Source organism: Priestia veravalensis (assembly GCF_001457055.1).
In the GTDB taxonomy this organism is placed as follows: Bacteria; Bacillota; Bacilli; order Bacillales; family Bacillaceae_H; genus Priestia; species Priestia flexa.
In genome coordinates this window covers 2346-46304 of record NZ_KQ758653.1, presented here as the reverse complement: position 1 = coordinate 46304, position 43959 = coordinate 2346, and the positions used below count along the sequence as shown (strand labels likewise).

At 39.8% G+C, this 43959-nt stretch carries 47 protein-coding genes; 44 read left to right on the top strand and 3 right to left on the bottom strand.

Annotated features, from left to right (window positions below; genetic code table 11):
• The first annotated feature begins 638 nt into the window (after positions 1–638).
• Positions 639–1688, top strand: coding sequence for a glycosyltransferase family 4 protein (locus AS180_RS11955; protein WP_025908785.1), 1050 nt, complete (start codon positions 639–641; stop codon positions 1686–1688).
• A 35-nt stretch (positions 1689–1723) separates the two neighbouring features.
• Here the strand turns inward: AS180_RS11955 and AS180_RS11950 are convergent, their stop codons facing one another.
• Together AS180_RS11950 and AS180_RS11945 are read right to left on the bottom strand one after the other, a co-directional pair.
• Positions 1724–2716 carry an LCP family protein gene (locus AS180_RS11950; RefSeq protein ID WP_025908786.1) on the bottom strand — a complete coding sequence of 331 codons (993 nt, stop codon included), beginning with the start codon at positions 2714–2716 and terminating at the stop codon, positions 1724–1726.
• 180 nt (positions 2717–2896) lie between these two features.
• The gene (locus tag AS180_RS11945; protein WP_025908787.1) at positions 2897–3529 is read right to left on the bottom strand and encodes a YigZ family protein; all 633 of its coding nucleotides are present in this window, start codon (positions 3527–3529) and stop codon (positions 2897–2899) included.
• Positions 3530–4096: 567 nt separating this feature from the next.
• On the opposite strand from AS180_RS11945, the gene AS180_RS11940 reads away from it, so the two are divergent.
• From AS180_RS11940 to AS180_RS22565, 22 genes are all read left to right on the top strand, one after another.
• A complete protein-coding gene (locus AS180_RS11940; protein WP_025908788.1) occupies positions 4097–5245 on the top strand; it encodes a sensor histidine kinase in 1149 nt (382 codons plus the stop codon).
• Positions 5246–5314: 69 nt separating this feature from the next.
• A complete protein-coding gene (locus tag AS180_RS11935; RefSeq protein ID WP_025908789.1) occupies positions 5315–5998 on the top strand; it encodes a response regulator in 684 nt (227 codons plus the stop codon).
• Positions 5999–6129: 131 nt separating this feature from the next.
• Entirely contained in the window at positions 6130–8457 is a 2328-nt protein-coding gene (locus AS180_RS11930; RefSeq protein ID WP_062686861.1) for a hypothetical protein, read from the top strand.
• The gene (locus tag AS180_RS11925; RefSeq protein ID WP_062686860.1) at positions 8454–8759 is read left to right on the top strand and encodes an EscU/YscU/HrcU family type III secretion system export apparatus switch protein; all 306 of its coding nucleotides are present in this window, start codon (positions 8454–8456) and stop codon (positions 8757–8759) included. The genes AS180_RS11930 and AS180_RS11925 overlap by 4 nt, the downstream gene beginning before the upstream one ends.
• A 47-nt stretch (positions 8760–8806) precedes the next feature.
• Positions 8807–9232: a flagellar export chaperone FliS gene (locus AS180_RS11920; RefSeq protein ID WP_025909619.1), complete on the top strand. Its 426-nt coding sequence runs from the start codon at positions 8807–8809 to the stop codon at positions 9230–9232.
• 16 nt (positions 9233–9248) lie between these two features.
• Positions 9249–10070 carry a flagellin N-terminal helical domain-containing protein gene (locus AS180_RS11915; protein ID WP_062686859.1) on the top strand — a complete coding sequence of 274 codons (822 nt, stop codon included), beginning with the start codon at positions 9249–9251 and terminating at the stop codon, positions 10068–10070.
• 81 nt (positions 10071–10151) lie between these two features.
• Positions 10152–10589 carry a YaaR family protein gene (locus tag AS180_RS11910; protein ID WP_061786279.1) on the top strand — a complete coding sequence of 146 codons (438 nt, stop codon included), beginning with the start codon at positions 10152–10154 and terminating at the stop codon, positions 10587–10589.
• A gap of 116 nt (positions 10590–10705) precedes the next feature.
• A complete protein-coding gene (locus tag AS180_RS11905; RefSeq protein WP_062686858.1) occupies positions 10706–11551 on the top strand; it encodes a DegV family protein in 846 nt (281 codons plus the stop codon).
• Between the two features lie 85 nt (positions 11552–11636).
• The gene (locus tag AS180_RS11900) at positions 11637–13124 is read left to right on the top strand and encodes an ATP-dependent helicase ComFA (protein ID WP_225001979.1); all 1488 of its coding nucleotides are present in this window, start codon (positions 11637–11639) and stop codon (positions 13122–13124) included.
• 89 nt (positions 13125–13213) lie between these two features.
• Complete coding sequence (locus AS180_RS11895; RefSeq protein WP_062686856.1) at positions 13214–13816, top strand: ComF family protein; 603 nt, start codon at positions 13214–13216, stop codon at positions 13814–13816.
• Between the two features lie 57 nt (positions 13817–13873).
• Complete coding sequence (locus AS180_RS11890; protein ID WP_025909625.1) at positions 13874–14275, top strand: TIGR03826 family flagellar region protein; 402 nt, start codon at positions 13874–13876, stop codon at positions 14273–14275.
• A gap of 213 nt (positions 14276–14488) precedes the next feature.
• On the top strand, positions 14489–14746 hold the full coding sequence (gene flgM / locus AS180_RS11885; RefSeq protein WP_062686855.1) for a flagellar biosynthesis anti-sigma factor FlgM: 258 nt from the start codon (positions 14489–14491) through the stop codon (positions 14744–14746).
• Positions 14747–14761: 15 nt separating this feature from the next.
• The gene (locus tag AS180_RS11880; protein ID WP_025909627.1) at positions 14762–15202 is read left to right on the top strand and encodes a flagellar protein FlgN; all 441 of its coding nucleotides are present in this window, start codon (positions 14762–14764) and stop codon (positions 15200–15202) included.
• Between the two features lie 20 nt (positions 15203–15222).
• Positions 15223–16737 (top strand): flagellar hook-associated protein FlgK, encoded by a 1515-nt coding sequence (gene flgK, locus AS180_RS11875; RefSeq protein WP_062686854.1) that lies wholly within the window; start codon positions 15223–15225, stop codon positions 16735–16737.
• 2 nt (positions 16738–16739) lie between these two features.
• Positions 16740–17621, top strand: a complete 882-nt coding sequence (flgL, locus tag AS180_RS11870) for a flagellar hook-associated protein FlgL (RefSeq protein ID WP_062686853.1) — start codon at positions 16740–16742, stop codon at positions 17619–17621.
• Positions 17622–17665: 44 nt separating this feature from the next.
• Positions 17666–18082 (top strand): DUF6470 family protein, encoded by a 417-nt coding sequence (locus tag AS180_RS11865; protein WP_082636382.1) that lies wholly within the window; start codon positions 17666–17668, stop codon positions 18080–18082.
• Positions 18083–18085: 3 nt separating this feature from the next.
• Positions 18086–18514, top strand: a complete 429-nt coding sequence (fliW, locus tag AS180_RS11860; protein ID WP_025909631.1) for a flagellar assembly protein FliW — start codon at positions 18086–18088, stop codon at positions 18512–18514.
• A gap of 13 nt (positions 18515–18527) precedes the next feature.
• A complete protein-coding gene (gene csrA / locus AS180_RS11855) occupies positions 18528–18767 on the top strand; it encodes a carbon storage regulator CsrA (RefSeq protein WP_025909632.1) in 240 nt (79 codons plus the stop codon).
• A 165-nt stretch (positions 18768–18932) separates the two neighbouring features.
• Positions 18933–19925: a flagellin N-terminal helical domain-containing protein gene (locus tag AS180_RS11850; protein ID WP_062686852.1), complete on the top strand. Its 993-nt coding sequence runs from the start codon at positions 18933–18935 to the stop codon at positions 19923–19925.
• A 500-nt stretch (positions 19926–20425) separates the two neighbouring features.
• Positions 20426–20587, top strand: a complete 162-nt coding sequence (locus tag AS180_RS11845) for a hypothetical protein (protein WP_156413481.1) — start codon at positions 20426–20428, stop codon at positions 20585–20587.
• A gap of 163 nt (positions 20588–20750) precedes the next feature.
• On the top strand, positions 20751–20951 hold the full coding sequence (locus AS180_RS11840) for a YjfB family protein (protein WP_062686850.1): 201 nt from the start codon (positions 20751–20753) through the stop codon (positions 20949–20951).
• Between the two features lie 230 nt (positions 20952–21181).
• Positions 21182–21343 carry a hypothetical protein gene (locus tag AS180_RS22565; RefSeq protein ID WP_156413480.1) on the top strand — a complete coding sequence of 54 codons (162 nt, stop codon included), beginning with the start codon at positions 21182–21184 and terminating at the stop codon, positions 21341–21343.
• Here AS180_RS22565 and AS180_RS11835 read toward each other — a convergent pair.
• Complete coding sequence (locus AS180_RS11835; RefSeq protein ID WP_062686849.1) at positions 21334–21681, bottom strand: hypothetical protein; 348 nt, start codon at positions 21679–21681, stop codon at positions 21334–21336. The genes AS180_RS22565 and AS180_RS11835 overlap by 10 nt on opposite strands.
• A 284-nt stretch (positions 21682–21965) precedes the next feature.
• On the opposite strand from AS180_RS11835, the gene AS180_RS11830 reads away from it, so the two are divergent.
• From AS180_RS11830 to putP, 21 genes are all read left to right on the top strand, one after another.
• The gene (locus AS180_RS11830) at positions 21966–22319 is read left to right on the top strand and encodes a flagellar protein FlaG (protein WP_062686848.1); all 354 of its coding nucleotides are present in this window, start codon (positions 21966–21968) and stop codon (positions 22317–22319) included.
• A gap of 14 nt (positions 22320–22333) precedes the next feature.
• A complete protein-coding gene (fliD, locus tag AS180_RS11825) occupies positions 22334–24130 on the top strand; it encodes a flagellar filament capping protein FliD (protein WP_062686847.1) in 1797 nt (598 codons plus the stop codon).
• Positions 24131–24175: 45 nt separating this feature from the next.
• The gene (fliS, locus tag AS180_RS11820; RefSeq protein WP_025907032.1) at positions 24176–24574 is read left to right on the top strand and encodes a flagellar export chaperone FliS; all 399 of its coding nucleotides are present in this window, start codon (positions 24176–24178) and stop codon (positions 24572–24574) included.
• Positions 24571–24921: a hypothetical protein gene (locus AS180_RS11815; RefSeq protein WP_025907030.1), complete on the top strand. Its 351-nt coding sequence runs from the start codon at positions 24571–24573 to the stop codon at positions 24919–24921. The genes fliS and AS180_RS11815 overlap by 4 nt, the downstream gene beginning before the upstream one ends.
• Positions 24922–25118: 197 nt before the next feature.
• Positions 25119–25676 (top strand): ribosome hibernation-promoting factor, HPF/YfiA family, encoded by a 558-nt coding sequence (gene hpf, locus AS180_RS11810; RefSeq protein ID WP_025907028.1) that lies wholly within the window; start codon positions 25119–25121, stop codon positions 25674–25676.
• 232 nt (positions 25677–25908) lie between these two features.
• Complete coding sequence (gene secA / locus AS180_RS11805) at positions 25909–28425, top strand: preprotein translocase subunit SecA (protein WP_025907027.1); 2517 nt, start codon at positions 25909–25911, stop codon at positions 28423–28425.
• A 67-nt stretch (positions 28426–28492) separates the two neighbouring features.
• A protein-coding gene (prfB, locus tag AS180_RS11800) for a peptide chain release factor 2 (protein ID WP_138116421.1) occupies positions 28493–29591 on the top strand; the annotation gives its coding sequence in 2 pieces (ribosomal slippage) (positions 28493–28555 and positions 28557–29591; 1098 coding nt in all).
• Between the two features lie 181 nt (positions 29592–29772).
• A complete protein-coding gene (locus AS180_RS11795; RefSeq protein ID WP_373688729.1) occupies positions 29773–30570 on the top strand; it encodes a YitT family protein in 798 nt (265 codons plus the stop codon).
• A 68-nt stretch (positions 30571–30638) separates the two neighbouring features.
• The gene (gene cccB, locus AS180_RS11790) at positions 30639–30947 is read left to right on the top strand and encodes a cytochrome c551 (protein ID WP_062686846.1); all 309 of its coding nucleotides are present in this window, start codon (positions 30639–30641) and stop codon (positions 30945–30947) included.
• 303 nt (positions 30948–31250) lie between these two features.
• The gene (gene ftsE / locus AS180_RS11785; RefSeq protein WP_061786090.1) at positions 31251–31937 is read left to right on the top strand and encodes a cell division ATP-binding protein FtsE; all 687 of its coding nucleotides are present in this window, start codon (positions 31251–31253) and stop codon (positions 31935–31937) included.
• Positions 31927–32817: a permease-like cell division protein FtsX gene (gene ftsX, locus AS180_RS11780; RefSeq protein ID WP_061786089.1), complete on the top strand. Its 891-nt coding sequence runs from the start codon at positions 31927–31929 to the stop codon at positions 32815–32817. Before ftsE ends, ftsX begins: the two co-directional genes overlap by 11 nt.
• Positions 32818–32928: 111 nt before the next feature.
• Positions 32929–34254: a murein hydrolase activator EnvC family protein gene (locus AS180_RS11775; RefSeq protein WP_025907020.1), complete on the top strand. Its 1326-nt coding sequence runs from the start codon at positions 32929–32931 to the stop codon at positions 34252–34254.
• A gap of 173 nt (positions 34255–34427) precedes the next feature.
• The gene (locus tag AS180_RS11770; protein WP_062686845.1) at positions 34428–35870 is read left to right on the top strand and encodes a S41 family peptidase; all 1443 of its coding nucleotides are present in this window, start codon (positions 34428–34430) and stop codon (positions 35868–35870) included.
• A 145-nt stretch (positions 35871–36015) separates the two neighbouring features.
• Entirely contained in the window at positions 36016–36333 is a 318-nt protein-coding gene (locus AS180_RS11765) for a winged helix-turn-helix transcriptional regulator (RefSeq protein WP_025907017.1), read from the top strand.
• 44 nt (positions 36334–36377) lie between these two features.
• Complete coding sequence (locus AS180_RS11760) at positions 36378–37013, top strand: FMN-dependent NADH-azoreductase (protein ID WP_025907015.1); 636 nt, start codon at positions 36378–36380, stop codon at positions 37011–37013.
• 154 nt (positions 37014–37167) lie between these two features.
• Positions 37168–37803 carry an FMN-dependent NADH-azoreductase gene (locus tag AS180_RS11755; protein ID WP_061786086.1) on the top strand — a complete coding sequence of 212 codons (636 nt, stop codon included), beginning with the start codon at positions 37168–37170 and terminating at the stop codon, positions 37801–37803.
• A 127-nt stretch (positions 37804–37930) separates the two neighbouring features.
• Complete coding sequence (locus AS180_RS22560) at positions 37931–38074, top strand: hypothetical protein (protein WP_156413441.1); 144 nt, start codon at positions 37931–37933, stop codon at positions 38072–38074.
• Positions 38075–38364: 290 nt separating this feature from the next.
• The gene (locus tag AS180_RS11750) at positions 38365–39555 is read left to right on the top strand and encodes a PDZ domain-containing protein (RefSeq protein ID WP_025907012.1); all 1191 of its coding nucleotides are present in this window, start codon (positions 38365–38367) and stop codon (positions 39553–39555) included.
• Between the two features lie 273 nt (positions 39556–39828).
• The gene (locus AS180_RS11745; RefSeq protein ID WP_025907011.1) at positions 39829–40743 is read left to right on the top strand and encodes a proline dehydrogenase family protein; all 915 of its coding nucleotides are present in this window, start codon (positions 39829–39831) and stop codon (positions 40741–40743) included.
• Between the two features lie 24 nt (positions 40744–40767).
• Positions 40768–42336, top strand: a complete 1569-nt coding sequence (pruA, locus tag AS180_RS11740; protein ID WP_062686844.1) for an L-glutamate gamma-semialdehyde dehydrogenase — start codon at positions 40768–40770, stop codon at positions 42334–42336.
• A gap of 121 nt (positions 42337–42457) precedes the next feature.
• Entirely contained in the window at positions 42458–43921 is a 1464-nt protein-coding gene (gene putP, locus AS180_RS11735; RefSeq protein WP_062686843.1) for a sodium/proline symporter PutP, read from the top strand.
• Positions 43922–43959: the final 38 nt, after the last annotated feature.

Sequence of the window (43959 nt, the reverse complement as noted above, 5' to 3'; positions counted from 1 at the left end):
TTAGCATCCAGCTTCGTCTATGCGCACTTCTTTTCGGACGTACTGACCCAGGTACAGCAGCTTTCCCTCAACTAAATCACCTTTTTAAAAAATCGAACCCGCACCAAGGGATCAGTCTGCCCAAAAACAGGTGAATCCCCATTTTTTAAGCATCAACCAGACTCCTTCACCTATTCATCCATTTGAAATTCACGAAAATTTAAACCATCGTGATCAAAAGTTGAAAAACGAAATGATTTTAGTTAGCTATGAATAATTCAGGAAATAATAATATTTTTTCATCTTTTATCTTTAGATGCTGCAGTAAATAGGCAGTTGATTAATTCATCCATTCGAATGTTCGTATATTTGCAAAGACTGTTAAATACAATAGGTAGGGTGTTGGTTAGTAAGAGAAAGATAGAAGAAAAACATAATTAGATGTATATTAAATGATAGATACATAGAGAGAGTTAGTTTAAGGTTTATGAAGACAAATTCTTATTTAAGTAGTAAAATCAATATGGTATAATCCAGTTTAGGAGAAAACTAGTCAAAAAATTTTGTCCAATAGCTCGCTCATATGTAATATTATCCAAATCTAAATAACAGTAACATTTACTGCGATTTTGGTTAACATAAACCTGAGGAGGGTCTACATGTTATATTTGACCTTGTTTATTTGTTTTATTTCGTCTATTTTAGTCACTCCGCTTGTTAAAAAATTAGCATTTAAAATAGGTGCAACAGATAAGCCAAATCAACGAAAAGTTCATCAAAAAATTATGCCTCGTCTTGGAGGATTAGCAATATTTATTAGTTTTTTAATCGGTTATTTTCTTTTACAACCAACTAGCCCTTACGCTTTAGCAATTATCATCGGAAGTTTCATTATCATTATTACGGGTGTGTTAGATGATATGATGGAGCTTTCAGCAAAAATTAAGCTAAGCGGTCAATTGCTTGCAGCGTTAATCGTGGTGGTATATGGCGGTGTACAAGTTCAGTATATCAACCTTCCTTTTAATGGTAGTCTTGAACTTGGCGTTTTGAGTATTCCTCTTACAATTATTTGGATTGTGGGGATCACAAATGCCATCAACTTAATTGACGGATTAGATGGTCTTGCAGCAGGAGTTTCCTCAATTGTATTAATTACAATTTCAGGAATGGCCATTATGATGAACGACGTGTTCGTAACGAGTATGGGCTTTATCCTGTTAGGAAGTACGCTTGGGTTCTTGCTTTATAATTTTCATCCAGCCAAAATCTTTATGGGAGATACAGGAGCACTTTTCTTAGGGTACATGATTTCGGTTTTATCTCTGTTAGGATTTAAAAATGTTACGTTAATTTCATTAATCGTTCCGGTTATTATCCTCGGTGTACCAATTTCAGATACGTTCTTTGCAATTATTCGCCGTATCGTTAAAAATCAGCCGCTTTCGGCTCCTGACAAGTCGCATCTGCATCACTGCCTGTTGCGCTTAGGATACAGCCATCGCCAAACGGTGCTAATTATTTACGGTATGAGTGCGATTTTTGGTTTAGCAGCCGTTATCTTTTCTCAGGTACAAACCATGTGGGGTTCGTTCCTAGTTCTCGCCATTTTAATTTTTGCAATTGAAATCATTGTGGAGAAAATTGGTCTGGTAGATAAAACATATCGACCACTACTCAATATGTTTCAAGCGCTACGATATAAATAAAAAAGCCTGTCGGCTCTGAAGTCGACAGGCTTTTTCTACTCCGTGCTTTCTTTGTCTAGACCTAAATGTTCGTGTAGCGTATCGCTTACTTCTTGAACGGCTATATCATCCAATTCATAATAATAAACGCCGTTAATTGTATCATCTGTCCCAGCAAGATTTAATGTTTCAATATCAATATTCTTCGAAGCGTAATCATAGAACGAAAGCATTTCGCCAAACATTAAGTTTGTTTTCATGTTGTCACCAACAGCTTCGATTAAGTTACCATACTTTGTCATAGAGCCAATTGACGATGCTTCCTTAGCGATGGCTTGCATAAGCTGCTGCTGTCGCTTACCTCGTTCAATGTCACTATCTTGTTTTCTTGTCCGTGCAATTGCTAGTGCTTCTTCACCGTTTAAGTGTTGTTTACCAGCTTTTAGTACAATGCCTTCATGATGATCACTAGAATCTTTTTCTTTTAAGTCGTAAGGTACATCAAATTCGATGCCTCCTAAAGAGTCAACAATCTCAGTGAAAGCTTGGAAATTAAGCTTTACATAGTAGTCTACGGGAACATCGAATAGCTCTTCAACCGTTTCGACCGTGGCTTTCGGTCCACCGTATGCATGAGCATGCGTAATTTTATCTTTTTTGCTGACTTCTGGAATATATACGCGAGAGTCACGAGGGATACTCACAAGCTTCACCGTTTTCTCTTTTTCGTTTAGCGTCGCTAAAATTAGTGCATCTGTACGAGCCGATTTCCCGAAATTTCGCGATTCGCTGTCATCAACACCCATAAATAAAATGGAGATGTTATCTTTCTTAGGATCGATTTTTCGATCGCGCATCGGTGAAGAGTCACGATCTCCTAAGCTTTGAAATGAATCAGATGCAACGCTTTTTGCTTTAGCGAACAAATAAGAGCCGTACGCCGTAGCGGATAATCCAATGATTAAGATTGGCAGAAGAAAAAAAGAAAGCAATCTTCTTTTCCGCTTTTTTCGATTTACTCGTTTTTCAAAACGCCTATGCTGAGCCATATACGTTCTCCTTTAGTTTAGTAAGTTTTTACATATTTTTATTGTTTGTTATTGGAATTCAAATTAAACGGAATGCGTTCAATATTACCTTATATTTTAGTGAGGAAAAGAACGACGCACTGTGGCATCAGTGCGCTGTCTTTTATTTTACAATGTTTTTAATTCACAGTAAATAATTCATTATATCTCTTCTTCTAAATAGGTCACTTCGCCTGCTGAAATGTCTGCTTGGCCGTTTGTAAGTTCCGTCATCCAAGCTGTAAACGCATCTTTTTGACTCTCTTCCACAAACGTATCCACGATTACGTTATCTGCATAATGAATTTCTTTCAAGACGTAAGGTGAATTGCGTAATTCATTTTCCAGCTTGCCAAGCCACGTATAATCAACTTTTGTATGCATGATTTGCATAAGTGTACGCTTTACGATACCAATGTTTGTGAGCCCTTCAGATACTGAGTTGCTATATGCACGAACGAGTCCGCCAGCCCCAAGCTTAATACCGCCGAAATAACGCGTTACTACCACAACAGTATCCTTTAGTTCTTTTCGCTTCAGCACTTCAAGCATTGGTACACCGGCAGTACCGCTAGGTTCACCATCATCATTGGCTTTTTGAAACTGATCGCGCTCTCCAATTAAATAAGCAGAACAGTTGTGGTTTGCGCTCCAATGTTCTTTCTTTATCTTTTGAATAAAGTCCTGTGCTTCTTTTTCTGTTGTTGCACGCTTTGCATGACAGATAAAGCGTGATTTTTGAATCACAATTTCATGTGCACCAGACTGTTTTACAGTATAATATTGAGGTAACAATGTAATAAAATGCCTCCTGTTTATATGATTTTATGTGTTTATTTTAAAAAAGTGGGTAATAGGTAATTAAAATTAAGAATAAAAGCAATTTTTTCTTATCTCACTTATTATAAAGCTTCAAAACTGATACATCAATTTGGAGCCTTGAATTGTTACAGTGTTGTAAAGTATTTATCAATGATAATGGACAAGCTAACTAAACCAAAAGTTTTAAAAAAATAATCACATAAATGTTACGAATGACATGTAATTGTTAAACGAAACAGGATGTTTGTCCCTGTTAATGGTGAGATAGAAATGGTAGTCTTTTGGAGTAGAGTGTATATCATGCATGAGAAAAGTAGTGAGCAAAGATGTACACCAAAAGAACTTATCCTATTCTAATATAAGAAAAACAAGAAGGTATCTCATATGTTTTTCTATAGCCATGCTGTCTCTATAGATGCTGTCTTAATCATGTAAACTGGAGCAGATCCAGATTTCCTCGCAATTCAAGTAAGTCGTACGAGAAAGCGTAATAACGTATTGGCATTTCTTCGAATGTGAGTGTAAGCTTGAGGTGAATAAATGTCAAAACATAAATTAACAAGTAAAATGTTAGATGAAATATTAGACAAAATCATTGGCACAGTTGGAAATAGTAAAGATGAAGTATATCGCTTATCTGAAAGTGCACGACAGGAATACGAAGAGATAAAAGAAGAATTAGAAGGCTTAAAAGCCAAAGTTTTGCAGGTTATTGAGCAAGGAGATCGCCTAGAGGCTCAGGCGCGTTTAGCACGAAAGCGCTTAGCTGAGGTAAGCAAGCATTTTCAAATTTATTCTGAGCCAGAGGTAAAAGATGCCTACGAAAAAGCTCATGAATTACAGACAAAACTTTTAATGAATCAGCAGTCAGAACATCAGCTTAGAAGCAGGCGAGATGAACTTGAACGTCGATTGATATCGTTGGAAGAAACCATCAAGCGAGCAGATCATCTGGTGGGGCAGATTTCAGTGGTGTTAAACTATTTAACCAGCGATTTGAAGCAGGTTGGAGAAATTGTTGAAGATGCTATTCAAAAAGAATATTTTGGTTTTCGGATTATTGAAGCGCAAGAGGAAGAGCGTAAAAGGTTATCTCGTGAAATTCATGATGGTCCAGCGCAAATGCTAGCTAACGTGATGATGAGGTCGGAATTAATTGAACGTATTTACCGAGAGCGCAGTGCTCAGGAAGCGATGGATGAAATTCGAGATTTGCGCAAAATGGTGCGTTCAGCACTCTATGAAGTGCGAAGAATTATTTACGACTTAAGACCAATGGCATTGGATGATTTAGGATTAATTCCAACGCTTCGAAAATATTTAGATACAATTGAAGACTATAATGACGGTAAACCACGCATTACCTTCATTTCGATTGGACAAGAAAAACGTACTGCGTCAAAGCTGGAAGTAGCGCTATTTCGACTTGTACAAGAAGCTGTTACGAATGCCTTAAAGCATGCGGATGCCTCGGAAGTTCAAGTGAAAATTGAGTTTAATAATGAACAAGTAGTTTTACTTGTAAAAGATGATGGCTGTGGCTTTGATCAAAATCAAAAAAAAGAAAACTCATTTGGTTTAATTGGAATGAGAGAAAGAGTAGATTTGTTGGGTGGAAGCATTTCTGTTCATTCAAAATTAAACCAAGGTACGCTTGTTATGATTAAAGTACCGATTCTAAATAAATAATAAGAATACAATAACATCGAATTAATATAGTAAAAACTATTCATTGTTGGATTTGGGGAGGAACCAGATATGCAAACACGAATTGTCATCATTGATGACCATCAATTATTCCGTGAAGGAGTAAAACGTATTTTAGATTTTGAAAAAGATTTTGAAGTAGTAGCAGAAGGTGACGATGGTAACGAAGCGATTGGTCTTGTTGAAGAACATCAGCCTGACGTTGTAATCATGGATATCAACATGCCAGCTGTAAATGGTGTGGAAGCAACAAAGCAGCTAGTAGAGATGAACCCAGATACGAAAGTTATCATCTTATCGATTCATGATGATGAAACATATGTGACTCATGCACTTCAAACAGGAGCACGAGGCTACTTGTTAAAAGAAATGGATGCAGATGCATTAATTGAAGCTGTTAAAGTAGTAGCAGAGGGTGGATCTTACTTACATCCGAAGGTAACGCATAGCCTAGTAAAAGAATACCGTCGACTTGCAGCTCAAGGTCAATCATCTTCATATCCACATGAGCCAATTGAGATTCGCCGCCCGCTTCACTTACTAACTCGTCGTGAGTGTGAAGTATTGCAACTTTTAGCTGATGGAAAGAGTAACCGTGGAATTGGTGAAGCTCTATATATTAGTGAAAAAACAGTTAAAAACCACGTAAGTAATATTTTACAAAAGATGAACGTAAACGACCGTACGCAAGCAGTTGTTGTAGCAATTAAAAACGGCTGGGTAGAGGTACGATAACAAAGAAAGCTCCGCATACATTTGTATGCGGAGCTTTTTTAGGTGAAAAGACATATGAAAAGCACAAAAAAATAGCCGATACATACGGTAGAAAAGATATGTCGTAAAGCGACTTAATGGAGCGTGAATCTATGAAAATTCAGCAGTCATCCCATTCGTTGCATCACGCGAGTGCGCCTTCGGCAACTACAATTGCAACAGAAGATACGCTGCAAGGAATAGTTAAGGAAGTAATGAATGAAAAAGAAGTGCTTATGCAGGTAAAGGGACGTGAAGTACCCGTTCGCCTAGACCAGCCAGTGCATGAAAATGATCATATCAAAATAAAAGTAACGCATGTAAAAGAAGGTTATATAGAAGGACAAGTTTTATCGAAAATACCAACAGAAAATTTTGAGGAACGAGTCAAAAGACCAACTATGCCAGCTGCTTCAGAGCAAGTACAACAAGCTGCTCAAAGGCTTAAAAATGCTGGATATCGTGTAACAGAATCTTCGATGATGGCGCTAGAACGTTTTTTTACTATAACAAATCGCTCAGTTTCACAAACAGATGAAACGATTTCTGCTCTTGTGAATAAAAAGCTAGAAGTGACGGTAAATCACCTTACTGCAATTGATGAAGCTCTTCATGGTGATGCATTAAAAGAGCTTTTTAAAGAAGCGGTTGCTAATCGACCGACTTTGCCATCAGAGCTACAGATCAAGGTTGAGGGAGCCTTAAAAAGTGTGGAAGCATCGACTAAATCCCCCTTTAGCCAAGAGGAAATCAACTTACTGCTTCAGCGTCTAAAAACAGGTGATAGCGTAGGAGATATTCTTCAACAATTAAAAGAAGTTAAAGAAATACCTAAGAATATTGTAGAGCAATTACAGCGGATTTTTCGAACGAGTCAAGACGTCACAGCGAGCGGCCTTAAAGAGTTGAATCGAGATGACTTGCTGAAAAATATCCCTCTAACTAAACAAGAAGTGCAGACTTTACTTCTTGAATTAAAGAGTAACGGTGTACCGCAAGAGGTCCAGCAAAAGCTACTAGAAGGCTCAAAGCTGCAAGAACTTGTTCTTCAGCGGATCAGTGATTTGTTAATGGCGCTACATTCAAAACAAGCAGATGCAAAAAGTGTTCAAGAAGCGCTTCATTTGGCTGTACGTACGTTTAGTCGTGAACCGAATATAAAAGTTGCTCTTGAGCACCTTTCGAATCAGGTGTTACCAGCTTTACAGTCTCATCCAGCACATGCTGAAAAAGTAAGCCAAGCTCTTGGTAAGGCAAGTGAATTGGCAAATCAGCATAAAGAAATGGCTGCTAGAAAGCAAATAAATGAGGTGCTAGTGGCTATTAGCGAGAGTTTTGAACAACCATCAGCAAAAGAACTACCTCTTCATGTTGCTACAAAAGATGTGGTTGTAACGGTTGTGACAGAAAAACTGGCGTATATCACAAAAGAATTTCAAAATGTACAGCAGCAGGTAAATCGTCAGCTTCTCTATGTTGCAGATTTGCTTCAAGAATCAGCACCTTCAGCAAAAATGAAGGCGTCACAGCTATTAGAAGCAACCGTTAAGCAGCTTGATAAAGCCATTTTACAAAGTGATTTCATGCTATATGCAGATATGAAATCTGAAAAAGAAATGTTAAAGGCTAGTCAGCTTCTTCAAGAAGCGAAAAGTCTATTAGCACAGGGAGATCGCTCTCAAGCTCATAGCTTAGTTATGCAAATCAAAGAAATGATTAAAGGAATGGATTATAAGCCTTCTCACCAAAAGATGATGCATTTTGTTCAAGACGAGTTGTTTTCAAAAATTGCTTTACCAGGGGTTAGCGTTGCTGATGAGCCAGAAATAGGAGCCAGAGATATCTATGAAACCGTAAAGAGATTGGGGTTTCAGCGCGAAAAAGAGGCATTACATGTGCTACAAGGACACCAGCAAGCATCCACAGCTGATGTGAAAAGTGGCCTGTTAAAAGGAGAATATGCGAGCATGGCAGCTCAAACAGCTGATTCAGCTCTTCAACATATCACAGGTCAGCAGCTTTTAAACAAGCATGATTCTTCATCAGCGCAGCAGCTTTATATGCAGCTACCTTTTACGCTAAAAGGTGAAGTAGGAACGATGAAAGTATTTATTCAGTCAAATAAAAAGCGTGAGAAAATTGACTGGGAAAATACAAGCTTATACTTTCTATTTGAGACGAAGCAGCTCGGTGAAATTGGCGTGATGTTAAAAGCATCGGATCGCAATCTATCCATTTCATTTGAAACGAACAGCGATGCGTTTGCATCCAACGCTGATACGGTTGTTGATGAATTAAAGGGTAAAATTGAAGCAATTGGTTACGCGATTACGGGAGTCTCCTATGCAGAGCTACGAAATGGAAGAGAAGACGAAGTGAAAGCACCAATTAAGAAACAAATCCCAATGCTTTCAATGAAAGGGTTTGATTATTCAATATGAACTACCAATATATTAATACAACGAATCGGAGGCAAAAGCGAGGTCCTTCTGCAACGGTCATTCGCTATGAGCAAGGAGAGGGAGCACCAAAAGTTGTTGCGCAAGGGTCAGGTTCGACGGCGAATCGAATTCTCAACCTTGCAAAGCAGCATGATATTCCACTGCAAGAAGACGAAACGCTTCTGACGAATTTGATGGATATTGAGCTAGGAGATCAAATCCCCCCGCAGCTGTACGGAGTTATTGCCGAAATTCTTTTATTTGTAAAAAAAGTCGAGGATATGAATGAAAATGGCTACTAGACGTGCCGATAAGTAAAAAAAGGAATACACAAGGGAGATAAGATGAATTGGACTTTTTAACGGAAGAGCTTCTTTATCAAAAAACATCGCAGCAGCTAACGGCTATGCTGTATGAAAAAGCGATTTTAAATATTGAAGAAAGCATTGAACATATTCATAACAAAGATTTCTATACAGCAAATGAAAATTTAAAAAATACAAGTGATATCCTTCATCGCCTAGGCGTCGGCTTGAAATATGAAGCAGGTGTTATTGCGGAGCAGCTTGATACGATTTATAACTATGTAGCAGAACGAGTGGTAGAAGGGAATATGAAGAAGGATATTACGATTTTACAAGACGCTCATCGCGTTCTAACTGAAATTTCAGCTGCTTGGAATAAGGTAATGAGTGAAGAAGTAGCCCAAAAGCGACCGAGCGTTCATAGAAAACTATCGTCTTATGAGAGACAAATTAGCACAACGACATTATAAAAAAGGAGCTTATTCAATGAGAATCAATCACAATATTCAAGCGTTAAATGCTTATAAAAACTTATCTACGAATCAAATGAATACGTCGAAAAGCTTAGAGAAACTATCATCTGGACTTCGTATTAACCGCGCAGCGGACGATGCAGCAGGATTAGCTATTTCAGAGAAAATGCGTTCTCAAATTCGCGCTTTAGATATGGCAGAACGCAATGCATTAGACGGAATTTCACTCATTCAAACAGCAGAAGGCGGCATGCAGGAAGTGCACAGCATGCTTCAGCGTATGCGTGAACTAGCCGTCCAGTCTTCAAATGGCACGTACCAAGACACGGAAGACCGTGCGTATTTAGATGCTGAAGTGCAGCAGTTAAAGCAGGAAATCGACCGTATCGCACAAACAACACAATTTAACGGTACAAATTTATTAGATGGGAAAACAACGAATATTCAATTTCAAATTTCACCAGAGGCTCCGAGCTTAGCGTTAAAGTTAGCTGAAATTGGTGACGTTACGACGGCAACTTTAGGTCTTACGACAACTTCTATTACAACCGCAACAAATGCAACAACTGCTATTACTCAGCTTGATAAAGCGATTGCTGCTGTGTCAAAAGATCGCTCAACGCTTGGTGCTGCACAAAACCGCCTTGAGCATGCGATGAGCAATATCAGTACAATGAGTGAAAACTTAACGGCTTCTGAATCGCGAATTCGTGACGTGGATATGGCACAGGAGATGACGGAGTTTACGAAAAACAACATTTTAAACCAAGCTGCGCAAGCGATGCTTGCACAGGCTAACCAGCTTCCACAAGGAATTTTACAGCTGTTAAAATAATGGATTATGAAAACGAGAGAAAAGCACGATGCTTTTCTCTTTTTCCTGTATAATACAAGTAAAAATGAAAGAGGAATAGAAATGGATGTTCAGCGAATTAACGGACTGACAAATCAACCAAACGTTTCTAAAGCGAAAGAGGTTCAAGAATCAATTACGTTCACGGACGTTATGGCTAAAAAGCAGCGTGACCTCACCCATGAGCGTTTATCACAACTGGTGACAAAAATCGATGAACAAGGTCGTCATCTAGCCAAGAATCAGACGGTTGATGTGCTTCGAAAGTACAAAGCCCTGGTGAAAGAGTTTATGGATGATGCAGTTAAAAATGGCTTTGAACTGCATGAACAGAGAGGCTTTAACAGAAGAGGAACGACAAAGGTATATAAGCTTGTAAAAGAAGTCGATCGTAAGCTTGTTGATCTAACAAACGACGTGCTAAATAAATCAACGAATGAGCTTCAGCTCTTAGCAAGAGTAGGTGAAATCCAAGGTTTATTGGTCAACATCTATACGTGAACAGAGGGAAGGTTAAAAGGGCTTTCTTTGTTTTTGTAAACATGCATTTTAAATTGAAATGTTGTAAAATAGAGTGAACTTATTTTTAAATAATAAAAAAGGATGGACCCTTTCAAATGAAAACGGCAATTATTACTGATAGTACAGCGTATATATCAGAAGAAGTGCGCGCTCAACATGACATACATATGGTACCGCTTAGCGTTATTTTTGGTAATGAAACTTATCGTGAAGAAATAGACGTAACGGCGGAAGAATATTTTCATAAAATTAAAGATGCCAAAACATTGCCAACAACCTCTCAGCCTCCAATTGGTGAGTTTGTTGAACTGTATGAGCAGCTACAGCGTGATGGTTATGAGTCAGCGGTCGTTGTGACGCTCTCAAGTGGGATTAGCGGAACCTATCAAGGGGCACTTTCAGCAAGCGAAATGGTTTCAGGTTTTGACGTGCAGGTATATGATTCTGAAATTAGCTGCATGGTGCAAGGCTTTTATGTTCTTGAAGGAGCTAAAATGGCGGAAGCTGGTCGTACGCCAGCAGAGATTGTGAATCGTTTTGATGAAATGAAAACGTCTATACGCGCTTACTTTATGGCAGACGATTTGTCACATTTGCAGCGTGGAGGGCGCTTAAATGCAGCTCAAGCGATTATTGGAAGTTTGTTGCAAGTTAAGCCACTGCTTCACTTTGTTGACAAGAAAATTGTTCCTTATGAAAAAATTCGTACGAGAAAGCGCGCGTTAAAACGTATCGTAGAGCTACTGGATGAGGATGCACGTGAGCTTGCGCCAATGAAAGGTGTAGTGATTCATGCGAATCGTCCTTCAGAGGCAGCGGAATTTAAAGCAGAACTGCAAGAAAAGTACCCTCACATTGAGTGGAGTCTTTCATACTTTGGACCTGTTATTGGTACCCATCTTGGAGAAGGTGCCATCGGTGTTGGTTGGTATAAAGAATAAAGCCAAACTAACTTTTTGTTAGTTTGGTTTTTTTATTGCAGGAATTTAGTCAGTTCATCTCGTACTAGTTAGGATGAAAGGAGCGATGTTTTTGCGATTTATCCTACATGACAATCAGTTAGTACCGAATGGTTCACAGGAAGCGCAGGCCATTTCACGGCTTCCTGAATGGCATACACCCGCTGTTAACCCTACATTTTCATTTAATGCAAGCCTCCAGCAATTCCTCGTTGGCAAGCAACTACTCCCTGATGAACTAGCTTCATTTTCTTTTTCTACTCTTCATGAACATTACGAACAAGGCTATATCCACTATCAAAAGTCAATTGTGAAAAAAGACGTGATGACCTGCATGCGCTGTGGAAATCAGCAGCAGCACTTATTTGCTTCGTTTCACTGTGGTCGCTGTTACAGCACATGTACGTATTGCCGTGCCTGCATTGGGATGGGGCGGGTATCGGAATGTACGCCTCTTATCACGTGGAAAGGGCCTCCTTTACGTGAGGTTTCTTCACCAACTCTTACGTGGAAAGGAAAGCTCTCTCCTGCTCAGCAAACGGCTTCTAGCCAAATGGTAGAAGCCGTACATTCAAAGCAAGAGCTGCTCGTGTGGGCCGTTTGTGGAGCTGGAAAAACGGAAGTTCTCTTTGAAGGTATTTCAAAAGCGCTTGCTTTGGGTAAATCGGTATGCGTCGCCACGCCGAGAACGGACGTAGTCCTGGAGCTTCATCCAAGGCTTCAACAAGCGTTTCAAGAGTTGGAAGTAGTGGCTCTTTACGGCGGAAGTGCTGATAAAGGGAAGCACTCTTCTCTGATCCTCACAACTACTCATCAGCTTTTGCGTTACTATGAAGCATTTGACGTCATGATCATTGACGAAGTAGATGCATTTCCTTATTCAGCAGAACCAATGTTGCAGTATGCTGCCCACAAAGCTCGTAAAGCAGAATCAACCCTTATTTACTTAACAGCAACTCCCAGTGAAAGTCTTAAGCAACAGGTTAAAGAAAATAAGCTAGCAGCTGTCAAAATACCGGCTCGCTATCACCGCTATCCCATTCCGATACCTCGTTTTGTATGGTGTGGCAACTGGCAGAAGAGGCTTGTTAAAAAGAAGTTACCTTTTACCGTATTGAACTGGATCAAGCAGCGAGTGTGTGATGATAAGCAGTGCTTTGTGTTTGTACCAAAGGTCAAATGGGTTCAGCCCGTTGTAGAACTCATTCAACAGCTAACGCCAAGGGTGGCTGGGGTGCACGCAGAAGATAAAGAGCGAAAAGAAAAGGTAAAAGCATTTCGTGAGCAGCAGTATACCATTTTGGTTACAACAACCATTTTAGAACGAGGGGTGACTGTCCCTAATATTGATGTCGCTGTAGTAGGTGCTGAAAATGAAATTTTCACTGAAAGCGCACTTGTGCAAATTTCAGGCCGAGTTGGTAGAAGCGCAAACTTTCCAACAGGAGACGTGGTCTTCTTTCACTATGGGCAAACGGTTGAAATGAAAAAAGCGAAAAAGCATATGGTAGATATGAACGATATGGCAAAAAAACAAGGTCTAATTCAGATATGATATGGTGTTTACTGTGCCATGCATCAATCGAACCCGCTCATAGCTTCTCATCTCTGATTTCTCCACAGCAAAGAAAGTGGCTGTGTGAAATGTGCCAGTCATCTTTTAAAGGGCTTTCAGAGCCACTTTGTAGACGTTGTGGAAGAATGCTTAATGAGCTTCCTATAGCTTATTATGAGGGTGAATATTGCATCGACTGCGTTCAATGGAACAAAAAGAAATCACCTTTAATTCGCAACTGTTCATTATATAAATATAATAAATTCGCAAAAGAGGTAATGGCTTTGTTTAAATACCGAGGTGACTACGAACTTCATAAAATATTTACTGACGATTTCGCTCAGCTTTATAAGGTATATAGTCCTGAGAACCCCGTACTGGTTCCCATCCCTTTAAGCAAGGAGCGAATGTATGAGCGTGGGTTTAATCAAGCGGAAGCGTTGGCATCTTTACTCCCGGCAGAAGTAGCTTACCCTCTTACTCGTAAGCATACGGAGAAACAAGCGAAGAAAACGAGAGAAGAAAGGCTACAAAACCATAGGGTGTTCGAGCTTGTGGATCCAGAGCTGGTTACAAACAGAAACGTCATTTTAATCGATGATTTGTACACAACGGGCGTTACGCTACACGAAGCAGCGCTTTGTCTAAAAGATGTGGCGGCAGCAATCTATTCTTTTACAATTTACCGTTGAAAAAATAAGCGGTTCAGCCGATACAAAAGGAAATGAGAAGAGAAAGGGAAAAGGAGCATGTTAACGAATTGTTTACGTTGTGGAAGCTTATTTGTTCAAAGCGGAGCGCGCAACATTTGCCCGAGTTGTTATCAGGAAGAAGAAGGCCAGTATGAGCGCGTGGTTACCTTTTTACGAAAGCGAGAAAATCGAACTGCAACCATGTATGAAGTCGTTAAAAAAACGAACGTACCCGACCTGCGCATTCAGCAGTTCATTCAGCAGGGAAGGTTGCTGGTAGCTAAATTTCCAAACCTAGGATACCCTTGCCTAGAATGTGGTCAAAGTATTAGAGAGGGAAAGCTTTGTCATAGCTGCGCTCAGCAGTTGAAAAACGACCTAGCAAAGCACGAAATAGAAACAAAATGTCAAAATGAACGACAGGATCGATTATCAACTTATCGTTTGAAAGATAAATAATCTAGACATAAAGAACTGGTTATCTTTTTTTGGTGAAGGTAATGGTTCTTAAGACCTTTTTAGTTTGGGTACAAAATCGCACTTATTTTGAAGCTTTTTAGCGTGTTTGTGCATTTAGTCTCAACTTTGAGCGAGTTGCTAAATGTTTAATTCAAAGCTCCGATATAATGAGTAGATAGATAGCGGATACAAACTTTAAAGAGGTGACCAAAGATGAAGATAAATTCAACTCATTCTAGCAGAATAAATCCATATCAAAAGGCAGCTGAAAAAATGGAAAAAGCTCAGCAAACAGGAAAACGAGATGATGTGCAAATTTCAAAAGAAGCGAAAGAGCTTCAGCAAATGAGTACAAATGCCACAGAGCGCTCAGCAAAGATTGAACAGTTAAAGCAGCAGATTGAAAATGGGACATATAAAGTTAACGCAGAAGAAGTGGCGAAAGGGCTTATCAACTTTTATAAAAAATAAAGGGAATGACAAAAATTGAATAGCGGGAAACTGACTGAAATTTTAACGAAGCAAATCGCATTGCATAAGAGCTTATTAGCTTTAACAGACAAGAAAAAGGCAATTATCATCAGCCAAAATATCAAAGAGTTAACCCATGTGCTTAAAGATGAGCAGACGCACGTTGCGGCGATAGAAGCTTTGGAAAAACAGCGCATGTTGCTCATGGAAAATATCGCACAGATTGAACAGGCCATTACCCTTCAACCACTTCAAAGCCAGCTCATTGAACTTATTGAAAGCATTCAGAGGAAAAATGAGTTAAATCAACAACTGCTAACACAATCTCTGCAGCTCATTAATCTTGAGCTTGACTTATTAACCTCATCTCAACAAGCAGATTCATATAATTATACAAAAGCAGAAAACGATGTACCATCACTTACACAAGCATCTACCTTTCAGTCAAAAGCGTAGAGAATGAAGGAGAGAATGTAATGATTTCAACTTTTCATGGGCTGCAAGTTGCAAAGAGAGGCATGGATGCGCAGCAGTCAGCACTATACACAGTGGGGCAAAATATCGCCAATGCTAACACGCCAGGCTATACTCGTCAGCGTGTTACGTTTGAAGCGAGTACGCCTTACCCAACACCGGGAATGAACCGTCCAGGAGTGACGGGTCAACTTGGTACGGGAGTGGATGCCAAAACGATTGAGCGTGTGCGCGATCAGTTCCTTGATGTACAGTACAGAGGAGAAACAGTTAAGGTAGGCTATTGGAATGCCAAATCGGCAGCCATTGACAAAATGGAAGAGATTCTAAATGAGCCATCTGAAGACGGATTGTCAGCAACATTTGATCAATTTTTCGAAGCACTTCAAGACGTTGCTGCAAATCCATCAAATGCCGGTGCTCGCTCTGTTGCACGTGAGAGAGCAAATGCAATTGCCGATACATTTACGTATCTATCCACATCGCTCGAAGTCATTCAAGGTGATTTACAATCTGAAATTGATGTAACCGTCAAGCAAATGAACTCGGTTCTTGAGCAAATCAATAACGTTAATAAACAAATTAATGATATTGAAGTGCACGGCTATTTGCCAAATGATTTATATGATGAGCGTGACCGCTTACTAGACGAACTTTCACAGTTTGTAGAATTTGACATACAGTATGATCAAACAAGCGGTAACAGCCTGCCCGTAGCCGAAGGAACCGTGACGGTTACGATGCAAACCGCAAACGGTCCTGTTACGTTAGTAAATGGCCAAACTCGTCAAGCTGCAGCGTTTACGATAAACGATACGGACGGAAGCGTAACGGATGTTCGTGTAGGTGGCCAAACGCTTTCGCCAGCCAACCTTTCACAAGGTAAGCTTAAAGGATTGATTGAATCAGCAGGTTACGTAGACGAAAATGGCCAAACAAAAGGTGTATATTCTGACATGCTAGCGTCTCTTGATAAAATGGCCTTTGAGTTTGTGAATTGGTTTAACAGCCAGCACGAACAAGGCGTAACGTTAGATGGCCAAACGGGTGTATCTTTCTTTAATCCAATTACGGAGGGAAAAGGCAATGCGAAAAGCATTACGCTATCAAATGAAATTATTCAAAGTACCAACAACATAGCTGCTGCTTCTCAGTCAGAAATAGAAGGAGATCGTAAAGGAGATGGAAGCAATGCGCTAGCGCTCGCTAACTTCCGTGATAGCGTTCTTATTCAGCTTACTGACGATCAAACTGTATCCATGAAAGAATATTACCAGTCTCTTATTGGCCAAATGGCCGTTAACGGCCAGCAGGCAAACCGCTTAAAAGGAAACTCAGAAACGCTTCAACAAGCCGTGGAGCAACGAAAACAATCGACGAGCTCCGTTTCAATCGATGAAGAAATGAGCAATATGATTCAATTCCAGCACGCTTATAATGCAAGTGCCCGCATGGTGACAATGATTGATGAGATGTTAGATCGCATTATTAACGGATTAGGAACGGGTGGTAGATAACGATGCGAATTACACAAAGCATGCTAGCGGCCAACTCATTACGACATATTAACAGCAGTTATACTCAGCTCCAAACCTTGCAAAATCAGCTGTCAACGGGTAAGAAAATTACGCGTCCATCAGATGATCCTGTTATCGCTACAAAGGGGATGGCATACAGGTCTAACCTATCTGAAATTGATCAATACAAACGAAATTTAACCGAAGCCTATTCGTGGTTTGATAACTCTGAAGCGGGGCTTGAACAGGTTAACTCCATTTTTCAACGTGCCAAAGAGCTTATGGTACAAGGAACAAACGGTACGAACGACGGACAAGATCGCCAAGCAATTGCCCGTGAAATTGAACAGCTGAAGCTTGATTTTATGCAGGTAGCCAATACGCAAGTAGCGGGAAGATATATCTTTAACGGCGTGAACGTAGGAAACGCGCCCGTTACTCAAAATGCGGATGGCTCGATTGCTTCCCAAATTAATGCTGATCCGTTTTCAGTTGAAGTATCAAAAGGCGTCAGCCTACGCGTCAATATTAATGCTGACCGTATCTTTTCGCAAGAATCGTTTGATTTCATCGATAGTATTCAAGCGGGTTTTGAAAACAACGATGTTGAATCGCTTCAACAATTATCAACACAAGTTAATGACTATTTATCAACTCTATCAGCAGAGCGCTCAGAGCTCGGTGCGAGAAACAATCGCCTGGAGCTCATTGAAAATCGCATTGCTTCTCAAGAAATTACTGCTAGCCGCATGATTTCAGATAACGAAGATGCTGATATTGAGAAAGTTATTACGGACTTAACCATTCAAGAAAGCGTGCACCGTGCTTCCTTATCGGTTGGTGCCAAACTAATTCAGCCAACGCTTCTTGACTTTTTACGCTAAACCAAAACTCCTTCTTTGAAGGGGTTTTTTTAGGAGGAATGCTGATGCAAGTTAGTGCCATACAGGCCTCTTACGCCATGCCACCCATCATTCAGCCGCAGCCAGTCGACGTTTCGACAGAAAAAGTCCAGGTCATTGTCGAAAAGACACCGTCGCGGCTTACTATTGACCAAACTAAGGCGTGGGAAGAAATGAACCTGCAATCAATTTTAAAAAGCATGGACGAAGAAGCGAATGAAGGTAAACAAGCGGTGATGGAATCTATCACAAAAGCAGTCCAAGAAGGAAAAGAGTTAATGAAAATTGAACAGGGTGGTAACCCACTCGCTAATCAAGCCAAGCGCAACAGCGAAAAGCCCATCTATCCAAGCAACATAACCTTTATTCCAAGTCCGTTTAGTGTCAAAATAAACTATGTACCTGAAACACTATCAATCTCAACAATTAAACAAGAGGTGTAGCTCATGCTTAAAACAGCTTATCACGGTGATGTTCAAATTGAACAACCCTCATTAACACTTGAAAAAGGTCTTCCTGGGTTTCCACACGAAACGCAATTTGTGGTCTTGCCACTTCCAAACGCTGATATGTTCCACGTGTTACAGTCTACGAACACGCAGGAAGTTGCGTTCGTGATGACCGAGCCGTTTCAATTCTTCCCAGATTATGACTTTAAATTAGATGAGACAACAGTCAAGCAGCTTCAGCTGGAAAGCGGAAGTGACGCTGCTGTATACGTTATTTTAACAATGCATGACGACGTTACTAAAATTACGGCAAATCTGCAGGCGCCAATTGTTATTAATACAAAAAACAATCAAGCCAAGCAAGTTATCTTAAACAACGAAGCCTACCAAACCAAGCACGCGCTGTTTCAACCCGTAAACAACTAAGGAGGGAACGACCATGCTAGTCCTAACGCGTAAAACGAACGAAACAATCAAAATCGGTGAAGACATTGAAGTGACCGTTCTCTCTATTAGCGGTGACCAAGTCAAGCTCGGCATCAAGGCCCCGCGTGACGTTGAAGTCCATCGCCAAGAAATCTATGAAGAAATACAGCTGGAAAATCACCAGGCATCCAAGCCGGTAGCCAATATGATGGACATCTTACAAACAATAAATGACACCAAACCAAGGCCCTAAACCGTCTTGGTTTTTCTTTTGAAAAAAGTAAAGAAACCGCTAAACAATCCAAAAAAAAAGACGATATCATTCTTGTAAAGACAAACTGCCAGGCGGCCGATTGGCAGGGAGTTAAAACAAGCTCACACGGACGTGGGCAAAAACATATTCAAGGAGGAAATGAAAATGAGAATTAATCATAATATTGCGGCGTTGAATACTTATCGTCAGTTGAATACTGCATCAACAAATCAATCTAAATCAATGGAAAAATTATCTTCAGGTATGCGTATTAACAAAGCTGGAGATGATGCGGCAGGTCTTGCTATCTCCGAGAAGATGCGTGGACAAATCCGTGGATTGGATATGGCAGCAAAAAACAGTCAGGATGGTATTTCGCTGCTACAAACTGCCGAGGGAGCTTTAAATGAAACGCACGATATTCTTCAACGTATGCGTGAATTAGCAAACCAAGCAGCCAACGATACAAATACCGGAACTGACCGTGGGGAAATTCAAAAAGAAATTAATCAATTAACAGGTGAAATTAATCGTATTGGAAATAATACGGAATTTAATACACAAAAATTAATTGATGGTTCTAAAGAATCAACTACTATTAAACTCCAAATTGGAGCTAATGCTGAACAGAGCTTCGAGATTAAAATGTTTGATATGAGGTCGAAAGCGTTAGGATTATCTGGTGATTCTGCTGGTTCTGCAACCTTAAGTACGACTGTAGATGATTCTGGTAATACTGGTTATACTAAGAATGGTGTGTTAATTACAGATGATGCTAAAACAAATAATGCTGTCTTCACGGACAGTAGTGCTGGTGGAGAAGCATTAACTGATAACTCTGGTGCAGCGGAATATGGTCTAGATATTAGTGACCATGATAAAGCAACGGCTGCAGTGAAGGTTATTGATAACGCTATTGAAATGGTATCTGCAGAACGCTCTCGTTTAGGTGCATACCAAAACCGTTTAGACCATACTATTAACAACTTGAACACGTCTTCTGAAAACTTAACTGCTGCGGAATCTCGTATCCGTGACGTAGACATGGCGAAAGAAATGATGAACCAAACGAAGAATTCTATTCTTTCTCAAGCAGCACAAGCAATGTTGGCTCAATCCAATCAAATGCCTCAAGGTGTATTACAACTCCTGAGATAACGATTGAAGGGCGTTTTATCTGGTAACGGATAAAAGTATTACTGGGTGAATTGCTGGAACTTCCTAAAGCTTTATCAACCACAACGTAACTGGAAACGGTCGGCGTGATGGTTTGAAAATGATGAAGATGAAACAATGGATAATCAGCAGCCAAGCTCCTGTGAGGAAACTCTGGAGAAGGTCCAACGACTAGAGAAAACGGTCTAAGGCGAAAGCTATGACTATGAATCTCGTAGGGCAGCAAAAGCTGTTCGAAGCGCCCAGCTCCATGAAAAACATGGATGAAGATATAGTCTATTCTGTAATCGAAAGATACAGTCGCAAAGCAAGCGAACCAACAACCACAAGGAGTTCTACAACTTCTTCGTTAATTTTAGATTATTTAAAAGAGACTGAGACATAAGTGGTTCAGCCTCTACTATACCTGAACGATTGAGAGTTTATAACTTTTAATCGTTCAGGTTTTTTGGTTGATTGTGAAAAACAATGTTGGAAACAGGGTGGAATGGAGCGTAGGACACTCGACTCCTGCGGGAAAGAGAGGGAAAACTGAGATCCCGCAGCGCAGCGAGGAAGCTCAGGTTCCTCCCCGCGGAAAGCGAGTGACCGTAGCGCAATGGAACGAACGTGTTGAGACAAATCAAAGAGCTGGGAACAGCTAGTGTTCGTCTTTTAGAAGCAATCATTTTGTTATGTCCCAAACTCTTTTACTTTTGATATAGGTCATGGTGTTAATGATTTGGCACTACTGACGCTAATTTAGGTAATCAAAAGTCTGATTGAGATTGATACTAGAGTCTTTTTTATGATGAAAGGAGCATTCCGATGGACGTAGCAAAACTTTCAATAGCCCTAAGCAAATCTAATACTCAGCATCAAGCTTCTCTGTCCGTAATGAAAATGGCGATGGGTAACGCAGAACAGCAGGGTGAAACTATTCAAGAGCTTTTAAGCTCAGCTGATGTAAAAGTCATTCAGCATGCTGCTCAGCCTCATCTTGGTGGAAACATTGATCTTAGAAAATAAATTTATATTTTCATATGTAGAGTATAAACAATACGAATCCAGCCCATACTAATATCAAGGTATTCCCCTATCCCCTTTTTTATTGATCTTCTCCCGTGAGAAGGTCTTTTTTTATGAAAAAGGCTGAGACAGAAGTATTTCAGCCAACGATAAGCCTGAACGATTGAGAGCTCGCAACTCTTAGTTGTTCAGGCTTTTTTGTGATTGGGCAAACCCAGTTTGGAGACGGAATGGAATGGAGAGAAAGGCACTCGACTCCTCCCCGCGGAAAGCGAGTGGCCGTAGCGCAATGGAACGAACGTGTTCAGGCAAACCAAAGAGATGGGAGCGGCTATTGTTTGTCTCTTAGAAGCAGTCAGTTTGTTATATCCCAAACTCTTGCTTATGCATAAATAGACGATAAAGCCGATTTGTCTTCGATTTGAGCGGGTTCTTGGGTAGAGATGTATTCAATCTGATAGCGGTTCAAGTAGTTTTTTTGCAGAATGGCACAGCCAATTTGCTTATCGGTTGTGGTGAACAAAATGATGCGCTTTTCTCCGTTGATGGTTTCGTCTTTTTGTATTTCTTGAATGGACAAGCTTGGTTCTTCTTTTTTTGCATAGGTTTCGATTTTTGCTTGAATGGTAGAATACGAGTCGGTTTCTTTAATTGCTTTTTCGTTTGTATGAATAACGGCAAAGGCTGTGAGCATCCCGGCAAGTAGAAAAGGAATGATCGTTTTTTTCATGGCTGAGTAGCTCCTTTATAGAGGATCTTGGCAATGTGGAATTTTAACAGCATTGTAGCACGAAAAGCCCCCAATAAAGGCCTAGATTTAAAGAAATAGGAAAATAAAACAGATTAATGGATAACAAAGGTAGCGCTCGTGACCTTCATCCCTGTTAAGAAAGCAAGCCTTATCTCATGTGAAATCATGTTTTTAAAGAGGAAAAGTACTGCGAACTACCTATAAACAATAAATAAATGTTTCCGATAACAATAAAAAAGAGTGTTTTTTAAGGGGTGGCTGTGATGGAGGGGACATCATTTTCAGCTAAAACGCTTCATTCAAGTGTGTTAAGCTATGCCAGCGTTCAGCAATCAAAAGAAAAAAATCAGCTAGAAACAGAGTCAAAAGCGCCGAAAAGCAGTAATGAAGTAATCATTGCACAGCTTGAAAAAGCGGTGGAAGAGATTAATCAAAAGCTCGCACCTACGTTTGTTTCGGTACGTTTTCAACTTCATGAAAAGTCTCATACGTATTTCGCTCAGGTTGTAAATGCGGATACGAATGAGGTGATTCGAGAGGTACCTCCCGAAAAGCTTTTAGATATGCATGCCGAGATGGAGCGGCTGACGGGATTAATCTTTGATCAAAAAATGTAATTGGCGGTGAAAGAATGGTTCGTATTGGTGGATTAGCAAGTGGAATGGATATTGACCAAATTGTAAGTGATTTAATGAAAGCGGAGCGTATGCCGCTGGATAAAATAAAGCAAAAAAAGCAAACAACAGAATGGCAGCGTGACCAGTATCGCGAAATGAACCGATTGCTAACGGAATTTCGTGATTCGGCTTTTAACATGACGCTCCAGTCAACATATATGGTGAAAAGCTCATCTTCAGCAGATGAATCGAAAGTAACGGCTACTGCAACAACGTCAGCAGGTAACGCGTCATATACGTTATCAAACGTAACGATGGCGACGGCTGCTAAAAATATTAGCGGGGCAGTTTCAGGAACAACAAAAATTGATCCATCAAAAAGCTTATGGTCTCAGCAAAGTGCGTTTTCAGGTGGGCTAACGTGGCAGACTAAAACGATCAATCAAAGCGCGATTACGGTAGCCAGTGACACGACGAAGGTTTCGTTAGGAAAAGGAGCAATTGATGCTTCAAGTTTGCCAGGATCGATTGTTGTGACAGATAAAGACGGCAACGACGCTTCTTATACGATACGCACAGACAATGCCACAGACCTAGGTGCAAACGAAGTGTTTATTGATACAGCAACGGGCGAAATGACGTTTGGTACGCAACTTGTAAAAGATAGCACGGTACAAGGGTTTGATTATGAACAAAACTACGTATCATTTGCCATTACAACCTATGATGAAAATGGAAAAGCGATTGAAGATGATCAAAAGAATGGGAAAATGAACTTCGAGTTTGATGGTACGAAGTCATTAAATGACGTTATTTCTACGATTAACAATTCCAAGGTCGGGATTTCTGCATTTTACGATTCGGGCACAGATAAAATTATGTTCACGCGTAAAGATACCGGGAGTTTAACAGATGCAAGCGGTACGGGTCCACAAATGAAATTGGAAGGTGCTTTTTTAACGCAGACGCTAAAGTTGGATCAAACGAATGAACAAAGCGGAACTGACGCAACGTTTGAAATCAACGGCTTACAAACAACGAGAAAGTCCAATACGTTCACAGTCAGCGGCGTGAGCTTTACGCTTCAAGATAACTTTACGGCCCCTGTGCGCGTAAATGTTAGCAACAACACAGATAAAGCGGTTGAATCGATTAAAGATTTTGTGACGAAGTACAATGAACTCATCGCTACACTCAATGGCAAAACTACGGAAGAGCGTTACCGCGATTACAGTCCTTTGACCGATGCTCAGCGTGAAAGCTTAACAGATAAACAAGCGGAGCAGTGGGAAGAAAAAGCCAAGAGCGGCTTGTTAAAAAACGATTCAATTCTTTCAAGTGGACTAAATCAAATGCGTTCTAACTGGTATTCAGCTGTTTCAGGCATCACCGGTGAATTCAAGCAGCTAACGGATATTGGAATTACGACTAGTACGAATTATATGGACCGTGGAAAGCTTGTTATTAACGAGACAAAGTTAAAACAAGCACTTGAGAAAGATCCGCAGTCCGTGATGGATTTATTTTCAAAAAATGGCGAAACGACAAGTGAAAAAGGGATTGTCCGCAGACTTCGTGAATCCGTTGCGGATACGGTATCTAAAATTGAGCAGCGTGCAGGCCGCTCAACGTGGACGAATACGCAGTTTGTGCTCGGTCGTAATTTACGTGACATGGATGATCAAATTAGTCGATTTGAAAGTCGTCTTGTGCAGGTAGAAGACCGCTATTGGCGCCAATTTACAGCAATGGAAAAAGCTATTCAAAACTCAAACGCACAAAGCATGCAGCTATCGCAATATTTCGCTTAAACATAGCAATACAATGAAGAAAGAGTACGAGAAGGAGTGAAGGAAATGGCAGCAAATCCTTATCAAGCGTATCAACAAGGGGCAGTTCAAACCGCTTCACCTGGTGAACTTACGCTGATGCTTTACAACGGATGCATTAAATTTATTAAAATGGCCCGTATTGGGTTTGAACAACACAATATTGAAGCGAAAAACGAAAACTTACTTAAAGCACAAAAGATTATTCAAGAGCTAATGGTTACTTTAGATACAAGCGCTGCTGTTGGAAAAGAAATGATGGCGATGTATGACTATATGAATCAGCGCTTAATTGAAGCCAATGTTCAAAATCGCGTAGAACTCCTCGACGAAGTAGAGGGATATGCCGTTGAGTTTCGCGATACGTGGAAGCAGGTTATTCAAATGAATCGTAAGCAAACCCATGGTTCAGGTGGACAAGCGTGACGCCTCTCGACTCCGTATATGAACTGACGGCTGAGCTCTATGGCCTTGTCCAAAAGCCGCTTCTTGCAGAAGAACGTGAGAATATGATTGCGAAAGTGGAAGGCTTGCTTCAAGAGCGCAGTCAGTATATTGACGAGCTTGTTCAGTCAAAAGAAAGCAAGAATGATTCGAGAGGGAACATCATCGTTAGCATGAATGCCATCATTGATTCAACATTGTTAAAATGGAAAAAAAGTGTTGAAGAGGACCTTCAAAAAACAAAGGCCAAAAAACAGCATGTTAATCGTTATGTTAACCCGTATGGAAATGAAACATTCGATGGGAGTTTTTACGATAAGCGAAACTGAATAGAAGACGTAAAAATTCGAAAAAAAAAGACTTCTCTTTAGAAGAAGAAGGTCTTTTTTTTTAGTTCTAACATACACTTTCTTAAATTTGAAAATTTGTTCGCTGAATTTTCAAAAAAATATAGGTTTAGGAAGGGAAAGTGTCGGGTATTGTAGAAATATAGAGGTATAGCAATGATTAAAGGAGGAGTTCGAATATGATGTACAACATTCGTGGCGAAAACATTGAGGTAACTCCAGCAATCAGGGAATATGTAGAGAAAAAGCTCAGCAAGTTAGAGCGCTATTTCGATGGTACACCTAATGCTGATGTAAATGTAAACTTAAAAGTATACAACAACGACCAAAAAATAGAAGTTACAATTCCAATGACTGATCTTGTATTACGTGCTGAAGAGACGCATACAGATTTATATGCCGCAGTCGACCTTGTCCTTGATAAACTTGAGCGCCAAATTCGCAAGCATAAAACGAAAGTGAACCGTAAAATGCGTGAAAAAGGTGCTGAAAAATACCTATTCGCTGCGTTAGAAGGTGACCCAAGCGTTGCCGTTGCAGCTGAAACGGATGAAGAAGAGCTAGAGCTTGTCCGTACAAAACGATTTAACTTAAAACCAATGGATAGTGAAGAAGCAATTTTACAGATGAATATGCTTGGTCATAGCTTCTTTGTCTTCACAAATGCCGACACAAATACAACCAATGTCGTTTATCGTCGAAAAGATGGGCGATATGGCCTGATTGAGCCAAACTAAATACAGTAATTTCTAAGGCAGCGAGCTTTACTCGCTGTCTTTTTTAATGATGTCTAGTTTACGTTGCTTATCCTGTTCGTTCTAGGCAGTATTTATCAAATCATCAGTTGAGTAATAATGGGTATAAGTTGCTACTTGTCTAGCCCTGATGTTACAATTTTATTCAGAATGTTTTATAATAAGGAAATAACAAGTACAAGATGTATTGATTATAAATAGAGGAGCGTTTAATATGCTTGGATTATTTAAAAAAGTGTTTGACGGAAATCAACGCCAAATCGGTCGTTTAGAACGAATGGCTGAACAGATTGATGCGTTGGGTCCTGATATGGCATCGCTGACAGATGATCAGCTTCGTGAGAAAACAGTAGACTTTAAAGAACGTTATCAAAATGGTGAATCTGTAGACGATATGCTGACAGAAGCTTTTGCAGTTGTACGTGAAGCGGCAAAGCGTGTGTTAGGCATGTATCCTTATAAAGTGCAGCTAATGGGTGGTATCTCCTTACATGAGGGGAATATCTCTGAGATGAAAACAGGGGAAGGTAAAACGTTAACTGCAACTATGCCTGTTTATTTAAATGCCATTACTGGAAAAGGCGTGCACGTTGTAACGGTCAATGAATATTTAGCAAGCCGTGATGCAACTGAAATGGGGCGTCTTTATGAGTTTTTAGGCTTAACGGTTGGCTTGAATTTAAACAGCTTAACAAAGGATGAAAAGCAGGAAGCGTACGCTGCTGACATTACGTATACAACAAATAACGAACTAGGATTCGATTATTTACGTGATAACATGGTGCTTTATAAAGAACAAATGGTACAACGTCCCCTTCATTTTGCTGTAATCGATGAAGTTGACTCCATTTTGATTGACGAAGCGCGTACACCGTTGATTATCTCTGGAACTGCTCAAAAGTCAACGGCTCTTTATATTCAAGCTAATGCATTCGTTCGCACGCTTGATAAAGAAACGGACTATACGTTTGATGTGAAGACCAAAAGTGTTCAGTTAACTGAGGACGGAATGTCTAAGGCTGAAAAAGCGTTTGGTATTGAAAACCTGTTCGATATCTCGCATGTAGCCTTAAACCACCATATTAACCAAGCGTTAAAAGCACACGTAACGATGCAAAATGACGTTGACTATGTGGTAGAAGACGGGAAAGTCGTAATCGTCGATCAGTTTACAGGTCGTTTAATGAAAGGTCGTCGCTTTAGCGATGGGCTTCACCAAGCAATTGAAGCAAAAGAAAATGTCGACATTCAAAACGAAAGCATGACGCTTGCAACAATCACGTTTCAAAACTACTTCCGTATGTATGAAAAGCTAGCGGGTATGACGGGGACAGCGAAAACGGAAGAAGAAGAATTCCGAAACATCTATAACATGCAGGTAGTTGTAATTCCAACGAATAAAGACATTGCTCGTGATGACAAAGCAGACTTAATTTATAAAACGATGGAAGGCAAGTTCAAAGCCGTTGTCGAAGATATCGCTGAGCGCCATGCGAATGGACAGCCTGTGCTTGTTGGTACAGTAGCGATTGAAACGTCTGAACTATTGTCTTCATTATTAAAGAAAAAAGGTATCAAGCACCACGTTTTAAATGCAAAGCAGCATGAGCGTGAAGCTGATATTATCGAAAACGCTGGTCAAAAAGGCGCGGTGACAATCGCAACAAACATGGCTGGACGTGGAACAGATATTAAGTTAGGCGAAGGTGTTATTGAAGCAGGCGGTTTAGCCGTAATCGGTACAGAACGTCATGAATCACGCCGTATCGATAACCAGCTGCGTGGTCGTGCTGGTCGTCAAGGAGACCCGGGGGTTTCTCAATTTTATCTTTCAATGGAAGATGAGCTGATGCGTCGCTTTGGCTCTGATAACATGATGTCCATGATGGATCGCCTTGGTATGGACGATTCACAGCCAATTCAAAGTAAAATCGTGACAAGAGCCGTTGAATCTGCGCAAAAACGAGTAGAAGGTAACAACTTCGATGCGCGTAAACAATTGCTTCAATATGATGATGTATTACGTCAGCAGCGTGAAGTAATCTACAAGCAGCGCTTTGAAGTGTTGGATTCAGAAAATCTGCGTGATATTGTAGAGCGCATGATCCAATCAACGGTTGAAAGAGTTGTCGCTACGTACACGCCAAGCGATGAGTTAGAAGAAGATTGGAATTTACAAGGTATTGTTGATTATGTAAATGCTAATATTCTAGATGAAGGGCAAATCACGGAAGAAATGTTGCGCCGTAAAGAGCCTGAAGAAATTGTAGAAATGCTTGTTGATTATGCAAAAGCGCGCTACAACGAAAAAGAAGACCAGCTTGAGCCAGAACAAATGCGTGAGTTTGAAAAAGTTGTTGTTCTTCGCGCGGTTGATTCAAAATGGATGGACCATATCGATGCGATGGATCAGTTACGTCAAGGTATTCACCTTCGTGCATACGGTCAAACAGACCCACTTCGCGAGTATCAAATGGAAGGCTTTGCGATGTTTGAAAACATGATTGCCACAATTGAAGAAGAAGTGACGAAGTATATGATGAAAGCAGAGATTAACAACAACCTTGAACGTCAAGAAGTAGCGAAAGGACAAGCTGCTGTGCATCCAAAAGAAGGGGATGCACCTGCGAAAAAAAAGCCAAAAGTCAACGCAGTTGATGTAGGTCGTAACGATACATGCATTTGCGGAAGCGGTAAGAAGTATAAAAACTGCTGCGGAAAAGAAGCATAAAAGTAAGGAAGCATTATTGGTTTAGCGACAAACTGTGTGTCAAAAATAAGATAGAGGTGTTTGAACGATGGATTTAGTAGAAATTAAGCAAGAGTTAGAGAAAACAGCTAAGCGATTAGCGGACTTTAGGGGGTCTCTTTGACCTCGATAACAAGCAAGCTCGTATCGATGAGCTAGATGAAAGAATGGCTGATCCAAGCTTTTGGGATGATCAGCAAGCAGCACAAACAGTTATCAATGAAGCAAACGGCTTAAAGGATGCTGTAAATCAGTTTAATCACTTAGATGAAACGTATGAAAATTTACAAGTATCGTATGAGCTTGTAAAAGAAGAATACGATGAAGATTTAGCTACCGAGCTAGTTGACGAATTAAAACAGTTAACGTCAGGTATGAATGAATTTGAGCTACAGCTCTTATTAAGTGAGCCTTACGATAAGAACAACGCCATTCTAGAGCTTCACCCGGGTGCAGGCGGAACGGAATCTCAAGACTGGGGCTCAATGCTACTGCGTATGTACACGCGCTGGGCAGAGAAAAAAGGCTTTAAGGTTGAGACGTTAGACTATCTTCCTGGAGACGAAGCTGGAATTAAGAGCGTTACGTTACTAATTAAAGGTCATAATGCATATGGCTATTTAAAAGCAGAAAAGGGCGTACACCGTCTTGTACGTATTTCGCCGTTTGATTCATCTGGTCGTCGTCATACATCGTTCGTATCATGTGACGTCATGCCTGAGTTTAACGATGAAATCAATATTGATATTCGTACAGAGGATTTAAAAGTAGATACGTACCGTGCAAGTGGTGCGGGTGGTCAGCATATTAATACGACCGATTCAGCTGTTCGTATTACCCATCTACCAACTAACGTAGTTGTTTCTTGTCAAACAGAGCGTTCACAGATCAAAAACCGTGAGCAAGCGATGAAAATGTTAAAATCGAAGCTTTATCAGCTAGAGATTGAAAAGCAGCAAGAACAGCTAGCCGAAATTCGCGGTGAGCAAAAGGATATCGGTTGGGGAAGTCAGATTCGTTCTTATGTATTCCACCCATATTCTCTCGTAAAAGACCACCGTACAAATACTGAAATCGGAAATACACAAAGCGTAATGGACGGAGACATTGATTTATTTATTGATGCCTACTTACGTTCACATATTTAAGAGTGATAGCTACCCCTGGATTTTCGCGCAAGCGTGGAACCAGGGTTTTTTTCTGACAGCATGAGTTGCTTAAAAGTTACATACGCTATGGTAAAAGTCGTTAACTGAGGTGACTATCATGAAAAGATTGAAACGAGACGTATTTTCTGTATCCGACCGACTGCTGCAAATTGTTTATGTCATGGTTGGAGCAAGTATCGTCGCGATAGCCTTTAATATATTCCTACTTCCTAACCGTATTGCATCTGGTGGTGTAAGCGGTATCAGCACAATTTTAAATGCATTATTTAATTGGTCTCCAGCCTATGTTCAGTGGGCTTTTAACGTACCGCTTTTTCTTTTAGGAGCGTTGCTACTTGGTTGGCAATTTGGAGCCAAAACCTTAATTGGTACGGTTTTTTTACCGTTTGTTGTCTTATTAACAAGCGATATTGAGCCAGCTACAACTGATCCGCTTCTTGGAGCGTTGTTTGGTGGAATTGGTGTGGGTGTTGGGTTAGGTCTGGTGTTTCGAGGACACGCATCCACTGGAGGCACGGATTTAGCTGCGCAAATTATTCATAAGTATACATCGTTATCGCTCGGTATTTGTGTAGCTTTAATTGATGGGCTCATTGTGATTGCGGCTGCTTTCGTATTTGATCTAGAACGAGGGCTATATGCGCTAATCGGCCTTTATGTCACAAGTAAAACCATTGACCTTGTCCAAGTAGGCGTCGGGCGCTCAAAAATGGCGCTCATCATTACCAATAAAGAAAAAGAAGTGCGCCATGAAATTTTACATACAATTGACCGGGGGGTGACGCGTTTGTCAGCCTACGGGGGGTATACGGATGAAGAGCGACCAATTTTAATGGTTGTAGTTGAACAAACAGAATTCACAAAATTGAAACAAACGGTTAAAGCAATTGACCCATCTGCATTTGTCATTGTTGCAGACGCTTCAGAGGTACTAGGAGAGGGTTTTAAACGTTCATAAGTAGGTTATAATAGAGTGAAAAACTTCACAAAATGGTTAATTTTATTATGGAATGAGGGGGAATAGCCATGAAGAAATTAGCATTAGCAATCATTGCAGGAGCATCTTTTACATTGGCAGCGTGCGGTGGAGGGAATGAGTCTTCTGAAACAGCTTCTGAAGCAAGTGGGGAAGAGCTTTACCAACAAAACTGTTCGGGCTGTCATGGCCAAAACCTTGAAGGTGCAAGAGGACCAAACCTTCAGAAGACTGGTGCGAAATATTCACAAGAAGAAATTGAAGACATTATCAATAATGGGAAAGGAAGCATGCCAAAAGGCTTGGTGAACGAAGAGGAAGCGAGCAAAATTGCCGAGTGGTTAGCCGAAAAGAAATGATGCAAAACGAGGAGCAAAAAAGCTTCTCGTTTTATTTTTTTACAAAATATAGACGAGGATAGTCCTGCTGTTTTTCTAAATTTATTTGAGAGCAAACTCCTTTTTAGGGGGATATAGGAAGGTGTATGAATCCGACTAATGTCATATTTGAAATAAAAATGTAATATTTTTAGGGCTTAAATTCTCGAAAAGTGATGTTATAATGAGAAAGCAACTGAAATGAGTCGTTTTTTTTTGATTTTTTTGTAATTCTTTGTCGAAAGACGGGGAATGAAAATAACACACTTGATTAGGTGATAACTGATGATTGAAATGCAAAATGTTTATAAAACGTATCCGAACGGTGTGAAAGCAATCAATGGGATTAGCATCAAGATTAATCAAGGTGAGTTTGCTTATATCGTAGGACCAAGCGGAGCGGGTAAATCTACATTTATTAAAATGATGTATCGCGAGGAGAAACCTTCTACGGGCGATATCATTGTCAATGGCTCAAACGTAGCCAAAATTAAAAGTCACAAGGTACCAATTTTCCGTCGTAATATTGGGGTAGTCTTCCAAGACTTTAAGCTTCTACCAAAGCTAACGGTATATGAAAATGTGGCGTTTGCTTTAGAAGTGATTGAGCAGCACCCAGAGGAAATTAAAAAGCGCGTAATGGAAGTGCTTGATCTTGTAAAGCTGAAAAATAAAATGCGAGCGTTCCCCGATGAACTATCTGGTGGAGAGCAGCAGCGTGTATCAATCGCGCGTTCTATTGTAAATAAACCAAAAGTGGTCATTGCAGATGAGCCGACAGGGAACCTAGACCCTGAAACTTCTTGGGAGATCATGGACATTTTTGAAGAAATTAATAAAAGTGGCACAACGATTTTAATGGCAACTCACAATCGTGAAATTGTAAATGCAATTCGTAAACGAGTAATTGCTATTGAAAATGGAAAAGTTGTGCGTGACGAAGTAAGAGGTGATTACGGATATGAAGGCTAGAACATTCGGTCGCCACTTACGAGAAGGAGCAAAAAGTCTTAGTCGAAACGGGTGGATGACTTTTGCATCAGCTAGTGCGGTAACAGTTACCCTACTACTAGTTGGTGTCTTTTTAACGCTTATGCTTAACCTAAATCACGTAGCCAAGTTAATTGAAAACGACGTTGAAATTCGAGTACACGTCGATCCAGCAGCTACAGATGAAGAGCAGTCGGCTATTGAAGAGAAGTTAAAAGCAATTAGCCGTGTTGATACGGTGTCATTTTCTTCTAAAGACAAAGAGCTCAAGAGCTTAATTGATAGTATGGGTGAAGAAGGGAAAGCATTTGAGCCTTTTGAACAGCAAAACCCATTAAATGACGTATTTATTGTCAAAACAAAAACACCAAACGATGTAGCTAAGGTTGCTACAGAAGTTGAAAAATACTCGAATGTTACAAATGTGCAATACGGACAAGGTGAAGTTGAAAAACTGTTTAACGTCCTAGAAGTTGCCCGTAACATTGGAATTGCTTTAATTATCGGTTTGCTTTTCACAGCAATGTTCTTAATTTCTAATACAATTAAGATTACCATCGTTGCTCGTCGTGAAGAAATTGAGATTATGAGATTAGTAGGAGCAACAAACCTATTTATTCGCTGGCCATTCTTCATTGAAGGCTTGCTGCTTGGATTATTAGGTTCAGTTGTACCAATCGGTGTCTTAATTGGTGTATACACGTTTGTATTCAACCAATCTGAGCCAAAATTCAACGGATATTTTGAGCTTTTACCAACGTTCCCATTCACGCTTCAAATTGCGCTATTACTTGCTGTAGTCGGTGGATTTATCGGCGTTTGGGGAAGTATGCTATCAGTTCGAAAATTCTTAAAAAAATAAGTTATATTATTCAGTACCACGACAAATCTAGCCTAAACGTTAGATTTGTCTTCTTACATATAAAGATGATAAGCACATAAAAAAACACGTACAAATGAGGAGAACAGACAAATGAAACGCAAAGTATTAACGGTTACAGCAGCGGCTTTTGTCGGGCTAAGCGGTGTATGGTTAAGTTCGGGGAATATCGCTTATGCAAACGGAGACATTGATAAAAAGATTAGCGATTTAAATGAAAAAAGTTCAAATGTAAACAAAAACATTAATGAAGGTAAAGAAGAAATTAAATCTTTACAAGAGCAACAGAAAAAAACAGAAGCTGAAATGAAGCGTTTAGATGAGAAGATCGGTGAGACAAACGAGAAAATTCGAAATCGTGAGTCTGAAATATCAGAAACAAAGAAAGAAATTGAAAAATTAAAAAAAGATATTGAAGAAGTAAAAGAACGTATTGAAAAGCGAAATGAACTGTTAAAAGATCGAGCTGTAGCGTTACAGGAAAGCGGTGGCTCAGTGGATTACATGCAAGTTCTACTAGGCTCACAAAGCTTTGGTGACTTTATCAGCCGTGTTAGTGCAGTATCTACAATTGTAGAAGCAGACCGTGAGTTATTAATTCAACATGAGCAAGACAAAAAAGAACTTCAAACAAAAGAAACAGCTGTTCAAACAAAATTAGAATCACTTGAAAAAGCGCTAAAAGACCTTGAAACATTGTCAGCAGATCTTGAGAAGCAAGTCGATGAAAAAGATAAATTAATTGCTACGTTACAATCGCAAGAGCAATCAGTAAACGATGAAATTGTTGGCTTAGAAGAAGAAGCGGCTCTACTAGCAGATCAAAAGAAAGCAGCAGAAGGTGAAAAGGCAGCTTGGGAACAAGAGCAGCGTGAAAAAGCGAAAGCTGCAGCGGAGGCAAAGGCAAGAGCTGAAGCAGAAGCGAAGGCAAGCCAGTCACAGCCAGCAGCAAAATCGGCACCAAGCGCAGCGCCAGCTCAAAAAGCAGAAGCTGCACCAGCACCAGCTGTAACAAGCGGTTCATTCATGCGTCCAGCTAACGGACCAGTCACATCTCGATATGGTTACCGTGAAAAATTTGGTCGCATGCATTACGGAATTGATATTGGAAAACGTGGTAGTAGTGTACCAATTGTATCCGTAGCGGATGGCACAGTTATTCGAGCGTATTACTCATCATCATTCGGGAATGTTGTATTTGTACGCCATAACGTCAATGGCCAAACTTGGGTATCTGTTTATGCTCACTTAGAAAGTTATAATGTGTCTAGCGGTCAGTCAATCGGAAAAGGTCAACAGCTAGGCTACATGGGTAATACTGGTCGTTCATTCGGTGCACACTTGCACTTTGAACTTCACAAAGGAGACTGGCAAGGAAGCAGCTCTGCTGTAAACCCTGAAAATTATATTAACTTCTAATTTTGTGCATATGTTGTACAAGCCTATCATAAAATCTTAACAAAAAGGCATCACACTTGATTTGTGTGGTGCCTTTTGCTACAAATAACACATGCATCCTTTTTATTACATAGTTTCAAGGCTATCTATTATAATAAAAAGAGATGGGTCAGGGTTGAGGAGGATGAAAGAGCTTGAATCGGAAAATAGTGGCATTATTGATGGTGCTCTCTCTTGTAGTTGGAGCAGTAGGTACTTATTTTGGATTACAATATGCAAGCGCTGGAAGCGTTGGTTTATCAAGTCTCTCGTCAGCTACAGGGACAAATAATGTAGATGTAAATGGTGAATTTGACAAGATTAAGCAAGCCTATGACCTTATATCATCCCAATATTATAAGGATGTAGACGAAAAAAAATTACTAGAAGGTGCTATTCAAGGAATGGTACAGACGCTTGATGATCCCCATTCGTCCTATATGAATAAGGAAACAGCAAAGCAGTTTGAACAATCACTTGACTCATCCTTTGAAGGAATTGGTGCAGAAGTTAGCATGGTAGATGGTAAAGTCACAATCGTAGCACCATTTAAAGAATCACCAGCTGAGAAAGCTGGTTTAAAGCCCAACGATCAAATTTTAAAAATTGATGGTAAAAGCATTGAAGGATTAGAGCTTTATGATGCTGTGTTAAAAATTCGTGGTGAAAAAGGATCAACAGTTAAATTAGATATTCAGCGTCCCGGTGTAAAAGACATGATGAAAGTTGATGTGGTACGTGATGAAATTCCAATTGAAACTGTTTATTCATCTGTGAAGAAAGTAAATGACAAATCAATTGGCTACATGGAGATTACGTCATTTTCTGAATCTACCCAAGATGAATTTAAAAAGCAGCTAAAGGAACTTGAAAAGAAAAATATTGAAGGACTTGTCCTTGATGTGCGTGGAAATCCAGGTGGTTATCTCCAAAGCGTGGAGAAAATGTTAGAAGAACTTGTAACAGGTGACAAGCCGTATGTACAAATTGAAGAGCGTGACGGTGATCGTCAAACGGTTAAGTCTTCTTTAAAAGAACCAAAAGATTATCCAATTGTAGGACTGATCGATGGTGGTAGTGCATCTGCTTCAGAAATCTTAGCTGGTGCATTAAAAGAAGCTGGCGGATATGACATCGTTGGTGAAAAATCATATGGTAAAGGAACAGTTCAGCAAGCAGTGCCAATGGAAGACGGCAGTAACTTAAAGCTGACGTTCTACAAATGGTTAACGCCAGATGGCAATTGGATTAATGAAAAAGGAGTTAATCCAACTGTTGAAGTAAAACAGCCTGACTATTACTACACAAATCCAATTCAAGTTACTAAAACATTAAAATTTGATATGACAGATGATCAAATCAAAAATGCACAGCAAATGTTAAAGGGATTAGGGTTTGAACCTGGCCGTACCGATGGATATTTCGGTAAAGAAACAGAAACGGCTGTAAAAGCGTTTCAAAAAACAAATGATCAAAAAGTGACGGGAGAAATTGACGAAGATACAGCGGCATTACTTCAGACAAAGCTGCTCGAAAAAATCAAGTCAAAAGAAGATGACCGTCAATTAGAAACAGCTCTAAAGCTTGCGAGCGAATAATGAATGAACAGAAAAACCCCCTCTCTGTAGGCTTGCAGAGAGGGGGTTTTTGTAGAAATAGTGAGCATGTTTATTCTCTTTTTCTGTTACAATAAGTGAACAAGTTAGTTTTTCATCCATATTAATAAAGGAGGAGCTCACTAATATGGAAGAACAAAAAGAATTACAGCCAAAGGTAGAGAAGAGCTTTGAACTAATCGGTAAAAAATGGACAGGATTAATCATTTATGTACTGATGAGTGGTCCAAAGCGCTTTAGCGAGCTCAATGAGGCGATTCCGGCTTTAAGCAGAAGGTTACTAACTGAGCGAGTTAAAGAGTTAGAAGAGCATGGTATTGTGCTACGCACTGTTATACCGGAGCGTCCGATTCGCACAGAATATACGCTGACTCAAAAAGGAAAAGAATTAGGGCAAATTTTAGGTCCGATTACGCAATGGGCAGAAAGTTGGATCAAAGACTAACAAGCACAGAAGCAGAAGACTAGCTACAGAAAGGAATGTCAAAGATGGCAAACGTTCTTTATGTTACTGCACATCCACTAAGTGAAGATGAATCATTAAGCATGGCGGTAGGTAAGCAATTTATTGAAACCTATCAAGAAACAAATCGAAATGATGAAGTCGTTCATTTAGACTTATATACGGCTGACATACCATTTCTAGATAAAGATGTGTTTAACGGTTGGAAGAAGCTGCGTGAAACAGGTTCTTTAGAAGAGTTATCATCAGATGAACGAATGAAAGTAGGACGCCTAGCAGAACTAGGTGCACAATTTTTACTAGCAGATAAATACGTGTTTGTTACACCGATGTGGAATTTTTCGGTACCTGCCATTATGAAGGCTTATATTGACGCAATTGCTGTATCAGGCAAGACGTTTACATATACAAAAGAAGGCGCTGAAGGTTTGTTAAAAGGAAAGAAAGCACTTCATATTCAAGCGCGAGGTGATGTTTATTCAGAAGGACCAGAAGTGAACCGTGAAATGGGACATCGCTATTTGGAAGTAATGATGGACTTTTTTGGGATTGAATCCTTTGAAAGTATTATTATTGAAGGTCAGGTGAAGTTTCCAACTAAAGCACAAGAAATTAAAGAAAAAGCAATGAATCAAGCGTTGACTATTGCTACAACTTTTTAAAAAGACTTTTACCAGTCTTTTTTTTATGTTTAAAAGGCATACTAACAAACAGGGTAATCATTTAAATGAGAATAAAATAGTTGACTAAAAAGATTACCTAAGTTACTATTAGTAACATAGTTATTAAAAAGTGAAAGAAAGGTGCGAATTCAACATGGCAAAAGTATTGTATATTACAGCACATCCGCATGACCATCAAACTTCATTTAGTATGGCTGCAGGAAAAGCATTTATTGACACATATAAAGAAGAAAATCCAAACGATGAGGTTGTACACATTGACCTTTATAAAGAGGATATCCCACAATTAGATGCAGATATCTTTGGTGGATGGGGTAAATTAGGAGCAGGTGAAGCATTTGATAAGCTATCAGCTGACCAGCAGCGTAAAATTGCTCGTTTAAATGAACTGAGCGATCAATTTGCAAATGCTGATAAATATGTATTTGTAAATCCAATGTGGAACTTCTCATTCCCACCTGTTATGAAAGCATACTTAGATTCTGTTGCTGTAGCAGGAAAAGCATTCCGCTATACAGAGCAAGGAGCAGTTGGGTTATTAACAGATAAAAAAGCATTTCATATCCAAGCAAACGGCGGTATTTATTCAGAAGGTCCAGCAGCAGATGTGGAGATGGGACATCGCTACATTGGTATTATGATGAACTTCTTTGGAGTTCCATCATTTGAAGGATTATTTGTAGAAGGTCATAATGCAATGCCTGCAAAAGCAGAAGAGATTAAAGCAAGCGGCATTGAAAAAGCGAAAGAAGCAGCGCGTAAATTTTAATAAAGAAGTAAGAAAAAGAGACTGAGACATAAGTAGTTCAGTCCTTACTATACCTGAACGATTAAGAGTTTCTCACTTTTAATCGTTCAGGTTTTTTGTTGATTGTGAAAACAATGTTGGAAACAGGGTGGAATGGAGCGTAGGACACTCGACTCCTGCGGGAAAGAGAGGGAAAACTGAGATCCCGCAGCGCAGCGAGGAAGCTCAGGTTCCTCCCCGCGGAAAGCGAGTGGCCGTAGCGCAATGGAACGAACGTGTTGAGACAAACTAAAGAGATGGAAACAGCTAGTGTTCGTCTTTTAGAAGCCATCATTTTGTTATGTCCCAAACTCTTTTTTTTTGGTAAATAGAATTGAACACATATGTGTATAACGGACAGTTAACATACAAATATGAATGATTTGTTCCTTTTCTTATAGTACTTGGAGGACTGTTTTTTAGAAAAAAACAACATTGGCGGTTGTTATCATACTTTGTTAAAATGAAATTACTGGTTATACATACAAATCTGCGGTGATAAATAAAAAATAAGAAGTTGAGGGAGTAGTAGGCGGTGGAAAGATGGAAGTTGTAATAGAAATCCTAAAAGGAGCGGGAAAGCTTTTTATACATCCGCTCACCTATTTATTTTTACTGGTTTCATTCTTTGTTGGTCTGGCACGCGTTAAGCGTGAACGAAAAAACTTTCATGTTCGGGTATTTGATTTTATCTTAGAAGCGAAGTATTTATTTTTTCCAGGTATTATTATTGGCGTGATCCTTTCAATTTGCACTGTTTTAGTAGGGACATACGTAACGATTGGAACACTTGTGTTTGTTGCTTTGATTACGTTTCTTTTGAGTGGGCCGTGGACATTTCGGTGGTTATCGCCCGCTTATGTATTGGGCGTAACCATTTTTGCTACGCTAGTTATTCCAAATGTGGGAATTGGAGATGGGATTGTTCATACATGGTCACTTGAATTAAAGGATGCAAATTTACCATCGTTAACGTTTTTGTTAGCGCTACTAGTAGTAGCAGAAGGATATTTGATTTGGAAGTTTGGCGTAAAAGGAACCTCTCCTGCTATCATTAAGAGCAAAAGAGGCCAAGAGATTGGTGCTCACTTTTCTCAAAAGCTTTGGGTTGTTCCTGTGTTTTTATTAGTTCCTGGTGATGCAATTACATCTACCTTCAGCTGGTGGCCAGTGCTTACAGTAGGTCAAACGTCATTTAGCTTATTTTTTGTTCCATTTGCTATAGGTTTTAGCCAGCGCATTCAAAGTATGTTGCCAAGCGCATCGATTTCATTTACTGGAAAAAGAGTGTTGTTTTTAGGCGTTGGTTTGGTCTTAGTGGCGCTTGTGACATTAGTTGTTCCGCTATTTTCATTTGTTGTGGCGGCTCTCGCCATTGTGGTTAGACAGTGGATTAGTACGAAGCAACGTCTAGCAGATGAGAATGCTGCACCATTTTTCACAAAAAAATCAGAAGGTGTTATCATATTGGGTATTATTCCAGGATCGCCCGCTGAAAAAATGGGCTTACAAGTTGGAGAGTTAATTACGAAAGTAAACGGTGTTCCTGTATCAGAAGTTGCTAAATTTTATGCAGCGCTTCAGGTTAATAATCGTGCTTTCTGTAAATTAGAGGTGCTTGATTATTCTGGCGAGGTTCGCTTTGCTCAGCGCGCTTTGTATGATAATGAACATCACGAGCTAGGTATTTTATTCGTTCATAACTACAAGCAGCTAACATCGGAAGCTGTTTAAGTGACAAACCCTATTTCTTTATTAAAAGAAGTAGGTTTTTTTTTGTAAAAAAAGTATGACAGATGTCTTAACAATTTTCTAGTATATTCCTATTGTGTTAGATATAATCAAGTTACGAATTGAACAAAAGTGTATATTTTATAAAAAGTAAACAAATTTGTTCAAAAAATATATAGAAAGCGGTTACAAAATTGTAGAAAGGAGAGTATACTGAACATATAGTAAGTTAAGAATCTTTTTAAATCTTAATGTAATGAAGGAGGCTTGGTATTGATGGAGGTTTTAATGAGAACGATGTTTCAATCGTTAGGCAAAAATCACTCAATGAATAAATTAGCAAAAAGGTATGGTCTACGAATGGGTGCGGCAAGATTTGTGGCAGGTGATTCAATTGAATCTGCTATTAACACTTGTAGAGAGCTGAACGCTGCAGGTAAGGTTGCAACGTTAGATCACCTTGGAGAATTTGTGTATACCAAAGAGGAAGCAGCTGAATCTACCGATATGTGTGTGCAAACATTACATGCGATTGCTCATTCAAATGTTAATTCGAATTTATCATTGAAGATGACATCTCTTGGTTTAGATATTAGCAAAGAGCTCTGCATGGATAATATGCGCAAAATTCTTGAGGTTGCCAAAATGCATGGGATTTTTGTTCGAATTGATATGGAAGATTATGCTCATTGTCAGCAGTCACTAGATATATATAAAGAGCTACGAAAAGACTATGATAACGTTGGAATTGTGATTCAAGCATATCTATATCGTACGCAGCAAGACATTAAAGACCTAAATCAATATCAAGCAAACTTACGCTTAGTAAAAGGGGCATATAAAGAGTCACCTGAAGTAGCATTTCCAGCAAAAAAAGATGTGGATGAAAACCTTAAAGAAATTATTAAAATGCATTTAGAAAACGGCAACTACACAGCCGTGGCAAGCCATGATGAAGCAATGATTGACTATACGAAAGAGTTGGTTAAAAAACTGAATATCCCAAAGGATCAATTTGAATTTCAGATGCTGTACGGTATTTGTGTTGATTTACAAGATAAGCTTATTAAAGAAGGTTACAAGGTGCGCGTATACGTACCGTACGGTGTAGATTGGTTTGGGTACTTTATGCGCCGTTTAGCTGAGCGCCCGGCGAATGTATGGTTTGTATTAAAGAATTTTGTAAAATAATTTCACATAAAGGGGTAGATGAATATGACAATTACAACAAAACCATCTGTATTTAAAAATGAACCTTTCACTGATTTTACAGTTGAAGCAAATAAAGTAGCGATGGAAAAAGCGTTAGAAAAAGTAAAGGGTAAGCTAGGGGGAACCTACCCAATTTCAATTGGTAGCGAAACAATTGATACAGGAGATTATATTGTGTCAATCAATCCTGGAAGTAAAGATGACGTCATTGGGCGCGTGAGCAAAGGAACAACGGCTTTAGCGGAGCAAGCAATGCAACAAGCGTTAACAACGTTTGAAATGTGGAAGAACGTTTCACCGGCTGAGCGTGCGGACTATTTATTTAAAGCAGCGGATTTGATGCGTCAACGTAAGTATGAATTCTCTGCGATGCTCGTTTATGAAGTAGGGAAAAATTGGGCTGAGGCAGATGCAGATACAGCAGAAGCAATTGATTTTATGGAGTTTTATGCAAGAGAAATGCTTCGCCTTAGCAAGACGCACATTAATCAGCCATTAACGCCTGTAGATGGTGAAAAGACGCGAATGGCGTATATTCCACTTGGAGTAGGGGTGATCATCTCACCATTTAATTTCCCACTCGCAATTATGGCAGGAACGACCGTAGCGGCAATTGTATCGGGGAACACAGTTATTTTAAAACCAGCTGATTCAGCTCCGGTTATTGCGGCTAAATTTGTGGAGCTCATGAAAGAAGTAGGCTTACCGGAAGGAGTCTTAAACTTTGTGCCAGGAGACGGTATTGAAGTAGGCGAATACTTGGTTGAGCACCCAAAAACACGCTTTGTTTCCTTCACGGGTTCACGTGAAGTTGGTTGTCGTATTTACGAAAGGGCGTCTAAAGTACAGTCTGGACAGATTTGGTTAAAGCGTGTTATTGCTGAAATGGGCGGTAAAGATGGAATTGTAGTAGATGAAACAGCTGATTTAGATGCAGCTGCTGATGGAATTGTGGCAGCAGCATTCGGCTTCCAAGGACAAAAGTGTTCAGCAGGTTCTCGTGCAATTATCGTGGAATCTGTTTATGATGAAGTGGTAGAAAAGGTCGTAGAACGTACGAAAAAGCTTAGCATTGGACTGCCGGAAGAAAATCATGCAGTGGGTCCAGTAATTGATCAAAAAGCATACAATAAAATCTTGTCGTATATTGAGACTGGAAAAGGTGAAGGAACGCTTCTAACAGGCGGTGGTCCGGCTGAAGGGAATGGCTTCTATATCGAACCAACTGTATTTGGAGATGTGAGTCCGCAGGCACGCATCATGAAAGAAGAAATCTTTGGGCCTGTTCTTGCGATGGCAAAAGCAGCTGACTGGAAAGAAGCAATTGAGATTTATAACGATACAGATTACGGGTTAACGGGCGGATTCTTCTCTCGCGATGAGAATCGTATTTCGACTGCTCTAAATGAAATGCACTGCGGAAACTTGTACATTAACAAAAAATGTACGGGTGCGTTGGTAGGAGTACATCCTTTTGGTGGTTTCAATATGTCAGGAACGGACTCTAAAGCGGGTGGCTATGACTATCTACTTCTATTTACACAAGGGAAAATGACAGCTAGAAAGATTTAAATGGATTTAATCAGAGGGGCACTGTGCCCTTTCTGATTATTTTTTTATCATAAAATTTTTGGTTACTTCTGAATTAAAATCTAGTATATTATTTCTATGCAAATTTGAGAGGAGAGATTTGATGGAGATTCAGCTGTTAAGTTCCATTGTGGTATACATGATCGGTATGTTGTTAATTGGTTATTATGCGTACCGAAGGACTTCTAATCTATCAGACTATGTATTGGGAGGACGCTCGCTAGGCCCAGGCGTAACGGCTTTAAGTGCAGGAGCTTCAGATATGAGTGGATGGTTGATGATGGGGTTGCCTGGTGCTATGTTTGTTCAGGGGGTAAGCGCTTCGTGGATTGTAATTGGGCTTACGTTAGGTGCATATGCTAACTGGCTGTTTGTTGCACCTCGTCTTCGTAAGTATACAGAAGTGGCTAATAATTCAATGACCATTCCAGCGTTTTTAGAAAATCGCTTTAACGATGATTCCAAAATGCTACGTATGATTTCGGCTATTGTTATTATTCTATTTTTTACTTTTTACGTTTCATCAGGAATCGTATCAGGAGGCGTTCTTTTTGAAACAACGCTGAATCTAGACTACGAGATAGGCTTATGGGTTGTAGCTGGAGTAGTCGTAGCTTATACATTGTTTGGTGGCTTTTTAGCCGTTAGTTGGACCGATTTCGTTCAAGGAATTATAATGTTTGTTGCTTTAATCCTTGTGCCAGTTGTAGTTCTTACACAGATGGGTGGATTTGGTCCGGCAATGAGTGAGGTTCGAAACATTGATACGGACTTATTCAATATTTTTAGTGGCACAAGCTTCTTAGGTATCATCTCGCTGTTTGCCTGGGGGTTAGGTTATTTTGGCCAACCACATATTATCGTGCGATTTATGGCTATCTCATCTGTAAGAGAAATCAAGCCTGCTCGTCGTATTGGAATGAGCTGGATGCTTGTTTCAGTCGTTGGAGCCATGCTGACAGGGTTTGTCGGTTTAGCTTATTACACGAATCAAGGTCTAGAAATTGCTGACCCGGAAACAGTATTTATCGGGTTAAGCACAATTTTATTCCACCCAATTATTACAGGGTTCTTATTAGCAGCATTATTAGCAGCCGTAATGAGTACCATTTCATCACAACTTCTTGTAACTTCGAGCTCATTGACAGAAGATTTGTACAAAACATTTTTCCGCCGATCAGCAAGTGATAAAGAACTAATGTTGATTGGACGTGGATTTGTACTTCTTGTATCCATCATTGGTGTCATGATTGCATTTAATAAAAGTGGTACAATCTTATCGTTAGTCGGCTATGCATGGGCTGGATTTGGAGCTGCTTTTGGCCCTGTTATCTTATTGAGCCTTTATTGGAAGCGAATGAACAAATGGGGAGCGCTAGCAGGTATGGTGTTTGGTGCCGTGACGGTTGTTGTATGGACAAAAATCCCTGGATTATCGGATTTATTATACGAAATGATTCCGGGTTTCTTAATTAGCTTAGTTGGAATTGTAGTAGTAAGCTTATTAACACCTGCTCCGAACGAGAAAACGCAAAGTGAGTTTGAAGAATATAATCAATCAGCGTAACGAAAAAGAGACTGAGACATAAGTAGTTCAGTCCTTAC

Excerpts from the sequence above, each read along its gene's own strand:
- AS180_RS11955 (WP_025908785.1), top strand. The coding sequence starts at position 639 with ATGTTATATTTGACCTTGTTTATTTGTTTTATTTCGTCTATTTTAGTC.
- AS180_RS11950 (WP_025908786.1), bottom strand. The coding sequence starts at position 2,716 with ATGGCTCAGCATAGGCGTTTTGAAAAACGAGTAAATCGAAAAAAGCGG.
- AS180_RS11940 (WP_025908788.1), top strand. The coding sequence starts at position 4,097 with ATGTCAAAACATAAATTAACAAGTAAAATGTTAGATGAAATATTAGAC.
- AS180_RS11935 (WP_025908789.1), top strand. The coding sequence starts at position 5,315 with ATGCAAACACGAATTGTCATCATTGATGACCATCAATTATTCCGTGAA.
- AS180_RS11930 (WP_062686861.1), top strand. The coding sequence starts at position 6,130 with ATGAAAATTCAGCAGTCATCCCATTCGTTGCATCACGCGAGTGCGCCT.
- AS180_RS11925 (WP_062686860.1), top strand. The coding sequence starts at position 8,454 with ATGAACTACCAATATATTAATACAACGAATCGGAGGCAAAAGCGAGGT.
- AS180_RS11915 (WP_062686859.1), top strand. The coding sequence starts at position 9,249 with ATGAGAATCAATCACAATATTCAAGCGTTAAATGCTTATAAAAACTTA.
- AS180_RS11910 (WP_061786279.1), top strand. The coding sequence starts at position 10,152 with ATGGATGTTCAGCGAATTAACGGACTGACAAATCAACCAAACGTTTCT.
- AS180_RS11905 (WP_062686858.1), top strand. The coding sequence starts at position 10,706 with ATGAAAACGGCAATTATTACTGATAGTACAGCGTATATATCAGAAGAA.
- AS180_RS11900 (WP_225001979.1), top strand. The coding sequence starts at position 11,637 with ATGTTTTTGCGATTTATCCTACATGACAATCAGTTAGTACCGAATGGT.
- AS180_RS11895 (WP_062686856.1), top strand. The coding sequence starts at position 13,214 with ATGTGCCAGTCATCTTTTAAAGGGCTTTCAGAGCCACTTTGTAGACGT.
- AS180_RS11890 (WP_025909625.1), top strand. The coding sequence starts at position 13,874 with ATGTTAACGAATTGTTTACGTTGTGGAAGCTTATTTGTTCAAAGCGGA.
- flgM (WP_062686855.1), top strand. The coding sequence starts at position 14,489 with ATGAAGATAAATTCAACTCATTCTAGCAGAATAAATCCATATCAAAAG.
- flgK (WP_062686854.1), top strand. The coding sequence starts at position 15,223 with ATGATTTCAACTTTTCATGGGCTGCAAGTTGCAAAGAGAGGCATGGAT.
- flgL (WP_062686853.1), top strand. The coding sequence starts at position 16,740 with ATGCGAATTACACAAAGCATGCTAGCGGCCAACTCATTACGACATATT.
- AS180_RS11865 (WP_082636382.1), top strand. The coding sequence starts at position 17,666 with ATGCAAGTTAGTGCCATACAGGCCTCTTACGCCATGCCACCCATCATT.
- fliW (WP_025909631.1), top strand. The coding sequence starts at position 18,086 with ATGCTTAAAACAGCTTATCACGGTGATGTTCAAATTGAACAACCCTCA.
- csrA (WP_025909632.1), top strand. The coding sequence starts at position 18,528 with ATGCTAGTCCTAACGCGTAAAACGAACGAAACAATCAAAATCGGTGAA.
- AS180_RS11850 (WP_062686852.1), top strand. The coding sequence starts at position 18,933 with ATGAGAATTAATCATAATATTGCGGCGTTGAATACTTATCGTCAGTTG.
- AS180_RS11840 (WP_062686850.1), top strand. The coding sequence starts at position 20,751 with ATGGACGTAGCAAAACTTTCAATAGCCCTAAGCAAATCTAATACTCAG.
- AS180_RS22565 (WP_156413480.1), top strand. The coding sequence starts at position 21,182 with ATGGAATGGAGAGAAAGGCACTCGACTCCTCCCCGCGGAAAGCGAGTG.
- AS180_RS11835 (WP_062686849.1), bottom strand. The coding sequence starts at position 21,681 with ATGAAAAAAACGATCATTCCTTTTCTACTTGCCGGGATGCTCACAGCC.
- AS180_RS11830 (WP_062686848.1), top strand. The coding sequence starts at position 21,966 with ATGGAGGGGACATCATTTTCAGCTAAAACGCTTCATTCAAGTGTGTTA.
- fliD (WP_062686847.1), top strand. The coding sequence starts at position 22,334 with ATGGTTCGTATTGGTGGATTAGCAAGTGGAATGGATATTGACCAAATT.
- fliS (WP_025907032.1), top strand. The coding sequence starts at position 24,176 with ATGGCAGCAAATCCTTATCAAGCGTATCAACAAGGGGCAGTTCAAACC.
- hpf (WP_025907028.1), top strand. The coding sequence starts at position 25,119 with ATGATGTACAACATTCGTGGCGAAAACATTGAGGTAACTCCAGCAATC.
- secA (WP_025907027.1), top strand. The coding sequence starts at position 25,909 with ATGCTTGGATTATTTAAAAAAGTGTTTGACGGAAATCAACGCCAAATC.
- AS180_RS11795 (WP_373688729.1), top strand. The coding sequence starts at position 29,773 with ATGGTTGGAGCAAGTATCGTCGCGATAGCCTTTAATATATTCCTACTT.
- cccB (WP_062686846.1), top strand. The coding sequence starts at position 30,639 with ATGAAGAAATTAGCATTAGCAATCATTGCAGGAGCATCTTTTACATTG.
- ftsE (WP_061786090.1), top strand. The coding sequence starts at position 31,251 with ATGATTGAAATGCAAAATGTTTATAAAACGTATCCGAACGGTGTGAAA.
- ftsX (WP_061786089.1), top strand. The coding sequence starts at position 31,927 with ATGAAGGCTAGAACATTCGGTCGCCACTTACGAGAAGGAGCAAAAAGT.
- AS180_RS11775 (WP_025907020.1), top strand. The coding sequence starts at position 32,929 with ATGAAACGCAAAGTATTAACGGTTACAGCAGCGGCTTTTGTCGGGCTA.
- AS180_RS11765 (WP_025907017.1), top strand. The coding sequence starts at position 36,016 with ATGGAAGAACAAAAAGAATTACAGCCAAAGGTAGAGAAGAGCTTTGAA.
- AS180_RS11760 (WP_025907015.1), top strand. The coding sequence starts at position 36,378 with ATGGCAAACGTTCTTTATGTTACTGCACATCCACTAAGTGAAGATGAA.
- AS180_RS11755 (WP_061786086.1), top strand. The coding sequence starts at position 37,168 with ATGGCAAAAGTATTGTATATTACAGCACATCCGCATGACCATCAAACT.
- AS180_RS11750 (WP_025907012.1), top strand. The coding sequence starts at position 38,365 with ATGGAAGTTGTAATAGAAATCCTAAAAGGAGCGGGAAAGCTTTTTATA.
- AS180_RS11745 (WP_025907011.1), top strand. The coding sequence starts at position 39,829 with ATGGAGGTTTTAATGAGAACGATGTTTCAATCGTTAGGCAAAAATCAC.
- pruA (WP_062686844.1), top strand. The coding sequence starts at position 40,768 with ATGACAATTACAACAAAACCATCTGTATTTAAAAATGAACCTTTCACT.
- putP (WP_062686843.1), top strand. The coding sequence starts at position 42,458 with ATGGAGATTCAGCTGTTAAGTTCCATTGTGGTATACATGATCGGTATG.